Source organism: Nonomuraea sp. SBT364 (assembly GCF_001083785.1).
Lineage (GTDB): Bacteria > Actinomycetota > Actinomycetes > Streptosporangiales > Streptosporangiaceae > Nonomuraea.
This window is the reverse complement of the sequence record NZ_LAVL01000033.1, coordinates 1-57,284: the sequence shown is the minus strand read 5'-3', so window position 1 is coordinate 57,284 and position 57,284 is coordinate 1. Positions and strand designations below refer to the sequence as shown.

Genomic DNA, 57,284 nt, shown 5'->3' with positions numbered 1-57,284 from the left:
CCTGTTGTGCGCGGTGAACGACTCGATGACGAGCGGGCCTTGGTAGCCGGCGTCGCCCAGGGCCCGGGTGAAGCGGGGCCAGTCGAAGCGGTCGGCCCCCGGCGTGCCGCGGTCGGTGCCGCACACCTGCACGTGCGCGAGGCGATCCGCCGCGGCCCGCACCGCCCGGGCGGGGTCCTTCTCCTCGATGTTCAGGTGGTACACGTCGAGAGCCAGGTGGCAGTCCTCCGGCAACGCGTCGAGCGCCTGCTCGACGGTGTTGAGGAGGCTGGTCTCATACCGGTTGAGCGGCTCGACCGCGAGCTTCACCCCGCGCCCGGCCGCATGGTCCAGCACGGGCCGCAGCCGCTCGCGCAGCTCGGCGTAGACCGCCCGGCGCTCGTCCGGCGAGAGCCGCCACGTACGGCCGACCGAGGCGTAGGCCGGCCCCGCGATCACCGGGGAGCCGACGGCCGCCGCCACGTCGACGCAGTGCCGCAGGTAGTCCTGGGTGTCGCGGACGGTCTGCGGGGAGGCGGCCACGAGCTCGCGTCCCGGCGGCATGACCAGCACCACGGACGCGGCCAGCCCGTGCTCGGCCAGCAGCGCCGCGGCCTTGTCCGGGTTCCAGCCGCCGCGTTGCTCGACGGGCAGCTCGATGACGTCGAAGCCCCAGCGGGCGATGCGGGGGGCGAGCCGCGCCAGGTCGTCGTCGGTCAGTGGGGAGACCCAGACCCAGGTGTTCACTCCGATGGAGAACATGGTGTCCCTCTTCGTCGTCGGTGGCGGAAGGCGCCGATCAGCTCTTCCTTCCGCCCCAGGTCTCCGGGAAGCCGGGCAGGTCCTCACACCCGCACAGCGCGTAGTGCAGGGGCGGCATGTTGGGCTTGAGGTAGGCCGGCAGGTTCTCGCTGGTGACCTTCGGCTGCGGCAGGTTCCAGGTCTCGGGCACCTCCTCGCCCTTGAGGATCTTCAGCGCGGCGATGACCGGGGTGCGCCACTGGTAGGTGGGGTACGTGGGCGCGACGGCGGTGAGGCCGGCGTCCTTCCACTTCTGCAGGAAGTCCTGCTGGTCCTCGCCGTTGATCGGCGGCACCGGCAGGCCGGCGTCCTCGAACGCCTCGACCGCGGCCACCGCCGTGGCGCCCGCGTCCATCCAGACGCCGTCGATCCTGCCGTGCCGCTGGATGTAGTCGCTGACGATGCTCTTGGTCCTGGCGGCGTCGCCGTCCGTGAACTCCACCCCCACCACCTGGAGACGACTCTTGTCGAAGATCACCTTCGCCGCCGACCAGCGGGTCTCCAGCACGTCCACGCCGGGCAGGATGCGCAGAGCCAGCACCTTCCCGCCCGCCGGCACCTTCTCCGCCAGGAACTCGGCGGCGTCGGCGCCGAAGGCGTAGCCGCCGATGGGCTTGATGAACGTCACCGGGCAGTTCGTCTCCACACCCCGGTCGAACACGATGACTGGCACCTTCGCACAGGCGGCCGTCACGGCCGGGGTGAGCGTCGCCGTGGTGTTCGGCGAGACGATCAGCGCGTCGCAGTCCTTGGCCTGCAGCTCGGCGATGTCGGAGATCTGCTTGTCGTCCTTGCCCTCGGCATCCAGCGCGGTGAACTTCTCGATCTCCTCGTGCAGGCCCACCTCTGCCTGCATCGTCTTCCAGCCGACCTGGCGCCAGGGGTTGTTGACCGCCGCGTTGGAGAAGCACAGGTGGTACGGCCCGTCCTGCTTGTACTGCGCCGTGTCGGTCATCTTCGGGGCGATGGCCTGCTCCCAGGGTCTGTCGCTGGGGCCCTCAGGCGTCTGGGAGCGCATGGCGAGCTGGGCGTCGAAATCAGCCTGGACGAAGAACCTCGACTGCGCGCCCGTGCCGGAGCCCTGAACACTCGTGGCGGGCGCCGCGGACGGGGTGGTGGCCGCCGGCTGGTCGGTGGCGCAGCCGGCGGCGAGTGCGCCGAGCGCGGTGAGCACGGCGACTGCGGCCTTAGGACGCGACATGTGCGTCTCCTCTTCGGGGGGTGGGCTTCCGGGGAAGCCGGATGGCTCCGGCCGCGACCGCGGCGATGATGATGACGCCCTGCACGGTGAACTCCAGCGCCCCCGAGATCCCGTACAGGTTGAGCAGGGTGAACAGCGCCTCCAGCGTGACCGCCCCGGTCATGGCGGCGAGCACGGAGCCGCGGCCGCCACCGAGCACCACGCCGCCGAGGACGACCGCGGTGATGGCGGAGAACTCCAGCCCCTGGCCCGCCTGCGCCGAGACGCCGGCGAACCCGCCGAGCAGGATCGCCGCGACGGCCGCGGACAGGCCGGAGAGCATGAAGGCGAAGATCTTGACCCGATCGACCCGCACCCCGGACAGCACTGCGGCACGCTCGTTGTCGCCGGTGGCCATCAGCGTCTTGCCGAAGTCCGCGCGCATGAGCCGGATCGCCGCCGCGGCCACGGCCAGGAGGATCAGCACCGACCACGGCACGGGCCCCAGGCCGCCGCGGCCGAACGCCCGGAAGCCTTCCGACAGCGCGCCGCGTGGCGCGCCACCGGTCCAGAGGAAGACCGCCCCGCTGAGGACGAGCAGCATGCCGAGAGTCACGATGAACGACGGCACCCGCAGCTCGGTGGTCAGCACGCCGTTGACGAGGCCGACGAGCAGCCCGGCGACGATCAGCAGGGCGAGCACCGGCCAGGTGGCGGACTCGTCGCCGTCGATGAGCCGGGCGGCGATCACCACCTCGGCCGTCACCAGGGAGCCGACCGACAGGTCGAACTCGCCGGAGACGACGACGAAGTACTGTCCCGCGGCCAGGATCACCAGCGGCGCGGCCCGTTTGAGGAACGCCAGGAAACCGACGGGCTCAAGGAAGAAGGGGTTGGCGACCGCGATCGCGGCCAGCAGCACCACGAGGACCGCGAGGATGGGAAGTGCCCGTTTCATGCCGGCCGCCTCGTGCCGTGCCGGGCGTAGACGGCCACCGCGACGACGATGACCGTGCCGCGGACCACGTCCTTGACGAACGAGTTGACCTCGAGCTGGTTGAAGAGGGTGTCCAGGACGGCCAGCAGCAGGACTCCGCCCACGGTTCCGGCGACCCCGCCCCTGCCTCCGGCCAGCGCGGTCCCGCCGAGCACGACCGCGGCGATGGATTCCAGGTCGTATCCGCCGTCGGTGCCCACCGTTGGTGCTCCCGCCCCGAGCCTGGCGGCCAGCAGCAGGCCGGCGATGCCGGCGCAGACCGAGCAGAGCACATGGGTGGTCACGATGACGCGGGAGGTGCGGATCCCGGACAGCCGGGCGACCTCCTCGTTCCCACCCACCGCGTGGATCCGGTATCCCAGCCGGGTCCTGCTCAGCAGGAACCAGGCCACGACCGCCACGCCCGCCCAGAGCATGGCGGAGACGGGGATCGGCCCGGCGCGCGAGTAGCCGAGGAGCTGGAACGACTCGGGGACCTTGCCCGCCGGGCCGTCGTACAGGTGGTCGACGACGCCCTTGATGATCAGGGCGACGCCGAGCGTGGCGATGAAGGCGTGGACCCGGAGCCGGGTGATGATCAGCCCGTTGACCAGTCCCACCAGCGCGCTGATCACCAGCACGGCGGCGATCGCCGGCCCGATGTTCCCGTCCTGGCCCGCCATGATCTCCGCCGCGACGAGCGAGGCCAGGCTGATCAGGTACGCCACCGACAGGTCGAGGGACCCGGCCAGGATCGCCAGCGTCTGCCCGATCGCCACGATGCCGAGGGCCGCGGAACGCTGCTGAATCCCGACGACGCTCTCCAGGGTGAGGAACTGGCCGCCATCGAGCGCGACGAGGGCCCAGCCGACCGCGACCAGGCCGGACAACGCGAGGAACACCACCCGCACGGGGTCGCGCAGGTGGTTGGCCAGGCCGCCCTGCGGCCGGCGGGCGGGGCGGGCGCGGGTGAGCAGGTCCACTCAGGCCACCTCTCCCGCGGCCAGGCGCATGACGGCCTCCTCTGCGGCCCCGGCCGGCAGCGTGCCCGCGATGCGGCCGTCGCGCAGGACGACGACGCGGTCGCTCATGCCGATGAGCTCGGGCAGCTCGGACGAGATCATCATGATGGCCGTGCCGCTGTTCGCCAGTTCGCGCATCAGGTGGTGGATCGCGGCCTTGGCCCCGACGTCGACGCCCCGGGTCGGTTCGTCGAACAGCAGCACCCGGGGCGCCATCGTCATCCACTTGACGAGCACGACCTTCTGCTGATTGCCACCGGACAGGTACCGGACCTCCTGTTCCCCGCGCGCGGGTGGCAGGCGCACCCGTTCGAGCAGGTCGCCGACACCACCGCGGTTCCCGGCGCCGACCGCGCGGGCGACGAGCAGGGCGTTGTCGCGGACGGACTGGCGCAGCGCGAGCCCTTCGGCCTTCCGGTCCTCGGTCACGAGCCCGATGCCCAGGGCCACGCCTTCCCGGACCGAGCGCGGGCGCGAGGGCGTCATCTCACCCGTGGTGAACGGCTCCGCGCCGAAGATCGCCTTGGCGAGCTCCGACCTGCCCGACCCCTGCAGGCCCGCGATGCCGACGATCTCCCCGGCGCGCAGCTCCAGATCGATGTCACGCAGCTTGTGGTTGCCTGCCGCGCGCAGGCTGAGCCTCACCTCTCCGGCGCCCGCCGAGCGGGGCGGGTAGTGGGTGCCTAGGTCGCGGCCCACCATCAGGCGGATCAGCTCTTCGGGGGTCACCTCGCCGATCGGGAGCGTGGTGACGCGTGCGCCGTCCTTGAGCACGGTGACCCGGTCGGCCACGTCGAACACCTCGCGTAATCGGTGGGAGATGTACACGACGGCGACGCCGCGCTCCCTCAGCCGCCCGATCAGCCGGTGGAGCAGCTCGACCTCGCGCTCGGCGAGCGCGGCGCTGGGCTCGTCCATGACGACGAGCCGGGCGTTCACCGACAGCGCCTTGACGATCTCGACGATCTGCTGCTGGGCCACCGACAGGCGCTTGACGATGTCGCGGGGACCGAAGGGGCCCTCGCCGAGCTCGTCGAGGAGCCTGGCGGTCGCCTTCTCCATGGTGGCGCGGTCGACCGTGCCGCGCCTGACAGGCTCGCGCCCGAGGAACACGTTCTCGGCGACGGTGCGCTCCGGCAGCAGGTTGAACTCCTGGTGGATGATCCCGATGCCGGAGCGCCGCGCCTCGAGCGGATGTCCGAAGGAGACGGGCAGGCCGTCGATCTCGATCGTTCCCTCGTCCGGCGCGTACACCCCGCAGATGATCTTCATGAGGGTGGATTTGCCGGCGCCGTTCTCGCCGACGACGGCGTGCACCTCGCCGGCGGTCACCTCCAGGTCCACGCCGGACAGCACTCGCACGCCCAGAAAGCTCTTGCCGATGCCGCGCATGCTCAGCAGGCCCGCCTTCTCGGGGTCGCTCGTTCTTTCGGCGGCCTCAGACACGGGTCCACTTCTGGTTGGCCGCGCCGTTGCAGGTCCAGACGCGTGCCCTGGTGCCGTTGGCGGTGCCGCCGACGTCCAGGCACTTGTTCGCCCCGACGGCGGTGATCGTGCCGTCGGAGTTGAGGCGCCACTTCTGGTTGTTCTGGCCGTTGCAGTCCCAGATGATCACCGCGGTGCCGTCTGCCGTCCCGGCACCGTTCACGTCCAGGCACTTGCCGCCGTACACCCGCAGCTCACCAGCACCGGTCGAAGTCCACTGCTGATTCGCCTGCCCGTGACAGTCCCAGATCTGCGCCGGCGCCCCGTTGGCCTGCGAAGCGCCGTTGACGTCCAGGCACCGGTTCGACCCCACACCCCGCAACGCGCTCGTGCCGCCCGGGTTGCCGGCCAACTCCTTGACGCGGATGTTACGGAAGGCCACCACGTCGCCGGGCCCGTGGTTCTGGATGCCGATGTACCCCTGCTGGAGCGAGCGGACCGGGTCGGTGTTGGTGAAGTCGTTGATTTTGGCGCCGTTCAGGAACACCTGCAGCCGTTCGCCCTCCACCAGCAGTTCGTAGGTGTTCCACTGGCCCGGCGGGTTGAGCGCCGCGTCGCGGGCGGCGAGGTCGGCAGGCTTGACCCCGTAGATGGCCCCGGTCGTCCTGTCCGCGGTGTCGGTCGCGTCGATCTGCACCTCGTATCCGGTGTCGAGCGCCGCACCGGGGTCGCTGGTCGCCGGGAACCCGACGATCACGCCGGAGTTGGAGTCGCCGGTCAGCTTCCAGTCGAGCTTGAGGGAGTAGGAACGGAACTCCTTGGCGTTGTGCCACAACATGCCCATACCGCCCTGGGAGGTGAGCGTGGCGTCGCTGTTGGCGAACGACCCCGGCCCCGCCTGCGACCAGCCGGTTGTGGAGCCGTTGTACAACGTCGCGTACCCGGTCTCCGGACGGCAGTCGGCGTTGACGGCCTTGGCCGCGTACCGGATCCCGCCGAGCAGCAGCGTCCGGAAGTTCGGATCGGCGTACGACTCCTGGGTGTGCCCCAGGCCGGTGTAGAACGCGCGCCCGGCGGACTGCGGGCGGCACCAGGTGATCGGGTGATCACCCATGCCGCCGCCGCTGTAGCTGCCCTCGTCCAGGCTCTGCAGCACCCGGGCGTTCGGGCGGGGATTGGTGCGGTAGTTGTACCACTCGTCGGTGCGCGACCACGTCGCCCCGAGATGCGCGGTCGCGGCGTGCGCCCGATCCTCGTTCCGCACGGTGGCCTGCTGGATCGCCGGGTGGCTGCTGAACCAGGCGCCCATCAGCTGCCCGTAGTAGGGCCAGTTGTACTCGGTGTCCGCGGCCGAGTGCACTCCCACGTACCCGCCTCCGCCGTCCACATACGTCTGGAAGGCGGCCTGCTGGGTGTCGTTCAGCACGTCGCCGGTCGTGTTGAGGAAGACGACCGCCTTGTACTGGGCCAGGTTGGCGCCGGTGAAGGCGCCGGAGTCCTCGGTGGCGTCGACGGCGAAGTCGCCGGCGGTCCCCAGGTCGCGGATGGCCTGGATGCCGGTGGGGATCGCGTCGTGCCGGAACCCGGCCGTCTTGGAGAACACCAGCACCTTGAAGGCGGCGGCCTGGGCGGGGGCGGCATGGATCATCGTCGCCGCGGTGGTGATCGCCACCACTGCCGCCGACAGGCGTCGCAGCACAGAGGTCTTGCGGCCTCCCCCGGGTGCGGCCGGGGTCAGATGTCGCAGCATGGGTGTCCCTTTCAGACGCGGGTCCAGCGCTGGCTGGTTTCTCCGTTGCAGGTCCAGATGCGTGCCTTGGTGCCGTTGGCGGTGCCGCCGACGTCCAGGCACTTGTTCGCCCCGACGGCGGTGATCGTGCCGTCGGAGTTCAGGCGCCACTTCTGGTTGTTCTGGCCGTTGCAGTCCCAGATGATCACCGTGGTGCCGTCCGCGGTGCCGGCACCGTTCACATCGAGGCACTTGCCGCCGTAGACGCGCAGCTCACCGGCGCCGGTGGCGGTCCACTGCTGGTTGGCCTGCCCGTTGCAGTCCCACAGCTGCGCCTGCGCGCCATTGGCCTGCGAGGCTCCGTTGACGTCCAGGCACCGGCCGGAGCCCGTGCCTTTCAAGGCGCCCGCGGTCGGGGTGCCGGTGTCGAGGGTGAAGGCGTCCACGTCGAACAGGTAGCCCTGCCCGGTCACGCCGCGGAAGACCAGATACAGCGTCGTCGTGCCGGCCGGCGCGCCGCTGAGGGGCGCCGAGACGTCCGTGAAGGTGTCCCAGCCGCCGGTGCTCGCCACGTTCACGGTGCCGAGCAGCGTGCCGGTCGCTGAGCCAGCTCGCACCTCGATCCTGCCGCCCGCGCCGGCCGAGGACACCCGGGCGGTGATCCTCGTCGCGTTCGCCAGGTGGTACGGCTGGAAGGAGATCCAGTCGCCGTCGTCGGTGAAGCCGGCCGTCCTGCCGCCTTCGGCGGTGGCGTGCTCAGCCGTCTGGACGCCCTGCTGGGCGCCGAAGTGCTCCGCCTGCCGGTGCCGCGGCTGGAGCATGCGGGCGCTGGTGGAGGTCAGGCCGCCCCTGTCGGTGTAGGAGGCCTCGAAGACGCCGTAGATGTTGGCGGCGGCGTCGTGCTCACCGTCGACGGGCACCGCGATGGAGCCAGAGCAGCCGGTCTTCGAGGTGATCTGGTGCCGGTGGCTGTCGTGGCCGAGGAAGTAGGCGACGGTGACCCCGTTGCAGTCGATCGTGCCGTCCTCCGGGTCGCTGACGGTCACCTGGAAGGGCACGGTGTCGCCGAAGGAGAAGGGTTGCCCGTCGGCCGGGGTGGTGAGGGTGATCGTGGGCGCCGTGTTGCCGACGTTCACGATCACGTTCGCCGTGCCGGTGAGCCCCTGCGGATCCCGGACCGTGAGCGTCGCCGTGTAGGCGCCGTTCGCGGAGTAGGTCTTGCTCGGGTTCGCCGCCGTGGAGGTGGTGCCGTCGCCGAAGTTCCACTCGTATGCCAGCGCCCCGCCCTCCGGATCCGAGCTGCCCACCGAGGAGAAGGCAACCGTGAGCGGCGCCGGTCCGGACGTCCTGTCGGCGGACGCCTTGGCGATCGGGTTGCGGTTGGCGCTGCCGATGTACTCGATGCGGTAGAGCGCCTGGTTGTTGCTCCCGGTGCCGTAGTCGAGGACGTACAGAGCTCCGTCGGGGCCGAAGGCCATGTCCATCACCTGCGTCCCCGACCAGGGGAACGCCGCGATCTCCCCGTAGCCGCCGTCCTGCTCGACCTCGATCGCCTTGATCCACCGCCGGCCGTACTCACCGGCGAAGTACCGCCCATCGAGCGACTGGGGGAACTTGACGGCCGAGTTCAGGTCGGGGTCGTAGCGGTAGACGGGGCCGCCCATCGGCGACTCCGACCCGGAGCCGAACTCCGGCGGGCTTCCGGCGTCCCCCGCGTATCGGATCCACGCCGGCTTCGCCGGGGGCAGCGTGGCCAGACCGGTGTTGCGGAAGGAGTTGTTGGCCGGACCGCCCGCGCAGTTGTACTTCGCGCCGGTGGAGTTGGAGGCGAAGTTCCACTCGTTGTAGGTCTCGGTGATGGTGTTCGTGCCCGTGCAGTACGGCCATCCGTAGTTGCCGGGGCCGGTGATGCGGTTGAACTCCACCTGCCCGCTGGGCCCGCGGGCGGCGTTCGTCACGCCCGCGTCGGGCCCGTAGTCGCCGAGGTAGACGACGCCGGTCATCTTGTCCACGCTCATCCGGAACGGGTTACGGAAGCCCATCGCGTAGATCTCCGGCCGGGTGTTCGCCGTTCCCGGCGCGAACATGTTGCCGCTGGGGATCGTGTAGGTGCCGTCGGGCTGCGGCTTGATCCGCAGGAGCTTGCCGCGCAGGTCGTTGGTGTTGGCCGACGAGCGCTGGGCGTCGTACTGCGGGTTGCGGTTGGTCCGCTCGTCCAGCGGCGAGTAGCCGCTCGACTCGAACGGGTTGGTGTCGTCGCCGGTGGTCAGGTACAGGTTGCCGGCGGCGTCGAAGTCGATGTCCCCGCCCACGTGACAACACTGGCCGCGGTCGTTCCCCACCCGCAGGACCACCTTCTCGCTGGTCAGGTCGAGAGTGTCATCCGCCTTGAGGGTGAAGCGGGACAGGTACAGCTCACCCTTCCACTGGTCGAACTGGGATTGTGTGCCGGTGCTCGGCGCATCGCCGGTCGGTGTGCTCAGCCGCGGGGAGTAGTAGAGCCACAGGTGCCGGTTGGCGGCGAACCCCGGGTCGGCCGCCACGCCCTGCAAGCCCTCCTCGTCGTGGGTGTAGACGCTGAGCCGGCCGGCCACCTTCGTGTTGCCGCCGGCGTCGGTGATGCGTAACGTGCCGTCGCGTGCCGTGTGCACCACCGACCGGTTCGGCAGCACGGCCAGCGACATCGCCTCGCCCAGCTCCGTGCCGCCCGACGCGAGGGACACCTGCTGGTAGTCGGACGGCGGGATGTCGAGGGCGTTGGCCGGGGTGGCGGCGAGCGCGAGCGCTCCGGGGATGATCAGCGCCAGCGTGGTCAGCACGGTGAACCACGGACGTCGGGGCATGAGCGTTCCCTCCTGTGACAGGAAGACCAGTCAGGCGTGCGCCGGAGATTCCGCTGCGCGGTCGGCCGCCGTCAGGGCGGTGGTGTCAGGCGCGGGTCCACTTCTGGTTGGCCGCGCCGTTGCAGGTCCAGATGCGTGCCCTGGTGCCGTTGGCGGTGCCGCCGACGTCCAGGCACTTGTTCGCCCCGACGGCGGTGATCGTGCCGTCGGAGTTGAGGCGCCACTTCTGGTTGTTCTGGCCGTTGCAGTCCCAGATGATCACCGCGGTGCCGTCTGCCGTCCCGGCACCGTTCACGTCCAGGCACTTGCCGCCGTACACCCGCAGCTCACCAGCACCGGTCGAAGTCCACTGCTGATTCGCCTGCCCGTGACAGTCCCACAACTGCGCCGGCGCCCCGTTGGCCTGCGAAGCACCGTTGACGTCCAGGCACCGGTTCGACCCCACACCCCGCAACGCGCTCGTGCCGCCCGAAGGCCCGCCCCCGGGCCCGGCGGCGGCGATCACGGCCTGGGCACCGGCCGGCCAGGCGCCGTTGGCGACGGTCACGTTGTTGTTCACCACGTTGCCGCGGTCGCCGTTGGTCACGTTGGTGCTGCCGTTGGTCGACCAGTTGCCGGTGACGGTGAAGTTGCCCATGTTCTCGCCGTACCAGTAGTTGGCGGTGGCCCAGGTGCCGGTGTTCGACAGCACGTTGTTCCTGACGGTGTAGTGCCTGGAACCCTCGTCGAAGTAGATGCCGAACCAGCCGTTGGTACGCAGGCAGTGGTTGTCGCTGATCACCGCGCCCGGGTTCCACGACAGCGTGTAGATACAGCCGCCGTCGGTCATCTGCTGCATGACGTCGTGCACGTAGTTGCCGACGAGCCGGTTGCCGGAGGCGGTGGTGGGCGTGGTGTAGCGCGGCTGGAAGTCGTACAGGCCACGGTCGGCGTAGTGGGTGCTGCCGCCCGGCTCGTTGGCGCCCCAGCCGTACCCGATCGACATGCCGGTGTAGGGCAGGTTGTAGACCTCGTTGTGGGACACGTCGGTACCGGTGACGTAGGTGGTCAGGACCGAGACGATGCCACGGTGGTCCAGGCCGAGGTCGTGGATGCGGTTGTGGCTGACGGTGATGTTCCGGTTGACCATCCGCTGGTCGCTCGGATGGTGCGCATCGGCGCGCACGCCGCCGACCACGACGCCGCCGGCCGAGCTGCGGGCGATCTCCGACCGGGTGACCGTGATGTCGGCGGCGCCCAGGCCGACCCCGCTGCCGTGCGCGTTGGCGTCGTTGCCGATGCCGATGGCCGTCTGCCCCAGGTTGAGGAAGCGCGAGTCGGTGAAGGTGATGGTGTTCGCCGCGGAGACCTGGACGGCGGCGGGCATCTGGTACCAGTTCGGCCGGGTCGCCTCGAACTGGCGGCAGCCCTGGTGGCAGTCGGTGAAGGTGGGCCGGCTCCAGTCGCCGGCCATGTAGGCGCCGGTTTGCTGGTCCACGTAGCCCTGACTGCCGCTGGGACCGAGCCAGCTCGTGCCGGTGAAGGTGATCCCGCTGAACACGATGTGGTGCGCGGGCATGTCGTAGGTGCCGCCGACCTGCACCAGCGACTGCTGCACCGGCAGTTCCACGCTGACGTTGCCCATGTTCTGCCCGGCGAGCGGGATGTAGGACAGGGCGCCGGTCGCGGGGTCGAGGTACCACTCCCCCGGCGCGTCGAGGAACTCGTAGGCGTTGACCAGGTAGAGCGGGCCCGCCCGGTGGGGTCTGGTGAAGGTGTCGTAGCCGAAGTTGTTGTTGTTCCAGGCGGGTTGCCGCATCGTGATGAGGTTTCCGCTGATGCTCTGCACCGGCGCGTACCGGTCGGTGAACGAGCCGACGCTCTCCATCTCGACCCGGCCCTGGTTGGCGAGGTTGTTCAGATAGCTCAGCGCGCTGCTGGTGAACCTCATCCCGGTGCTGCTCGCGGTGAAGTCGGATCGGTTGACGGCGGTGCGCGCCCGGGTGGCGAGCGCGCCGTCGACGTACAGCTGCCGGGTGTCGATCCCCGCTCCGACGTCGGCGCGCCAGATGTTCCTGCCGGGATCGGCCGGCGACCAGCCGGTGACCGCCCTGGCTCCGCTGATGACCGGGACGGCCCCCGCGGCGGCCTGCCACTTGACGGAGTAGCCGTTGGTGCCGGAGTCGGCGGCGGTCAGCCGGAGCGGCGCGGAGAGCCGGTACACCCCGCCGGCCAGCTCCACGACGATGTCGCCGGACATCCCCGCGTTCAGCGAGCGGACCGCCGTCTGCGCCGCGGCCGGCGAGCACGGCTGGGTGGAGGTGCAGGCGGTGCCGGTGCCGGCGGGTGCGACGTAGAGCGTCGTGGTGGCCGCGAGGGCCGGAGGGGCGGAGGCGATGAGGGCGAACGCCGCGGCCAGCACGGCGGTCACGAGACCGATCAGGGTGCGCCTCGGCATCGTGACGGGCGGGGGTAGGGGCACAGTCGTTCCTTTGGGGGGTAGGGGCGCCGGCCTGCCTACTAATTACGTTCGGATCATGGGGAGCCGTCAAGAGATTAAGCGGGCCTATCCCAGGAGTCACGCACCAAGGATGCGATCAAAGTAAACCGATCTCCGGATTGACCAGCAGGAATATCAGAACATACGCACCCTCGCACCGCTCGGCTGCGGATGAACCGTTCATATAAGTCGTACTCATCGCCCGATGGGCGCTGCGAGAAGGGCTGGCCCATCAGTCATACTCATGCAGGGAACGGCAAGGAGGGAGCACGGTGACCGACACCCCGCGCGAGAGCGGATACCGGCCGGGCTACGAGGTGGCTGCCGAGCAGGTGCTGGAACTGATCGTCAAGCTCGGCCTGCGTCCGGGCGATCGTATGCCGACCGAGAACGAGCTGGCCCGGCAACTGGGCACCAGCCGCACCGTGGTGCGCGAGGCGGTGAAGATCCTCTCCGCGCTGGGCCGGGTACGCGCCCAGAAGGGCCGCGGACTGTACGTGGCCGACGATGAGGGGATGTTCGGCTCCGGGCGCTGGGGGTCCTTCTTTCTCCCGACCGACCTCGACCACGTCTACATGCTGTTCGAGTTCCGCCGGGCGCAGGAGATGGAGACCAGCCGGCTGGCCGCCCGCCGCGCCACCCCGGCCGAGCTGAGGGCGATCGACGACGCCGCCGGCCTGTGCCGCCAGGGCTTCGAGACCGGACGCGAGGATCTGTTCAACGAGGGCGACGACGCCTTCCACACCGCCATCGCCACGGCCTCGCACAACATGTTCCTCCAGGTCGCCGTGCGGGAGGCCCGCCGGCTGCAGGCGCAGTCGAGCCTCATCGGCCTGCGCGGCTCGGTGGGCGAGCACGCCGCCAAGGCGGTCGAGGAGCACGATGCCATCTACCAGGCCATTCGCGCCGGCGATCCCGAAGCGGCCGCGCAGGCCGCGGCCACGCACATCGACAACACCCTTGACGACTACCGGAGGGAGATCCAGCAGCGCCTCTTCTTCTCGTCCCACTGAGACGGCCGTCCCGGGCTGGTCCAGGTCACGCGGGACCTTCGGGACCCGGCCGGGCGAGCGGGCGCGGCGCAGGCTCCGGCTCATCGCGGTGGCCACGTCGGCGAGGAGCGGTTGGCTACCGCCAGAAGCCGCCGTCCGGCGTGCTCCGGCCGGATGTGCGGGCCCTCGGCCGCCCTGGCGGCCGGCCGGCGGAACGCGTTGATCGCCTGCTCGTCGATCGTGATGCCGAGCCCCGGCGAGTCGCCGAGGACGAACGTGCCGTCCTCGACGTGCAGGTCGAGTGACAGTCCGAGCGGTGTGTGCAGATCCTGCAACTCGCTGGCCAGGTGGTTCGGCACCGACGTGGCGGCGTGCAGCAACGCGACGGGCGTGGCGCCGATCGGGCTGACCGGCAGGTCGTGGGCGTGCGCCAGCGCGGACACCCGCAGGAAGTGGGACACCCCCCAGACGACGGCCGTCTGGACGATGTCCACGGCCCCCGCGGCCAGCAGCGGGCGGAATTGCTCCAGCCCGGTGAGGTTCTCCCCCGTGGCGACGGACGCGCGGATCCCGCGGCCGACGGCGGCCAGCCCTTCGGCGTCCCACCGCCGCACCGGCTCCTCGATCCACGTGAGATCCAGCGTGCGTTCGAGCTCGCAGACGTGCCGGACGGCCTGCTTGCGGGTCCAGGCCTCGTTCACGTCGAGCATCAGGCCCGGCCGCGCGCCCGGCCCGGCCTCGCTCAGGACATCCCGGACCAGCGTCAGGCGGCGCCGGTCGCTCTCGATGTCGAGGCCACCCTTGATCTTGGCCGCGCGGAGCCCGTGCTGGGCGTAGACCTGGTAGACCGCGACGAGTTCGTCGTCGGTCAGGCCGATGTCGAGGCCGGAGGCGTAGGCGGGCACCCCCCGATCGCGCCCGCCGAGCAGGCGCCAGAGCGGCTCATCGGCCGCCTGGGCCTTGATGTCCCACAGGGCGGTGTCGAGCGCGCCGATCGTGCCGAAGACGGCGCCGGCGTGGCCCGCCTTGAAGGTCCGCCGCAGCATGCGGTCGTAGAGCGCCGTCACGCCGCGCGGATCCTCACCCTCGATCGCGGCGAAGACGGTCTCGATCTCCACGTGCGGCCCGAGGCCGATGCCGGTGATCCCCTCGTCGGTGTCCACCAGGACGAGCGGCACCGGGACGGCCCCGTCGGCGAAGACACCGTTGACGTCCCCGACGGGACGGCCCCATTCCTGGACCGTCGTCATGGTGCGATACCCCGTGATCCGCATGTCAACCTTTCGTGGAACCGGCGGTGACGCCGTCGGCGATCCGCCGCTGGAGGAACAGATAGATCATCAGCACGGGCACCGCGGCGATCAGGACACCCGAGGCGAAGGCGGGAATGTCGTCGGAGTACTGCCCGCGCAGGGCGTTGACGCCGATCATGAGGGTGCGGTGCTCCGGCGACGGCATCATGAGCAGGGCGATGAGCACGTCGTTCCAGCAGAACAGAGCGTCGAGGATGCCGACCGACAGCAGCGCCGGCACGCCCAGCGGCAGCATGATCCGCCGGTACACGCCGTACACGGTGTTGCCGTCGATCCTGGCCGCGTCGACGATCTCCGCCGGGATGGTCCGGTAATGGCTCGTCATCAGGAAGACGGTGAACGGGAGGTACTGGGCGACGTAGGCCAGGATCAGTCCCGGATAGGTGTCGATGAGCCCGCTGTCGGCCATGACCCGGGTGAGCGGGACCATGATCACCTGGAACGGGATGAAAAGCCCCGCGAGACAACCCAGGAAGATCACCGAGGACCCGCGGAACCGCAGCCGGGCCAGCGCGAAGCCCGCCATCGACCCCAGCAGGAGCAGCAGCGCCACGGCGCAGGTGACGACGACGAACGAGTTGACGAAGTACCGCGCCATCCCGGCGCCGGTCCACGCCTCGGCGAGGTTGTCCCAGCGCGGGGAGCCCGCCGGGGAGAACCGGTCGAGGATGTAGTCGCGACGGGTCTTCATCGCGACGTTGGCGGTGAACACGAGCGGATAGATCGTCGCCAGCGCGAGACCGGCCATCGGAACGGCGGCCGCCCACCTGGCCAGGCGCGCCCCGGGCATCAGTCCTGCCTCCCCGTGCGGCGGAGCAGCGTGATCTGCAGGAGCCCCACCACGAGCATCACGACGAAGAGCACCGTCGAGGCGGCCGAGGCGAGCGCCGGCCGGTTCATCTGTCCCTGCTGGTGCCAGATGTAGAACTCCGGCAGGTAGGTGGCCCCCTCCGGGCCTCCGCTGGTCATGACGAAGAGCAGGCCGAACATGGACGTCAGCATTCCGATCATCGTCGTCACGAAGACGAACTGGATGGTACGGGTCAGGCTCGGGATGATCACGTGCCAGACGGTCCGGCCGAGCGACGCGCCGTCCACGCGGGCGGCGTCCAGCAGCGAGGAGTCCAGGGTGCTGAATCCCGCGAGGAACACCACCAGGGCCATCCCGAACGTCGCCCAGACGTGCACGCCGACGACCGTGAACATGGCGATGCCCGGATCGCCGAGCCAGTCGACGGGGCCGATGCCCATCGCCCCCAGGAGGGAGTTCAACGGGCCGTCGTAGCCGAGCAGGAGGTTGAAGATCGCCCCGACGATCACCGGTGAGAGCACGGCCGGGAAGAAGTAGACGCTGCGGTAGACCCGGTGGCCCGGCACGCGCAGGTAGATGAAGGTCGCGAGCAGGCCCGGAATCGCCACCGCCAGGGGCAGCAGCAGCACCAGCAGCCCGACGTTGCGCAGCGCGATGCGGAACAGCGGGTCGCCGGCCAACTCCAGGTAGTTGGCCGGCCCGACGGGGGTGCCGTTGAGCTCGCCGTCGCCGGTGAAGGAGAAATTGACGCCCAGGGCCAGCGGCCACAGCCGCAGCGCCACGATGATCAGTACGGCCGGGGCGACCAGGACGTAGGGCGCCAGGCGCTCGGCGTGCGCCTGGCGGGGGAACCGCCGGGTGGTACGGGTGGACGGCCCGGCCTTGCGGGTGGACGCCCGGACCGCCGCCCGGACGCCTCGCCGCTTGACGCCCGTTTCCCCGGCCCGCCCCGAGCCGGCCGGGCGGGCGGACGACGACGGGCCCGCGATCCGCACCCGGTCAGCCCTTCCGGTCGGAGTCGGCCAGCTGCTCCAGAGCCTTGTCCACGGTGATCGACCCGCTGAGAAGCTGCTGGGACAGCCTCCCCATCACGTCGAGAGTCTTGGAGGACAGCGCCACGTGCAGGGCGGGCTTGCCGGTCTTGATCGCGGAGGCGATCGTGGCGACGGCCGGGCCGGCCTTCGAGACGTCGATCGTCGTGTCGGACGCGATCGCGCCGGCCTTGCCGTAGAAGGCGGTCAGGGCGTCGGTCGAGGTCAAGGACCGCACCAGCTCGGCGGCCAGGTCCGGGGCCTTCGTCCACTTCGCGACCGCGTAGCCGATGCCACCGTCGTACGGGAGGCTCGGGGTGGCCCCGCCGGTGACGACCGGAGCCTGCATGACGCCGATCTTGTCGGGCGGCAGGAACTCCTTGAAGTCGTTCCAGTGTCCGATGTCCGACATCAGGCCGATGATGTGCGCGGCCTTACCGGTCTCGAAGACTCGGAACACGTCGCTGAACATCGCGGTGGAGTTGGCGCCGTCGTTGTTCAGCCCCTTGTCGCCGGTGTCCTTCCACAGCTCGAAGATCCGCTTCACGCCAGGAGAGGTCCACTCGCGCTTGCCGGCGATCCAGTCGTCGTACTCCTGGGGTGTGAGGACGCCGGACCCGAGGCCCGAGAGGAAGAACTGGATACCGAAGCCCTCTTTGTTGCCGAGCGCGAAGCAGGTGGCCCCGGTCGCCTTCTTGATCGCGGCGCAGCCGCTGACGAGCTCGCCCCAGGTCTTGGGCGGCGCGGCCGGGTCGAGGCCGGCCTGCTCGTAGAGCGTCTTGTTGTAGTAGATCGGATGCCCCTGCAGGGTGACCGGCACCGCGTAGACCTTGCCGTCCTTGCTGAACGCGTCCCAGCCCGCCAGCCGGCTCCTGTCCTCGGCCACGTACTGGTCCAGCGGGAGGAGCGCGTCGGCCCGGTCGCGGATCTGTCCTCCTCCGTTGAAGAGCATGACGTCGGGTCCCTTGCCTGCCTGGATCGCCGTACCGAGCAGGGTGTAGTACTGGTCGAACGGCTGGGCGACGAACTCGACCGTAACCCCCGGGTGCCGCTTGGCGAAGTGCGCCTTGGCCTGCTCGATGTAGGCCGCGGCGGCTGGTTCACCGGACTTCCAGTCCCACACCACGAGCTTCTGCTGCTCCTGCTGCGTGCCTCCGGGCGGGGACTCCGTCCGGGTGGCGCTGCCACAGCCCGCCACGGCCACTGCCGCGACGATCAAAGCCGACCATGACGCTCGCTGCTTCATCGCTGCCCGCTTCCCGGGAGTGGCCGCGGTCCGGCCGGCGGCTCCAAACGTAATTCGTATGACGTCTGATGGCAAGAGGCCCTCGCGTATACTGCTTCCAGGTCACCGGAGGCGATATGACGGCATCGCAGGAAACAGCCGGCAGTGTCCCGGCGCAACCGGCCTGGGTACGCCGCCCGGCGAGTCTCGCCAGAGCCGTGACGGCCGAGCTGGTGGAGCGCATCGTGCGCGGGGTGCACCCACCGGGAACCTCGTTGCCCCCCGAGCCCGCCCTGTGCGAGGCGTTCTCCGTGAGCCGCACCGTCGTGCGGGAGGCCGTCAAGATCCTGCAGGAGAAGGGGCTCGTGCAGGTCCGCCAGGGCTCCGGCACCATGGTGACCCCGCCGGCGACGTGGGACATGCTCGACGAACTCGTCCTCACCGCGACCATCGCCGAGGACGAGAGCCTGGCGATCCTCGACGACCTCGTCGTCACGCGGCGCGTGCTGGAGTCCGACATGGCCAACGTCGCCGCCCGCCTGGCCGGGCCCGACACCGTCGAAGGGTTGCGCGCCCTGGTGGACCAGATGGACGGGCTCGTGGACGACCCGGTCACCTACGCCGACAGCGACCGTGCCTTCCACGACACGATCATGCGCGCGTCCGGCAACCGCATCGCGCGCGCCGTCGTGCGCTCGCTGGAGGGCCAGGTGGTCAACACCGCCCGATACCTGGGCCGGACCGAGCGGGCCCTGTGCGTGGCGTCGAACCTCGGACACCGCCGCATCTACGAGCGCATCGCCGCCCACGATCCCGACGGCGCCGCCGAGGCGATGTTCCAGCACATCACCGAGGCCTGGATAGTGCGCCGCAGCGGAACGGCCGACCCGGTACGTCTGCGGCGTTAGCACGATCGCTCCCTTCAGGCGCGGCGCGCCTTGCGCCGGCACCGCCGCATTCGGGGGCAGTCATACGCCGGTGATGGTCCATTGGTTGTTGGTGTTGTCGTTCGGCGCCCACATCGCCACGGTGGAGCCGATGGTGCGGTTGCCCATGCCGTCCAGGGCGGTGCCGGTGCCCCGGTTGATGATCTGGTTGCGGCCGTTGCCCGTGCTGTTGAGGCGCCACTGCTGGTTGAGGCTGCCGCTCCAGGGCGCCTGCCGGGCACCGGCGCCGTTGGCGCTGTTGCCCCAGCTGTCGATGACCATGCCGTTGGTGCGGTTGACGATGCGACACCAGCCGCCCCCCAGGTCCACCAGCTGCCACTGCAGGTTGGTACTGCCGTCGTAGTTCCACTGTTTGAGCACCGAACCGGAGCCGACGTTTCCGCCGCTGTCCAGGACGAGGCCGGTGGTGACGTTGGAGATGCGGATGTAGGGGGCCGGCGCGCCGGACGCCGTCATGCGGTAGGTGTGGCCGGCCTGGCCGGTCAGGGTGACGACGTCAGGCTCGGGTTTGACGACGGTGACGGTGCCGCCGGACGTGGTGTCGATCACCTGGAGGGTCCCGGTGAACGAGCGGCCGCGGACGTTGATCGTCGCGTTGCGGTCGAATGCGATGAGGGCCTCGGTGGCCGCACCAGAGCTCCATGTGATGTCCACCGTGTGGCCGCCGCGTCCCCGAAGACCTCGCACCGTGCCGTTCGGCCAGGCCGGCGGCAGGGCAGGCAGCAGGTGCAGTTCGCCGGTGTGGCTGTGCAGCAGCATCTCGGCGATGCCGGACGTGGCGCCGAAGTTGCCGTCGATCTGGAACGGGGGATGCAGGTCGAACATGTTAGGCGCGAGCCGGTCCGGCCTCACCAGGAGGCGGAGCAGGGCGTGAGCGCGGGTGCCTTCCTCCAACCGCGCCCAGTAGTTGATCTTCCAGGCCAGTGACCAGCCGGTCCCGTCGTCGCCGCGCAGTTCGAGGGTGCGCCGCGCGGCGGTGAACAGGGCCGGGGTGCCGCGTCTGGTGATCTGGTTGCCGGGATGCAGGCCGTAGAGGTGGGAGACGTGCCGGTGGTTGGTCTCGGGTTCGATCCAGTCGTACAGCCACTCCTGGATGTTGCCGCGCGAGCCGGCCTTCGTCGGTGAGAGCCGGTCGCGGGCGGCCAGGACCCGCGTCCGGAAGTCGGCGTCGGTGCCGAGCGTTTGGGAGGCCTGGGCGCAGCCGTTGAACAGGTCGCGCAGGATCTGGTTGTCCATGGTGGGGCCGGCGCAGACGCTGACGCCCGAGTGGTGGGCCAGCTCCGGCGAGTTCGACGGGTTCGTCACCAGGTAGCCGAGGCTGGGTTCCGTGACGAGGGTGTCGAGGAAGAACTGGGCGGCGCCCTTCATGGCGGGGTAGTACTGCCGGAGGAACTCCAGGTCGCCGGTGAAGGTGTAGTGGTCCCAGATGAGGGTGGCCAGCCAGGCGCCGCCGGTCTGCCACATGCCCCAGAACGCGCCGTCCACGACCGAGGTCCCCCGCCAGGCGTCGGTGTTGTGATGGGTCACCCAGCCGCCGGCGTTGTACTGGACGCGGGCCGTTCGCGCGCCGCTTACGGTGAGGTCCTCGATCATCTTGAACACTGGCTCGTAGCACTCCGGCAGGTTCGTCGTGTCGGCCGGCCAGTAGTTCATCGGCAGGTTGGCGTTGATGGTGTATTTGGAGTCCCACGCCGGCGTGAGCGAGTCGTTCCAGATGCCCTGCAGGTTGGCCGGTTGGGTGCCTGGGCGGGAGGAGCTGATCAGCAGGTAGCGGCCGTACTGGAAAAGCAGCGCGGAGAACTGCGGGTCATCGGTGCTCGTGTGCTGGGCGATCCGCACGTCTGTCGGCTGGTCGGCAGCCGCCGTGCGGCCGAGGTCGAGCGTCGTGCGCCCGAAAAGCCGCTGGTAGTCGGCGATGTGCCGGCTGCGAAGGTCGTCGTACGTTCTGCCGGCGGCGGCGTTGAGGTGCCGGCGGGCGATGCCCTGGTAGTCGCCGCTGACATCGCGGAAGTCGAGGTAGCTGGAGCCGATGGAGATCAGCACCGTCGCGCTGTCGGCGTTGCGCACCTGCAGGGTTCCGCCGGAGCTGGTGACGTTGCCGCCGTCGGCGACGGCCCGGGCCAGGACGAGGAACCGGACGGAGCCGGGCACTCCTTCCATGTCGCCCGAGATGCCGTCGAGCGCGACCGTGGTCCCGTCCGGGCTGGAGCGGGTCGTGCGCTGCGGGCTGTCGAACGTCGCGGAGAACGTGATCGAGCCGGGCCTGTCGGCGGTCAGGCGGATGCCGATCACCTGGTCCGGCGCGCTCGCGAGCACCTCGCGCCGGTACCGTATGCCGTTCTGCAGGTAGGACACCGCCGTGGTGGCCGTCGTCAGGTCGAGGTAGCGGTTGTACTCCGAGACCCCGGCGGTGCTGCCGAGGACGAGGCGTAGGTCGCCGACGGTCTGGTAGGCCAGCTGGCCGACGGGGGTGCCCCGCATGTTCTGGTCGATCAGGGTCTGGGCCTGGCTCCACTGGTTCTGGAAGACCAGCTGCCGGATCTGCCCCAGCGCCGCCGCGCCCCGGGGGTTGCTCTGGTCGTAGGGTCCGCCGGCCCAGACGGTGTCCTCGTTGAGCTGCAACCGCTCGGTGTCGACGTTGCCGAACACCATGGCGGCCAGGCGGCCGTTGCCGATCGGGAGCGCGCGCAGCCAGTCCGTGCCGGCGCTCTCGTCGTACCACAGGGCCAGATCGTTCGCGGCGCTCACCTGGGGAGGGGGCGCCGAGGCTGCCCGGGCGGCGGCCGTCCAGCCCAGCGGCACCACCGCGGCTCCGGCCACACCGAATCTCAGCACTTGCCTTCGCGATAAGTCAGACATCTCGCTTCTCGTTCTCTGGAGGGGTTGCGCTCGGCGGGCCCTTCGGCGTGTGGCGGCAGGGTTTCAGCCGACCCGGGCGAGTTGCCACTGCTGGTGGGCGCCGCGAGCGGTGAAGGAGCCGGCCTTCGACCGCGCCGACGGATCGACGACCGCCGTGGCGGCCGCGCGGACCGGCAGGGCACCTGTCGCGGCCAGCGCGTTTCTCCGGCTCGGCCACCTTCGCTCCCTGCTCACGGGCTCTTTCCGGCCACAGGTCATGTCTCCTCCTCTGGCTTGTCGGCGCTGATCCGCGCCCTCTTGGTGTCCGTCGGCGCCGGTGGTCGCGGGCGGCAACACCGGCATCGGGAGCTCACATCCGGAATGGCTCCGCGTCGGTCCTCTGGACGGGGAGGTGCTGATGAATGACGTCTCGGCGGGTCTGCAGAACCCGAACACCGGCCGATCACTGGGCGTCGCAGACGGCGGGACTGTCTCCCAGCGCCGATGTTCGCGCTAACACTTCCTGCAGGGAAGGTAAAGGCGCCTGACGCGGCTCGTCAACCGTTCGCGGGGAAGAAACTTAATCAAGATCGAATCCACTTGCGCCGTGCCGTGCCCGTGGACCGTGCCGCGCCCACTCTTGACGTCGTGAAGAGGCGAATCAGGCTTCGGCGGCCATCGTGACGCGCCTGCTGATCCGCACAGGCAGGACCGGCACTCCGGCGGCCGGGGTGCATTCAGGCAGAAAATTAACGCCAATCCGGCGCTAGCTATCTGCCGTCACGGCGCAACTTCTGTGAAACTTTCACGGGCACGGATGGTGAGGGCGAGGCGTCCGTCGGACCGTCGGCTGAACTCCGCGACAGCGCGCTCATCAGAGTGCCGCGCCTGCCGGGGATGCCATCCATGCAGGTCAATGGGGGTCCCTGCGGCGGGGCCGCGGCGACCCGGCCGGCCTCGGTGGCGGCCTTGGGAGCCGCACGCCGGGCGACGCCCGCCTCGACGCTTTCCCGGGGCCGGTCGTACGCACGATCAGCCTGCTGGAGGTGCACGTCCACGACCCGGCTCGCCTTCTCGCGATGGGCCGGAGGCCGTTCGACGCCGAGGACCTCAACGAGGACCGACGGACAGGACGTCGTCGGGGCCGTCATGCACTTCGTCAACGGCCCGGAGTTCCTGCCCGGCGCCGACCAGCTGATGGACGTCGTGCAGGCGCGGCTGCTGCGCGTCGACGGGGGTGATGAGGTGAGCGACTGGAGCACCGCGCCCGTGAGGGCGAGGTTGGGCACGGGAACGAGGTCCGACGCCGACGGCCGGGCCGGTTGCAGGGGCGCGGGTGCGTGTCAGCCGAGTGCCTTGCGCAGCAGCGCCGTCAACTGGTCCTGCTCGTCGGGTGCGAGTCGTCCGACCGCCGTGCGGGCGAAGGTGAAGGCCGTTGCGAACCGGTGGTTGACCTCGTCTCCTCGGGGAGTTCGCGCGACGAGCCGTGCGCGGCGGTCCCGGGGGTCGGTTTCGCGGGTCACGAGGCCGAGCGCTTCGAGACGCGCGACGATCTGGGTGACGTTGGAGGCATCGCAGCCGAGCTCCTCGGCCAGGGCGCCCATGCCGCGTCGCTCATCGAGTCGCCCGAGCACACATGCCTGCGCCGAGCTGAGCGAAAGCCCGGCCGCGGCCGCCTCGTAGGCGCGGTCGTATACGTCGACCAGGTCGAACAAGACAGCTTCGGCCTCGGACGAGGTGACTACGGGTCCGTTCGGCAGCGCCATGGCTCTCAGCCTAGAGGAGTTATTTGATTCACTCAAATAGCTGTGGTCCAATGATGCTTGATTCACTCAAGTAAATCCGGAGGGCCGATGGACAGCACAGTTGAGCGCACAGCGGGCGGCGCGATCGTGGCGCCGCAGATGAACGCGGTCGTCCTTGACCGGTTCGGCGGGGTCGACGAACTCTCGTTGCGCCGGATACCGCTCCCGGAGGTCGGCGACGACGACGTCCTCATCCGGGTGGAGTACGCGGGGGTCGGGTCCTGGGACGCGGTCGAGCGGGAGGGGGACTACGACGGCGTTTTCGGCGTCGCGTCGACCTTCCCCTATGTCCTCGGCTGGGACGCGGCGGGCACGGTGGCCGCGCTCGGACGCAACGTCACCCACTTCGACCTGGGCGAGCGTGTCTACGCTGCGACGATGCCGGTGCCGCGTGGCGGCTTCTACGCCGAGTACGGCGTCGTCGAGGCGGAGTTCGTGGCACGGGTGCCCGACCGGGTACCGACCGAACAGGCCGGCGCGATGGCTTGGGATGCGCTGACCGCGCTGAGCGGCCTCGATCTGCTCGGCCTGCGGCCGGGCCGGACGCTCATGGTCTTCGGGGCCAGCGGGGGCATCGGGCACATGGCCGTGCAACTGGCGCGGCACAGCGGCATCCGGGTGCTGGCCGTGGCCTCCGGTGACGACGGTGTCGCGCTGGCCCGGCGGCTGGGCGCCGACGAAGCCGTTGACGGCCGCAAGGTCGATGTGCCGGCCGAGGCATTGAAGTTCGCGCCGGGCGGGCTCGATGCGGCTCTGGTCACCGTGGGAGGCGAGACCACCGAACGGTCTCTTCGCGCGATCAAGACCTCGGGACGGATCGCCTGGCCGAACGGGGTCGGGCCCATGCCTGTGACGTCGCCGGGCGCGGCAATGTCCCACTACGACGGGGATCGAAGCCGCGCCGCCACCGATCGGCTGAATGCGATCATCGAGGCGAGCTCCTTCGAGGTCAACATCGCCCGGACCTTCCCGATGGAACGGGTCGCGGATGCGCACCGCGCCCTGAAGGACCACTATGTCGGGAAGCTGGCCCTCAAGGTCGGATAGGAAGCGACAAGCCGCCCGAGGCTCCTGCTGCCAACGGCGGCAGTTCACCCCCGCAGGCAGGGTGAACACGACGCTGAAGGGTCGGCCTCAAGACCCCACGCGACCGGCAGCCTTCGCTCACCTTGCCCAGGCTGTCCAGCGCTCGCGCGGGCGCAGCGCCGAGGGCCGGCCGGTGACGTCGAAGGCGTGCTCCGCCACGCCGGGGACGCCGCAGTAGGCGACACGGCTGCCGAGCGCGTACACGAGCGTGTCGTCGCCGACCTCGCCGACCTCGCCGCCGAGGACGGCGATGCGGTGCCGGCTGGCGCAAGGACGGCGAGGGGGTGATCGTCTCGGGCCCGTCGGCCGACCCGCATCAGCGTCTGGGCCAGCACCTGGCCATGGAGCTGCAGATCGTCTTCCACGCGCCGTTCCGCCGCATGCCCGCCTTGCGCCACGCCGTCACCCTGTGCCTATCTGCCTCACCTCATCGGTAGGAGTCGATGAGCCGGGCGAGGTGCCTGCCGGCGATCTCCAGTGGTGCCTCGCTCTGGGACACCTGCGCCGACAGCTCGGCGCCCTCCAGCATGTTGATCACGCTGTGGGCGAGATCGTGCGCCAGGTCGTCGGCAAATCCGGCACGGGTGAGCTTGTCGCGGACCAGCATGCGCCAGTTCTCGTAGGCGTTCTCCGCGGCCTGCTGGATCTCGGGCACCCGGCCGGCGCTCTCCAATGCCGTGGTGGTGACGGGACAACCGTCCAGCCAGCCGGACTCGCGCAGCCCCTCGGCCAGGTCGCGGGTGCAGGCGAGCATCGCCGCGGCTGGATCGTCCTCCTGGTCGAAGGCCGCGCGCAGGAATTCCGCGAACTCCCTGTCCCCGTGGCGGACCGCCTCGACGGCCAGCTCGCGCTTGCCGCCGGGGAAGAAGTGGTAGACGGAGCCGAGTGTGGCCTGGGCCTCCTGGGAGATCTGTTTGAGGCCCGTCGCCTCGAACCCCTGTCGCTGCATCAGGCGAGAGGTTGCCCGGACGATCCGCTCCCGGGTGCCGATCTCGTGCTGGGTCCGCATGGCCCTCATCGTACTGGATAGAGCGTTCATTCTAGTCACGTGCTACTGTGCCAGCGCCTAGATAGAGCGTTCATTTTAGTGATGGGGAGAGCACGGATGAAGTCTGTGACAGTGATCGGATTGGGCCCCATGGGGCAGGCCATGGCCGGCGCCTACCTCGAAAGCGGGTACGAGGTGACCGTGTGGAACCGCACGCCTGCCAGGGCGGACGAACTGGTGGCGCGGGGCGCGAGGAGATCGGAATCCGTCGAGGCGGCGCTCACCGCCAACGAGCTCGTGGTGCTGAGCCTGATCGACTACGACGCGATGGATGCCATCCTGGCCCAAGCCCCGCGTACCGCCCTGGACGGACGCACCCTCGCCAACCTCACTTCCGACACCCCGGACAGGGCACGTCAGGCGGCCGCATGGCTGGCCGAGCGCGGAGCCGTACAGATCACCGGGGGCGTGCAGGTGCCGCCCCCGGGCATCGGCACGCCGGACGCCATGACCTACTACAGCGGCCCGAAGGACGCGATCGAGGAGCACCGGCCCGCCCTGGAGGTGCTGACCGGGATCGAGTACCTCGGCGAGGACCACGGACTGGCGGCGCTGTACTACCAGATCGGGATCGACATGTTCTGGACGGCGCTGGCAGGCTACCTGCACGGCCAGGCAGTGGCGGAGGCCAACGGGATCTCGGCACAGGATTTCCTGCCGCACGCGGCGAAGACCATGGACCTCCGCTATTTCCTGGAGTTCTACGCGCCGCGCATCACCGCAGGCAACCACGAGGGGGACGTCGACCGGATCTCCATGGGCGTGGCGAGCATGGAACACGTGCTGCACACCACACAGGCATCCGGCGTGGACGGCTCGCTTCCGGCCGCCGTCCTGAAGATCTTTCGCCAAGGCGTCGCCGCCGGCCACGGCCGGAACAGCCTCACGAGCTTGATCGGCGTGCTGAAGCAGCGCTGACGTATCACCGATCCAGTCCCAGCAGGGGGCCTCGATGCTTCCACGTGCGCCTGCCTGCTCGTCGCCGCGCTCCCCCGGCCGATGCACAGGTCCCGCGCGACCGACTTCAGCGTCCGCCGGTCGCGGTGCCCACCGCCAGGAGCAGGCAGGAGAAGTGATCGCGTCCGGGCAGAGACGGTCGCCCGCGTCCCAAGAGAGACGCGGGCGAGGAGGGCTCAGCCGACGGCCGGACCCGGGATCGGAGCGTAGCCGCCGAACTTGTGCGGCGGCAGGACCGAGGGACTGGGCTCGATGTTCAGGCCCAGGGACCCACTGGCGAGGCGGGCCAGCAGGGACCCGGTGCCTGGAGCGTTGGGGCCGGAGCCGAACGCCGCCGGGTTACCGGTGACCGTGCCGTCGATCCGTTCGAAGCCGCGGAAGGGCGCGCCCGAGGCGGTCGTCTTGTTGACGTAGAGGGCGCCGTCGGCGCCCCGGACGTAGCAGGCGGTGACATTGGCCTGGTAACTGATGGCGACGTCGCTGGTGACGGTGCCGCCGAGAGGCTTCCAGACGTACGGGACGGTGTACAGGTTGAGCGTCCAGAGGCCGTGGTCCGCGCCCCGGGCGGCGATGAAGCCGCCGCCGAAGACGGCGTCCTCGGCGACGGCGATGTTGCTGCTCACCTGCAGATCGGCGAGCGGCTCGAAACCGGTGACGCCGCTGGTGCTCACTCTGTTGACGTAGACGCGGTTGTCGGCTCCCCGGATGAACACCCGGATGGTGTCGATCGGGACGACGAAGGTGCGGGTGGCGGTGATGTCGCTGGTGGCATAGCCGCCGAGGCTGCTCCAGCCACTCCACGCGCCGCCGTTGAGGTTGTTGGTCCACACCGCGCCGTCGGTGCCGCGAGCGAAGATCCGCACGCTGGTCGGCGGCACGAGGTTGGGGACGATCGCCTCGACGTCGCCGGTGACGGTCAGGCCGGGCACCTGCGAGTAGCCGGTGACGGCGCCGGACGGGGTGATCGTGTTGGTGTATACCTGGTCGTCGGTGCCGCGGACGAAGAAGTGCGTGCCGTACGAGTTCACCACCACCGACGGATCGCCGACGATCACGCCGCCGAGCGACTGGAAGGCGCCGAAGGCGGAGCCCGAGCGGGGGCTGTACAGCAGCGAGCCGTCGGCGCCGCGTACGGCGACGCCGGTCGCGACGGGGGTGCTGGCGCGGTTGAAGGCCACGGCGGGGGTGCCGAGGTCAGGCAGGTCGGCCGCGTACGGCGGCGGGACGGCGGAGGCGGAGGCGGAGGGCGCGAGCGCCAGAACTCCTGCGGCGACGGCCAGGATCACGCTTGCCGTCAGGGTCTTGCGTAACCAGTGAGGCTCGGTCATCGAAGTCCCTTCTTCGGTTAGGTGACCTGTATTCGTCCATGGACGGCATGTGGATCACCGGCGGATCCGCCGGGCTCCGGCAGCGGGATCACCTTCTGCCCGGGCCTCACGTCGGCCACGAGCACCGGCTTCCACCGCCTTCGCGTCATCACTGCGGCGCAGATGGTAGGAGACGGTGGCGGTGGCCAGCGCGGCACCCCAGATCGGCCAGAAGCACTCCGGCAGCCAGGCACCCCATTCGGACAGGGCGAACCGGCCCGCGATCGTCCAGCGGATGTAGGTCAGTCCGGCCACGGCAATGATGATCGAGACGAACCCGGCCGGGATGACCGCCAGCAAGGGGGGTACCCGCCTGCCCCGCAGGCCGGGAATCCAGCGCGGGAAGATCTCCCCCCATCGCTGGGTGAGCCCGAGGGTGAGCACGCCGCCGAACGCGCCGAAGGTCGCCAGGTAGGCGCCCGCCAGCCACAGGCCGTCCTCGCCTTCTGCCAGGAACTCCGGGCTCACACCGAGCGGGATGCCCAACGCCCATGCCCACCGGGTGGCGCAGTACACCAGAGGCACCGCGACGGCCACGTACACGGCTATGCGGCCCCGCTGCGGGGTGAACCAACGCGTGCGGGCCTGGCTGCTGCCGTACGCCAGCGCCGCGGCGGCCAGCAACAGTCCGCCCAGCACGCAGAGGAGCTGGTTCAGGACGGGCCATGGCCAGGCATCGGCGAAGGTGGCGCCGCCCAGGCTCCAGCCGAAGACCGGTGCCACCAGCAGCAGCGGCGTGTAGGCGACGCCCATCATCAGCCGCGAATCGGGAATCACCAGAATCAAGATCGCGGCGATCGGCCAGGCCAGGAACAACGGAGCACGACGATCGCTCCTGCGGGTGAGCGCCAGCGCCGTCACCGCGGTGAGCAGGCTGAAGGCGGCAATCCACCAGCCGAAGCGTGGCGTCGTCCCGGCCAGGATGGACAGCGCGCCGTCCGGGTCGGGATCGGAGGCTCCCCAGGGGAAGCCGGGCAGGCCGAGCGCCCACGCCGAGCCGAGAACGCCATAGGTCAGCGCCCACAGCGCCGCCGCGTAGCCGCGCCAGGCGGAAGTGCGTGTTTTCATGTGATCAGCCTCGCCGGGCGGCGGACCGGCGCCCAGATGCCGTTCGGCACATCCGGCCACCGCCACAGGTGCCGAACGGCACCTGTGGCCGGTTTCCACGGTGGACGTATCGTCGGTCCGGTGAGCTGGATGTGGATTGTCGTGTCGATATCGCTGCTGGTCCCCGTCGCAGGGGCGGCGGCAGCGCTGTCGCGCTCGTCGCTCGGGTCGCGTCTGCCCGCGCCTGCATGCGTGGCCGCGGCCGTGTCGCTGGCCGTCACGCTGGCCCACGTCGCCGGCGTTGTGCGGCCCGAGCCGGCCGCCGCCGCACTGGGAATGATCGAGAGTCTGGCGCTCATGACGCTGACCGGCCTGATCGTCCGGTACGCGCCGGCCCGGTGGGCAGCGGTGGCCGCGCCGGCGGCGGGCCTGGCCTCGGCCACCTGGCTGCTGCGCTTCTTCGCCCCCGCCTCGCCGCTGGAAGCGCTGGGCGCGTGCCTGTTCTGGGGGCTGGGTGCGCTCCTGGCCGCCGGTGCCGGAGGTTACCTGCGCTTTCTCGATGTACGGCAGTCCCGCGTCGTGGCCGGCTCCCGCACCGCATTGCGGCTTCAGCTGGCCAGAGACCTGCACGACTTCGTCGCCCACGACATCAGCGAAATGGTGGCGCACGCCCAGGCGGGCAGGGTCGCGGGCGATCCGCTGCAGGCGCTCGAACGCGTCGAAGCCGCAGGGCAGCGCGCCATGTCGATGCTGGACCGCACGCTGGACATGCTGCACCACGACCGGCCCCTCACCTCCCCCGGTGACCTCAGCGGCATCCGCGAGGCGGCCGAACGTTTCTCCGCCGCCGGTCCCGCGCCGGTCCACCTGCGCATGGACCCTCAGGTAGCGATCCCGGCGGAGACCGCGGTCCTGGCCTACCGGATCGTCATCGAAGGACTCACCAACGTCCGGCGGCACGCTTCCCGGGCCAGCCGCGTCGACCTGGACATCAGCGCCGGAGGCGGCCTGATGGAGATCACGATGACCAACGACGGCGTGACACGAGCGCGAAGCGGCCGGCGCGGCGGATCCGGCCTGCCCGGCCTGACCGCCCTGGTCCATGAACAGGGCGGTGAACTGGTCACGCAGGCCGTACCGGACGGGTGGTCGCTGACCGCGCGCCTGCCGATGGCACAATCGCCGGAGTGTCCACCCGCATCCTCATCGCCGACGACCAGGAAGGCATTCGAAGCGCCTTCCGCATGATCCTCGACGCCCAGCCCGACATGACGGTCGTGGCCGAAGCCGCCGACGGCCGCACCGCGATCCACACCGCCAGGACGATCAAGCCGGACGTCGTGCTCGCCGACATCCGGATGCCCGGAGCCGACGGCATCGAGGTGGCCCGTGCCCTCGCCGACACCGACATCCACGTGGTGATCGTCACCACCTTCGGGCTCGACGAGTACGTCCACGCGGCACTGCGGCACGGCGCCTCTGGATTCATCCTCAAACGTTCCGGCCCCACCTTGCTCATCGAAGCCATCAGGGCCGCCACGAATGGCGACATGCTCATCAGCCCGGAGCTCACCATCCGGCTGCTGCGCGAACACCGCCTGCCGCACGAGACGCCGAACGTCGTCCTCACCGAGCGGGAAGACGAGATCGTGGCACTGGTCGCGCACGGCGGGACCAACGCCGAGATCGCCGCGGAACTCTTCCTCTCCGCGGGCACGGTGAAGAACCACATTGCGGCCATCCAGCGCAAGACCGGCGCCAGAAACCGCGTCGCCATCGCGGCCTGGGCATGGGCGACCGGCAGGGCCGAGCCCTGATCAGGGGCTGCCCGGACCGGCGCGGGGTCGGTTCGCCGGAACCTGAGGAGAGGGGGGCGGCCGTCGGATGCGGCGAACGATCCGCGTGGCCTTCTCCTTCGGTCCGCCGATGACTGCTACATCTCGTGCTCCCAGCTGCCGCGCGTGTCGACGTCCGCAGCATCCGCCAACGCTTCCAGCTCCGCGATCTCCTCGTCGGCGAGATCGATGCCGCGAGCCCGGACCAGTCCGTCGATGTAACCGGCCTTCGTGACCCCGACGATCGGGGTGGTCCCCTTGGCGATGGCCCAGGCGGTGGCGACATCGGCGGCGGACCCGCCCCGGTCCTGGCCGATCCTCCCCATCCTGTCGGTCAGCGCCCGCAGCCGGGGCAGGATGCCGTTGTACGCCGCCGCCCGGACACTGCCCTCAGGCAACGGGCCGGCCGCGGTGTACCTGCCGGTCAGCGCCCCTTGTTCGAGGACCATGTAGGAGAGGAACCGCACGTCGTGCTCGCGGCAGTGGTCGAGGATGCCCGCGCGCTCGGAGCTCCGGTACAGGAGGCTGTAGTGGTTCTGGACCGCCTCCACGCGGAAGCCGGCCTCGCCGAGGATCTGATCGGCAAGAGCGATCTCCTCGAGGTTGTGGTTCGAGACGCCCACATGCTTGATCTTGCCGCTCTTCAGCGGCGGGATCAGAAGCGGCGTCCATCGTGCCACGTCGGCAGGGTTGTGGATCCAGTAGAGATCCACATAATCCGTACCCATTCGGTCGAGGCTCTGCTCCAGCATGTCCGCGACCGGATCGTCGCCGTCGCCCGCGATCTGCGGGGTGAACTTCGTCGACAGCTGGTACTCGCTGCGGTCGTAACCCTTCAGCGCCTGGGCGAGGACCGCCTCCGAGCGGCCCATGCCGTACACCACGGCGGTGTCCCACAGGGTGAAGCCGTTGGAATGCGCCTTCTCGACGACCTTTCGCAGGCCGGGCCCGGTCAGCTGACTGCCGAAATAGCCGTCGCCCACCTCGCCGCTGTCTCCCCAGGCCCACGTGCCCAGCGCCACCGCCGGCACGGTCAGCGTCCTGCTCGTCATGTCATGCCTCCATTGCTTGTTCGGCCATGTCCGTATCGCAGGTCCAGGACACCCGGCCTGACCGCGCGTGTGGCAGAGCGCGTTCATAGGGGGGACGAACTCAACCCCCCTTGCCGCCGCCACCTCGCGAAACCCGCGGCTACCGTGGAGGGCATGGACCACCGGCCCGACCACCGCGACCAGATCCGGGACTTCCTGGCCACCCGGCGCGCCAAGCTCACCCCCGAGCAGGTCGGGCTGCCCACCAGCGGCCGGCGCCGGGTCCCCGGGCTGCGCCGCGAAGAGGTCGCGGTGCTGGCCGGGGTGAGCACCGAGTGGTACACCCGGCTGGAGAAGGGCCACATCAGCGGCGTGTCCGAAGGGGTGCTCGGCGCGGTCGCCCAGGCCCTGCGCCTGAGCCGGGACGAACGCATCTACCTGTTCGACCTGGCCCACGCCGCCCGGCCCGCCCGCCGCGCGCCCTCGCGCCGCAAGGACGTCCAGGTCCCGCCGCGGGTCCAGTGGCTGCTCGACTCCATGACGATGTCGGCGGCGTGGCTACGCAACGGCCGCGCCGACATCGTCGCCGACAACGCGCTGGCCCGGGCCCTGCTCGCGCCGGTCTTCGACAGCCCCGCCACGAGGCACGGCCGCGCCAACATCGCCCGTTACGTCTTCCTCGACCCGGGCTCGCAGCGGTTCTTCGTCGACTGGGACGAGGCCGCCGGCGTCAGCGCCGCGCTGCTGCGCGCCGAGGCCGGACGCGAGCCCCATGACCGGGCCCTGCGCGACCTCGTCGGTGAGCTGTCCACGCTCAGCCCCGAGTTCCGCAGCCGGTGGGCCGTCCACGACGTGCGCATCCACCACGACGGCGACAAGCGGCTGTGGCACCCCCAGGTCGGCGGCCTGGAGCTGACCTACCAGTCTCTCGACCTGCCCATGTCCAACCGGACGGTGTACGGCCTCACCATCTACACCGCCGAGCCGGGCAGCACCTCGGAAGAGCGGCTCAAGCTCCTGGCCAGCCTGGCGGCCACCCAGCCGGCACCCACCGCCAGCCGGCCGAGTTGAAGCGCGCCGACCTGCTCACCAGCGCAGCTGGTCGACTGCGGCACAGGTATGCGAACCACAGCGCTGATCGTCCAGGAGAAGTCGCAGGCCACCGTTGTGGTGCCCCGAGTTCGGCGTCGGCGGTGGTTGCACGCACACCGGATGGTGTCCAGGTGCCTCCTGGATCGGCCTTCGAGCGGCTGAGGTGAGCTCTTCCGACGGCAGGGCGTTCAGGCGGAGGGCCAGGTGGGTCTCCAAGGCGCGGTCGGGGCCGTCCCAGCCAGGGCCGAGCAGGTCGGTGATGCGGCGCAGCCGCTTGTAGAGGGTGTTGGCGTGGATGTGCAGCACCGCGCACGTGTCGGCGTGGTGGCGGTGATGATCCAGGTAGGCGGTGGCGGTCGCGACCAGGTCGGCGGATCTGCGGTGGGTCAGCAGCGGTCCGATCGTGGCCGCGAGGAAGCGGGCCAGCTCACCCGATCGCGCCTGGCGGAGCAATACCGGGTAGACGCCGAGCTCGTCGGCCAGGGCGCAGCCGGTCCGGCCCAGCGCGCGCAGCAGCGTCACGGCGTCGGCCGCTTCCTCGTACGCCCGCCGCACACCCGCGGGACCGTCCGCCGCCTCAGGTGTGGCGGCCACGGCGGCCACGGTGGCGGGACCGAGCGCGGGGAGGCGGGCGCGGACGGCGGCCGGGTCGCGCGCGGGCAGCAGCACCACCGAACGGCCGTCGTGCTCGGCCGCCCAGCCGCCGTCGCGGCACAGGCGTTCGGCGGCCTCGGGGGCGGGCGGGTGAAGAACGGTGACGCTGCCGGTGTGGTCCAGGTCCACACCGGCCAGCGCGGCCCGGCGCCTGGCGGCCGACGCGTCCAGCCTCCCGCCGAGCAGGGCCGCGACCAGCTCGCCGCGGGCGCGGCGCTCGGCCTCGGCCAGCGCCCGCTCGGTGGCGATGGCGAGCGCCAGCACGGTCGCCCCCGTCTCCAGCAGATGCGCGGGCGGCTCGGCGCCGCGGACGACCAGCTCGCCGACCAGTTCCTCGCCCACAAGCACCGGCACGGCTCGTACGGGCCGCCGCGCCGGCGTCAGGAACTCCACCTCGGTCCCGAGGGCGTCGGCCAGCGCGGTGACGATCTCGGCCGGCCCGCCGCCACCGGTGGCAATGCGTACCAGGCGCTCGTGCAGCTCGACCGATCGGCTCAGGGCATCGGTGGCGCGCTGGTAGCGCTCGAACAGCCGGGCATTGTGGATGGCCACCGCCGCGTGGGTGGCCAGGGACGACAGCAGGATCACCTCGTGGTCGGCGAACGGCCGGGGCGCCCGCGAGGCCGCGAACAGCACGCCGATGGCCTGGTCCGCGACCCGCAACGGCACGCCGACGATCCCGGCGAGCCGTTCGGCGGCGGCCGCCGCGTCGATCCCCGGCACGTGCCGCAGCTTCCGGTCGGCCAAGTAGTCGGCGCTCCACAGCGGCTCGCCGGTCCGCATGATCAGCCCGCCGAGGCCGCTGCCGGCGGGCACCTCGATGCCGTCCAGCGCCTTGCCGAGCGTCCCCTCCGCGACCTCGATCCGCAGCACGTCGTCGTCACCGGCCAGCATGATGTACGCGACGTCCACGGCGAGCAGCCGCCTGGTCTCCGCAGCTACCCGGCGTAGCACCTCGCCGGGCGCGTGGATGGAGGTCAGACGGCTGCCGAGGTCGTTGAGCGTGGCCAGCTCCGCCGCGGACGGGCCCGGACCGGTGGCCGCGCGTGGCCGTGAGGCGCTCACTTGGCGAAGGCCACCAGTTCCTCGTTCAGGCGTTCGGGCTGGTCGGCCATGACGACGTGCCCGCACGCGTCGATCACGGTGGCGGTGGCGAGCGGGTTGAGCGCGGCCGAGGCGGCAGCGTGCCCGCACGGCCAGAACTGGCTGTCCTGCCCGGCCAGGAACAGGATCGGCACCTCCGCGCGGCTCGCCACATCCCGCCAGTCCTGGAAGGCGTGGTCCCGCAGGAGCGGCAGCGTCTCGGGCCCCGGGCCCGGCAGGGACGCGCGCAGCGCCGCCATCTCCCGCGTGTAGGGCGGGTTGCCGCGGTCGGTGGCGGGGATGCCGTGGTCGAAGTAGGTGCCGACGTTGTCCTGAGTCAGGCCGTAGAAGCCGAACGCCCAGGAGCTGTCGTTGACCATCTTGGGTGTCTGGTCCACGCTGACGACGCCGCGTACCCGGTCGGTGCCGAACACGTCGATGTAGGCCCAGATCGCGTTGGCCCCCATGGAGGCGCCGACCAGCAGCGCGTCCTTGACGTCCAGCGCCTCGAGGAGATCCGCCAGGTCGGCGCCGTGGCGGGCCATCCGCTGGCCGTACGGCGGGCTGTCGGACTCGCCGTGCGAGCGCCGGTCGAAGGCCAGCACCCGGTGCCCCGCCTCCGCCAGCGCGCGCTGCTGCGGCGCCCAACCGGCGGCGGGCGCCCCATAGCCGTGCACGAGCACCGTGACGGGCCCCGCCCCCTCGTCGAGATAGTGCAAGCCGACCCGTCGCGGCTGGTGATCCTCGGCATGCCACGCTCCTTCAAATGATCTTGCCTGGGTTGAAGATTCCGGCCGGGTCGAGGGCGGCCTTGATCGCCCGGTGCAACGTCAGGACGTCCTCCCCCAGCTCGGCCCGCATGCCGCGTTTCTTCAGCAGGCCCACGCCGTGCTCGCCGGTCACGGTCCCGCCCAGGGCGACGGCGTCGTCGAGGATGGCTTCGAACGCCGCCTGCGCCCGGCCACGGGCCTCGTCGTCACCCTCCGGGACGACGATCAGCGGGTGCAGGTTGCCGTCGCCGGCGTGCGCGATGTTGGCGATGTGCACGGCGTGCGCCTTCGCGTGCGCCTCGATCCGGGCGAGCATCTCCGGCACCAGCCCGCGGGGCACGCACACGTCCTCCGTCAGCACCGGCCCGAGCCGCTCCAGCGCCGGGTAGGCGAGCCGTCGGGCGGAGAACAGCGCCTCCGCCTCCTCGGCGTCGGTCGACCGCGTGCTCCACGTGGCGCCGGCCTCGTCGAAGCACGCCCGCAGCGCGGCCGCCTCCTCGTCGCCGGTGTCCACCCTGCCGAGCAGCAGCACGTTGCCGAGGTCGGCCAGGCCCATGTTCTTCCAGTCGTCCACCGCCCGCAGGCAGTAGCGGTCGACCAGCTCCAGCGCGCTGGGCGTGATGCCGGCGGCGGCCGTGGCCGCGACCGCCCGGCCCGCCGCCACCAGCGAGCCGAACGCGCCCACGACGGTCTTCGGCGGCCCTTCCGGCAACCGCAGCAGGCGCACCGTGACCTCCGTGATCACCCCCAGCGTGCCCTCCGAGCCGACGAACAGTCCGGCCAGGTCGTAACCGGCAACGCCCTTCCTGGTCCTACGCCCCACCCTGACCAGCTCGCCCATGCCGGTGACCACCTGCATGCCGAGGACGTAGTCGCGGGTCACGCCGTATTTCACACAGCAGACGCCGCCCGCGTTCGTGGCGGCGTTGCCGCCGATGGTGGACCACGGGGAACTGGCCGGGTCGGGCGGGTACCAGAGGCCGCGTTCGGCGGCGGCCGCCCGCAGGTGATCGTTCACCACACCGGGCTGCACGACGGCGAGTTGCTCGGCCTCGTCCACCTCCAGGATGCGGTCCATGCCGTCGAGCGCCAGCAGCACGCAGCCGTCCACGGCGTTCGCGCCGCCGGACAGGCCGGTGCCGGCACCGCGCGTCACGACGGGCACCCGGTGCTCCGCACAGGCCGCGACGACCGCGCGCACCTGCTCGGGGTTCTGCGGCCTGACCAGCGCCACCGGTCTGCCGGCCGGCGCCCAGGCGGCCTGGTCGCGGGCGTGCGCGGCCATGATGTCGGCATCGCGGAAGATCCGGCCGGGCGGCACAGCGGCGGCCAACGCCTCGAGAAATGACACACCCAGCACGTTAACAATCCATCGATGGGTGAGGTGAGGTGGGCATCCTCCACCATTCGCGGCTTCTGGGGTGGGATGTCACCCCTGCGCCCAGTCCTGCGGCGCAGGACCATCCCGGGTGCCGCCAAGCTCATGAGCCGCACATGCCTGCCCGGTCACGAGCCGCTCCGCGTGGTCAGATGGGTGATCGCGCGCGTCGCTGCCCGCGCCCGTTCCCGCTTCCGTCCTCGTCAGCACAGGCAGGGCCGGCAGGGCCGTCGTCGTCTGCTTGATACATCGGGCCTCCTGGTGGATCAACCAGGGTGAAGGGTGTGGCTCGGCGTGTTGATCAGAAGCGGAACATCTCGGCGAATCGGCTGAGCAGCGCGGGATCGCCTTCTACGCGCATGCTGCCGTCATGGAGTAGCTCGTTCGGGCTCCTGGCGCCGCTCATCAGTTCGCGGACGGGGTGTCCGGTCAGCCGTTCGATGACGAGGTCGGGGGCGGAGTGCGGGCCGATGCCGACCATGAGTTCGCCATCGGTGATCTGCAGGCGGAGCGTGAAGTCGCCCATGCGGACCTCGTAGCCGGCGGTGACCCCACCGGCTGCTTCCGGCCGGTAAGCGGTGCGGAAGGACATGGCGACCGCTTCGGCGGTGACGAGTTCGCCGGGGCGAGGCTCGGCGAGGGTCCGCGCGCCCCAGCGGCCCAGCGCGATCAGCGCGGGTTCGAGGTCGCGTCCGTAGTCGGTGAGCTCGTAGACCACGGCGCGCTCGGGGTACGGCAGCGCGCGACGGGTGGCCAGCCCTGTCTCTTCCAGCTGCTTGAGGCGGGCCGAGAGGATGTTGGTCGGAATGGCCGGTAGGCCCCTGTGCAGGTCTGTGAAGCGCTGGGCTCCGGTGAGCAGGTTACGGATGATCAGCATGTTCCACCGTTCGCCGACCATTTCCATCGCGCGGGCCAGGCCGCAGAACTGTCCGTACTGCCGAGACGCCATGATGCAAATCATATCCCTTACTTCAGTTGACACAGCACACTTGTAAAAGACAAGCTTGCTGCCAGCCGGCCCGCGAAGCAGGTCCGCGCGAGTCGTCGCCAAGGAGCAATCACATGACCGCCCGTCGTCCACGCCGTGACCGCCCCCGAGCAGCAGCCGGGCAAGAACATCCAGCACTCGGCGGCATCGGCCTGATCCGGATGCCGGCCCGGCGCCCCTCGTCCTCACCGGATCCGCCGTGTTCACCACCGGCGTCGCCGACCTGACCGATCGGCCGATCCGAACCCCCATTTGCGCAAGAGCGCAGCCTTCGGCCGGCCCACCACGGGGTCGCATCCCCGCTGCAGAATGGAGAAACGCATGTCGTTCCAGGCCTACCTCGACAACATCGAGGACAAGACCGGGCTGTCGCCACGCCAGTTCATCGCTCTGGCGAAGGAACGCGGCTTCGACGACCCGTCCGTGAAGGCCGGAGTGATCGTCGACTGGCTGAAACAGGATTATGATCTTGGACGTGGACACGCGATGGCGTTGGTGCACGTCATCAAGAAGGGGTCGAAGATCGACGCCAAACACGTCGGCAGCTCGGGCGCCCATCGCGACGAGTCCGACACACTATGGCTGGACGGCAAGAACAACCGGTCCTGACGAGCCGGAGGGCCCGCGGCATCCGGCGGCGGCCCTCTGTGCGCCGCCGTCCGGTGGAGGGGTAGGGCCAGGCCCACCTCCTCCTCGGTCCAGGGCCCGTGCGGTGACTGGCCGGAACGCGATTGACTGATCGACACGCGACGAGTGGCAGCCTCGTGACCGCGAGGGCGCTCGTGCGAGACCCGGAGTGATGATGAGCCTGGCGAGCCTGGGGCTGACCGGCGAGCAGGAGCGCCTCTACCGCTACCTGCTGCGCCACCCGCAGGCGGATCTGACGACGGCCGGGGGCGAGCTGGTCATGCCCGGCGTGGAGCCGGTGGTGGCCGAGCTGCGGGCGCTGGGCCTGGTGGACGGCACGCTGACCGCGCTCCCCCCGGCCGCCGCGGTCGACGTGCTGGTGCGGCGGCGCATCGAGCAGACGCAGCGCCAGCTCACCGAGCTGACACTCGCCTGGGACGTGCTCACCGAGCTGACGGAGGAGCACCGCAGCGGCCGGCCGGTCCAGCTGGTCGAGCACATCCCCGAGGGGGCGGCCGTCACCCGCCGCATGCGCACGCTGCTGGCCGCCGACCCCGGCGAGTTCGCGCACCTGAAGATCCGCGCCGACCACAGCTCGCCCGGCTACGACGACCGGCCTTTCCAGCGGCTGCTGGCGCGCGGGTTACGCAGCCGCACCCTGTTCCCGGCGCACACGCTGGAGGACCGGGGTGAGGAGTCGCACGCACGGTCCTTGCACGCCCTGGGCGACCTGCACCGGGTGACCACCGAGCCGGTCAGGCACCTGGCCATCGTCAATCGGACGGTCGCCTTCGTCCAGGCCGACCCCGCCCGGGCGAGCTCCGGGGCGCTGCAGATCCGCCAGCCGGGCCTGGTGGCCATGCTGGCGGACGTCTTCGACGGTATGTGGGCCCGAGCCCGCGACCTGGACGATCTGCCGCTGTCGCCGATCGAGCAGCAGGTGCTGCGCGCGCTGACCATTCACGACAACGACGAGACCGCCGCCCGGTCGATCAACGTGTCGGTGCGCAAGTTCCGCGCGCATGTCGCGGAACTGATGGCCCGCCTGGACGCGGCCACCCGCTTCCAGGCGGCCCTGCACGCCAAAGAACGCGGCTGGTTGTGAGGGGCGTGGCCGGCTGTGACTGGGGGCGGTCCGGCCGAAGGGCGGTGATCATCCGATTCTGCGGGTGTAGACGACCCGGTCGACGAGGCGTTCCTTCTGGCCGGGCGGGGTGAAGTAGAGGTCGAAGGTCGGCCTCTTGCCAAGGGTGATGACGGTCCGCATCGGGATGGACTTGCCCCGGTATCGCGGCCCCAGGATGCCGGGGTCGGTGAACTCGCCCGGGAGGGAGAGTTTCGTGGCCTTGACCTTGACCCGGCCGCCTCGGTAGGTCATGGCGGTGGGGGTGACGCTGTCGAAGGTCGTCCACTCGTAGCGGCGGTCGACGTTGGAGAAGCCGAGCACACCGAGGCGGTAGTACGGCCTGCCGCCGAGGGTGCCTTCGGTCTTCTCCTCCAGGAAGCGGCCACCGGTCTTGCCGATCCACCGGGTCTTCACCGTGATGTCACGGGAGACGATCGGCTCGCTGGACAGCACATAGTTGGTCTTGGTCGCCTTCCACGTGCCCACCAGCGGGTCGAGGGCTCGGTGGAAGCGGCCGGGTGTCAGGTTGTCGATGGGCGCGCTGCTGGACGTGGTGGCGGAGGCGCCGGTCGTACCGCTCAGGGCGATGACGGCGGCAGCCACTGTCCAGGCGAACTTTTTGATCACGAAGGTTGCTCTCTGAAGTCGGAGACGTGGGCGCCGGCCCACTGTGCGAAGGCCCGGGCGCCGATGGTGTGGTCACGGTGGAAGCTGAAGAACGCCTTGACGAACGCGATCGGCGTGGTGGCGCGCTTCGAAGCGCAGATCACGGCCGAGTGCCTGGCCGAGGATGCGGAGGCGGTCGGCGGGCAACAGTGCCCCGGGTCCGCTGATGGAGCAGGCGCGCCTTTCGTCCCCCGGCTCCGGCGGGTCCGGTGACGAGAATCAACGGAGCGTCCTGCGGAAGTGCGCGGCCACGGCGTCGGCCGACACCGTCACCTGCGGCTCCTGGTCGTAGAAGTCGAACTGGGTGCCCTGGGTCCACAGGATGTCCTTGGCGCCGGCCAGTCCGGCGTGGAAGCGGCGCGCGCCGTCGGGGATCGCGGCGTCCTCGCTGTGCACGAGCAGGGCGGGCTGGGTGATCCGCGGGGCCAGCGCGATCGAGTCGTAGGTGAGCCAGTCCGGCCAGGCCATCACCGCGAACCGGTTGGGCCAGGCCGGGATGCCGCCGCGAGCCGGGTTGAGGTAGAAGTCGATGTCGTACGGCATGGCCGCGCGGGGATCCGTGGCGCTCACCACCGGCACGTAGTCGATCTCGCCGGTCTCGTCGTAGCGCGAACGGGCCTCCCACCCGATCTTGATCTTCCCGGCCACCGCCTCGGCGCCCCCGTACGCCGCCTCGCAGATGGCGGCGTCGTGCAGCCAGGGCGCTACCAGCGCCAGGGAGGTGATGCGGGGGTCGTGGGCGGCGGCGTCGGCCATGTACATCGCCGCCGCGCAGACGCCCAGGGCGCCCACCCCGTCGCCCTCGACCGCCGGGTGGCCGGCCAGGAAGCTGACGGCGTGGCGGATGTCCCTGACCTTGCGCTCCGGGTTCTCCACCTCGCGCGGCTCGCCGCCCGAGGCGCCGAAGCCGGTGAAGTCGAACGACAGCGCCGCGAAGCCGCGTTCGGCCAGGCGCTCGGCGTATCGGTCGGCCATCAGCTCCTTGACGCTGGTCCAGGTGCCCGCCACCACCACACCTGGCGCCCGCTCGTCCCCTTCGGGCAGGAACAGGTTGCCGGCCAGGGTGACGCCGTCGCTGTCGAAGCTCACGTTCACGCGTACTCCAAAGTCGCTTTGGTGATCAATCCGTCGGTGATGTCGAAGTGGTAGTTCGCGCGGAAGCCACCTGCGCCTGCGGGCCGGAAGCGGACCAGCATGCTCACTCCGCCCGCGCGCGGGGTGTGGCCGAGCAGCTCGTACACGCCGCCGATGACCTCGTCCGCCGCCCACCGGCGGATCGCGTCGCGGCCGCGGATCTCACGGCCGACATCGACGACCAGGCCGCCGGGCGCGAAGGCGGCGGCCAGCGCGTCGGCGTCCCCGGCCGCCACCGCATCCAGATAGCGGCGCGCCGCCGGGTCCAGCGAACCGGTCGAGGCGGCCGGTCGCGGCTGCGGGCGGGCGGAGCCGGTGGCGTCCCCGGCCGGCGAGTCGCCGCCGTGCGCGGTCGCGCCGGCGCCCGCGCGCGGGAAGCCGCCGCCGGCCACGGCCGCGACCACGCCCGCGGCCAGTACGGCAGCCGCCGTTCCGGCGATGGCGAGACCTCGCCTCATCGGACGCCGTCGTGCCAGGCGGCGGTCATCACGACGGCGGTGATCCGCCAGCCGCCGCCGGTGCGCGCCAACTCGAAGCGGTAGCTGCCGCCCAGCGTCCACGAAGTGTCATCGCTCTTGCGATGGGTGGCCTGGAAAGGGGCGGTACACGACGCGGTGTCGCCGTCGAGGGCGACCAGGGGGTGGCCCAGCAGATGCTGGGTGGCGGCGTAGCCGCCGAGTACGGCCTGCCAGCCGTCGATGATCTGCGCCGGGGTGAGCGTGACGGGCTCGCCGCCGTTGAGGCTGGTGTAGTCCAGGGTCACCTTGTCGGCGAACACCCCGGCCAGCTCGGCCCACTGCCGCTGATCGGCATGCCAGGCCATCCTGACGCAGATGTCGATGACGTCGAATCGTTCCATGCGGCCAAGAATGTCGGCCTCGGCCGCCCGGCCGGGAGAGGGAGAGGTTGCAGCGCCGGCTGCAGGTACCTGCAGCGCCACTGGCCCGCCTACGCCGACCAGCTCGGCGAGCACAGCCCAGAGATCGCCGAGCGGGGCTGGCGGCGGTACGCCCTGGTACGGGCTTCGTCCTGGACGAGGCGGTGATGCTCGTGGAGGTCCTGGAGAGAGGCCGCCGTGGGCGCGCGCCGGGCGCCGAGCAGGTGCTGACGAAGGCACAGGAGGTCCTATGTGAGGATGCTCGCATGAGACGAACGACCACCGGCGGGCCGGCCTTACGCTGGGCAGCGGTGCTGCTGGCCGGCGCACTCCTCCTCGTGGGGCTCTTCTGGCTCAAGCCCGGCGAGCACGAAGGGTTCGCCGAGTCGGCTCCCCAGATGGAGGCCGTCGCCCGCACGCTGGGGAAGGACGAGGTGCTCGAGCGCCGGACGATCGGCGTCCTCACGTTCGACGCGGTCTACCGGGACGGCGACGCGGTCGTCTTCCCCGTCAGCGACAGCCACCTCGCGTACATATGGAGCCCCGACAGGAGGCCGGGCGACACCATGGGCCTGTGGGGCCCGTGGTACACGTTCTGGAGCGATCCCCACTGATCCTGGCCATCACGGTCCGCTGACGGGCGGGGCTCGCATGGTTACGCGCTGGGTCGGGTCGTCGTGATCCCTGCGGCCCGGAGGAACGACCCCCGGGCCGCAGGTGATCAGATGGCTACCGGGTCAGCACCATCAGCGTGAAGAAACCGGTGTACGTGCAGTAGTAGGACAGGTAGGCGCCGCTGCTCCTCAGCGCCTTGCCCTTGGCTATGCACTTGGCCTCGGAGGAGTAGTCGCCGTACTTGATCCAGGTGGAGGCGGCGGCCGAGGTGACCGACGCCGTGGGGGCGGTCGCGGCACTGGCGGGCGCCGCCAGCGCGAATCCCGTCGCCGTAGCCAGAGCGACCGCCGCGAACGAGGTCGCGGCGGCGCGGGTGAGCTTGGTGGACATGAAGCATCCCTTCGGGGGGTCGGGCAGCAACGCAGCGGAACAGTAGATCATTTCCGCCATGAGCATGATCATAATCAGGTGCCCGGCACGCGGCTCCCACCACCCCGCGTTCACGGCCCGGGACTCGCCGAGTGGCCGGGCGGGTCAGCAGTTCCCTGCGGCGTCGCGCACCCCCTGCGTCAGACCGCCAGCGCTGAAGACCGGTGACGGCTCGCGGCAAAGATTTGGCAGGCCGCCGGCCATGGACGAAGCCCGCCGGTTACCCAGCGGCACCCCCAGGGCACAGCACGAGATGTTGAACGCAGGGGACGGGCTCGCATCGGCGCCGCCAGATCTCCGCAGGACTGTCGGGCGCGGTGGCGCTCGCTGGCACCCGAGGCAGGCCATGGAGCTCTCCAACAGCAAACGGATCCTTCGATCGGCTAACTACACCCAGATCAAACTCAGCGCCACCGAGTTCGCCGAGGAAGACCGGCGGCCCGGCCGGGCGCTGGAGAAGCTGAACCTCATCGACCAGATCCCCCTCACGCCGGACGAGCTCGAAGCCGGCGTTGCAAAGCTGATGCAGCAGGAGGGCGAGGCCCAGCAGACGCAAGACGCCGGCAAGGGCTACGACCGGTCGCACCTGCAGCAGGTCGTCGATGTGAAGCGGGAGCTGTCGCGCGCGTCCCTGGCGCCTGATGTCTTCTCCCGGATGGCGCCGACCGCCGCTGCCATCCCGATCTCCGCGCTCCTGGCGGTTGCGCGCAGCGCTGTGACCGGCGACTTCGGCGCTGGGGGGAGCCTGCAGGTCGACGCCTTCGAGCAGACCTTCAAGGTGGCGCCTGTCGGGCGTCTCCACCTCGAACGCATCGAGATGTACCCGGCGGGCATCGAACGCGGGGAATTGATGTTCACCATCCCGCTGGCCCCCAAGGAGACCATCACCGTCTCTCACAAGGAATGGTCCACGACCGGCGAAGAGTACGAGAACATCGTCCAGGACTTCTTCGAGAGTTACAGCGAACGCGGCGTCGCGGAGAAGACCGACGCCTCGCTCTCCGCCGAGAACGAGAGCAAGCACGCCAGTGCCTTCAACTTCCAGGCCGTCGCGTCGGGAAGCTATGGACCGGTGTCCATGACGGTCACCACGGGGCTGACCAGTACGTCGGACAACCGCGAAGCGCTCAAGACGAGCACGCAGCGCTCTCGGGAGGTGACGGAGAAGGCCTCCTCCCGCTCCCGGCAGGAGCACAAGATCTCCCTCAAGCTCGAGAAGAAGTCGGGCGTGGAGGACAGCTCTTTCCGCACCATCACCAATCCGAGCGAAACCAAGGCGCTGCGCATCGATTTCTACCGCATGATGCGTAAGTGGCGTACCGATCTGTTCCGCTACGGGCTGCGGCTGACCTTCGACATCATGGTGCCCAATCCCGGAGCCCGGCTTTGGGCGCTGTACCGCCAGGTTCGCGAGCTCGACGCGCAGATCAGGAAACCGTTCGTTTTCCCGCTCACCCTCGACCAGCTGACCGACGCCAACTGGAGCGCGGAGGCGACGAAATGGAGTGCGGCGGTCGATCCGCCCCCTCCGGCGAAAACGGCTCTGAGTGATTCGAGGAAGCTGCACAATCCCGATCCGCCCGATCCCGGCGTCAATCTCGAAGTCTTCGAATTCATCGCCCCGGACGGCTACACCGTGGGCTCTGAGGTCTCGGGTACGGGAAGCTGGACGGGCGAGCACGACAATCCCGCCATGCAGATCCCGCCGCCCGTCCTGATGCAGGTCACGCCCGGTTCCTTTCCTCACAGCGGCACGTTCCTCTTCACTTCCGAGGCGCACGGCGGCTCGAAGAAGAAGGTGCTGGAGATCCTTTACCTTCCGTCGGAGCTCATTCACTTGACGGTGAGGGCCGGGGCGAACCGCACGCCCGAGGCGTTCGCGTCCTGGCGCCAGAAGGCGTGGTCGGCGATGCGCGACGCCGCGTTCAACGCCTACCGCGAAGAGATCGCCCGCCTGCAGGAGCAGCGTGACCGCCTGTGGGCCGATCTGACGAGCAAGGACACCTTGACGCTGCGCAGGCTGGAGCGCGAGGAGCTGATCCGGCAGGTCATCACCTGGCTGCTGGGCCCCGACTACCGGGTCTCTCCGGCGAAGACGAGCGTGCTTCTGAAGAAGATCGTCGGTAACGAGCAGAACGACCTGCCCGACGACCAGCCCGGGGGCGCCGACCAGCATCAGCTGACGCCGGCGGACTGGGCGAATCTCAAAGAGATGGGTGACGTCGTCAAGTTCGTGCATCACGCGGTGGAGTGGGAGAACCTGCTCTACTTCCTGTACCCGTACTTCTGGGGGTCGGATGACCTGGCGCGGGAGAAGATGCTGTTCGAGCACCCGGACGTCAACCACCGCGACTTCCTGCGCTCCGGATACGCGCGCATCGTCATTCCGGTCCGTCCGGGCTTCGAGGAGCAGTTCACGAAGCTGATCGACTCGGGCAGTCTCGGCGGCACCGGGACCACCCCTTACCTGCCGATCGCGCAGGAGATAGCCAACCATGCCAGGACCAATTACATGGGCATCCCTCCAGCGAACCCTGAGACGCACGCCCGCCCGCTGCTGCTTCCTCAGCAGCGTAAGACCTGGGCGACGATGGAGCAGGTGATCCTGAAACTGGAGGAGTTCTACAAGGCCAACGGGAGCTATCCCAATGCGCTGACCAGTCTCTCCGGCGGGCCCTTCATCGACGCGTGGGGGAAGGCGCTCAAGTACACCATGCCGGGCTCGAGCAACGACTACGACCTGTTCTCCTTCGGCGCCGACGGAAACGAAGGCGGAACGGGAGCCGATGCCGACATCTCCGCCGGCGCGGCGGCCTCGCTGGTCGGCACCTGGTACGACTACACACCGACGAGCGGCATCGACATCGAGCTGAACAGCAAGCTCGACACCACGGCGTGATCGCCGCACGCCCGGCACCAGGAGGCGTGTGGTCATGAGACGGCGCGTCTGCATGGTCCCGAGCAACACGCTGAGCTCGACGCAGGCCAGCACGTTCGCTCTGAAGATCATCGAGGGACCGATCTTCCTCGACTATCTGAGCGAGACGCTGGGCCAGCCTGTCCAGTTGTTCAGGCAGCACGTTCCGGGTGTGCAGGACTGGTGGGACGTGGGAGAGATCTCCTACGCCGCCGTCCTGTCGACCCGCCATAAGGGGAAGGTCACCTTCGAGGCCCTGCGCGCCGACCGGAGCCTGCCGCGCCCGGACATCTCCACGTTCAACGGTCCACGAGTCTCCCGGTTCTTCAGCTTCGGGTTCACGACGGTGACCAAGGCTCCGCCGATCGGTCCGCCGCCTCCCGGGGGCGGCCGGTCGGAGATCTACGAGATCAAGCCGCGCAACCACAGAGGGGAAGCAGACGCGCTGCAGAAGCTGGTGGACGTCGAGGCCAGTTACGTACGGCACCGGATCAGCGGGATCTACAGCCGTGGCACGACCTATCCGTTCCTGGTCGTCAAGGAGATCCCCCTCGAGTGCAAGTTCATCGCCGTCTGGCGCTATCTGATGAACCTCTGGCTGGCCCCGCTCAGGATCGCCATCGTCTCGATCGACATCGAGGTCCAGCGCAGGCACCCCGGCGTCCTGCTGTACAGGATCTGCGTCACCCTGGACGGCCCCGATCGGCTCACCCAGGACGAGGCCGACCGCGTGGCCAACTTCGCCGTGAGAATGTTGCTGGAGGTCAACACGCTCGGCGCCTCCGCAGAGGCCAAGGCCGCCACCAAGGCCATCACCGAATCGCTGCAACCCGCCGACCCCAAGGCCACTGCCCCGCGGCAGACCTCGCCGGTCATCGCGGGCAAGGATCTGTCCAAGACCCCCTACCTGTCCATCGTCGCGGACACCATCGTGGACGAGATGCGCGACGGCCTCACCGCCATCCGCGACTCCATGTACTCCCGGCTCATCGGAGCTCCGGGAGAACGGTATTTCCTCTGCTGCGACGAGGCCTACTACGCCAACGCGATCGAAGGGCCGAAACGCGCGCGCCTCGCCTCGCAGATCAGAATGCTCGGCACCGGAGGGCAAGCCCGCGCGGCGGCCGGAAAGTCGATGGCAGGCTTGCTTCCGACCTTCAGCGTCACCGGCGCGGAGCTGGTCAGAGGGCTGCCCGACATGGCCGTCGCAGTGGGCCGGTGGGCCCTCGATCATCCGGCGGAGACGCTCGTCATCGTTTCCGTCGCCATCGTGGTGACCGCCGCGCTCATAGTCTCCGCCGGCGGTGTGGCGCTTCCCGCGGTCACGGCGGCCGAGGGCACGGCGCTCGCGGGAGCGGCCACCACCGCGGAGATCGTCACCGCGGAAGGGGCTGCTCTCGGCATGCCGGCCACCATCATGGCCCAGACGCCCGGCGCGGCGAGCGTCGCCGCGGCCGCCGTACCCGATGCCGTCCTCGTCACGGGTGAGACGGCCGGCACGTCACTGGCCTCGGCGCCCGCGTGGCTCAGATCCGCACTCGCCTCCAGGGCGACCGCCGCGGAACTGGCTGAGATCGCCGGGCAGAAGCAGATCGACGAAATGCTGATCAACGTCATGGCGGAAGTGGCGCGACGCAAAGTGCTGCCCGCCGTTGTGTCGGCCGGAGCGGTGGCTCTGGTGGGTCTCGCGCCGTCCGCCGCCTTCGCGGCCACCCCTCCCACCGCCGGCACCGGCACCGGCCCGATGATCGGCATGACCACCGGACGGCTCTACCTGATCAAGGTTCCGTCAGTCCTGCCCTATCCGCTCTCTTCACCGCCCCCGCTCCATCAGGTTTTCGACGCCGAGCGATACGTCGACAAGACCGCCCGCCTCTCCGGCCCGCAACCCGTGATCGGAAATGTACGGATGCTCGGCAGCCTCAGAGTCACCTGATCTGCGCCAACCACCGGCAGAGCCGCTGGACCTGCGGCGTGCTTCCGCTTCACGTGATCGGCGGAGACAACCAGGCGGTGATGCGGGTCAACCTCGGGCCGGCACGTCGTTGACCGGGCTGCGGGCGCCCTGGCCGGTCAGGACTCGCACGGCCTCTTCCGCTGCGTAGCGCCGCACCGTGGTGACGGCCTGCTCGGAGTAGTAGGCGGCGTGCGGCGTGATGATCACGTTGGGCAGCGTGAACAGGGGGTTGCCGGGCCGCCAGTCGCGCTGTTTGGCCGGCTCCTCCTCCAGGTCGTCCAGTGCGGCGCCGGCGATCCATCCCTCGGTGAGCGCCTCGTGGAGCGCCGCGTCCTCGACGATCGGGCCGCGAGCGGTGTTGACGAGCACGGCGGTCGGCTTCATCCTGCGGAGCGTCGTACGGTCGAAGGCGTGGTGTGTCCCGGGGGTGAGCGGCGCCTGGATCACGAGGTAGTCGGCGCCTTCCACGAGCTGGTCGAACGACACCGGCCGCACCTTGCGTGACCGGATCTCGGCCTCGTCGACGAACGGGTCGTGCGCCCAGACCTCGACCCCGAACGCCCTGGCGCGTTCGGCGACGAGCTGGGCGATGGCGCCGAAGGACATCAGCCCGAACACCCCTCCCCGCAGCCGCCGGATCGGCTCCCCGCTCTGCCACTGCCATGCGCCCTGGCGGGTCGCCCGGTCGTACACGCAGATCTTGCGGGCGGCGGCGAGCCAGAGCGCGACGGCGTGGTCGGCGACCTCTTCGGCGCACCAGTCGTTCGGCGCGTTCGTGACCTGGATGCCCCGCCGGGTCGCGGCGTCGACGTCGACGATGTCCACGCCGGTGCCGTAGCGGGCGATCACCCGGCAGCGGGTGAACGCGTCGACGGCGCGGGCCCCGATCCGGGTGTACTGGGTCAGCACGCCGTCGACGTCGCGGCCTTTCTCGATCACCTCGTCCTCGCTCTTGCACTGCGCGGCGAGAAGCTCGAACCCGGCGCCCTCGACGATCGCGCGTTCGATGTCCACGTCGCCGAAGTCCGAGTCGGCGATCATGATGGTGCCTCTGCTGTCAGTGCGAGTCACGAGGGATCCCCTTGGTGTGGACGATGTCCTGATAGCGCAGGGCGAGCTCCAGGCAGCCTCCGCCGTCGAGCTGCCCGACCGTGGCGCGGTAGATCTCCTGCCACGGCGTCTGGTTGTCGAGCACCGGGGGCGTGTGGCGGGCCCAGCGCTCGGCGATCTCCTCGTCGGTCAGCAGGACGTCGACCCGGGCGCCGTCCAGGTCGATGCGGATGCGGTCGCCGGTGCGCAGGATGGCGAGGTTGCCGCCGGCCGCGGCCTCGGGGCTGGCGTTGAGGATGGACGGAGCGTCGGAGGTGCCGCTCTGGCGGCCGTCCCCGAGCGTGGGCAACGTGGTGACGCCCCGCCGGATCAGCGCGGCGGGGACCTCCATGTTCACCACCTCGGCGGAGCCCGGATAGCCGATCGGCCCGGTGTAGCGGATGACGAGGATGCAGCTCTCGTCCAGTTCCAGGCCGGGATCGTCGATGCGGGCGTGGTAGTCCTCGGGCCCGTCGAAGACGACGGCGCGATACTCGGACACCGTGCGGAGGTCGTCCCCGAGCACCGAGGTCTTCATCACCGCGGAGCCGAACAGGTTGCCCGTCATGATGAGCAGCCCGCCGCGCGGGGCCAGAGGCTCGGCGAAGGGCCGGATGACCTCCGGGTCGGCGGGCGGGGCGTCGGCCAGGTTCTCGGCCACGGTCCGGCCGGAGACGGTCACGGCGTCGCCGTGCAGGCGTCCGGCGTCCAGCAGTGACCGCATGAGCGCGGGCAGGCCGCCGGCGCGGTAGAAGTCCTCGCCGAGGAACTCACCGGCGGGCGCGACGTTCGCCAGCACCGGGATGTCGCCTCCGACGCGCTGCCAGTCCTGGATGGTCAGCGGTACCCCGACGTGCCGCGCTATCGCGTTGATGTGAATGGGCACATTGGTGGAGGCGGCGATGGCCGAGGCGACCACGATCGCGTTCTCGAAGGCCCGCATCGTCATGATCTTGCGCGGGGTGAGGTCCTCGCGTACGAGATCCACCGCACGGCGGCCCGTGTCGTAGGCCATCTGCGCCCGCCGCCGGTAGGGGGCCGGGATCGCCGCGCAGCACGGCAGGGACATGCCCAGAGCCTCGGCCAGGCAGTTCATCGACAGCGCGGTGCCCATCGTGTTGCAGTGGCCGACGCTGGGCGCCGAGGCGGCCACGCGCGCCGAGAACTCGGCGTAGTCGATCTCCCCGGTGGCCAGCAGCCGCTTCGACTGCCAGATCACCAGCCCCGAGCCCGATGCGGCCATCCGCTGACCCTGGTGATAGCCGTTGATCATCGGCCCGCCGGACAGCACGATCGCCGGGATGTTCACCGTCGCCGCCGCGGCCAGGCACGCTGGGGTGGTCTTGTCGCAGCCTGTTGTCAGTACGACCCCGTCGAGGGGGTAGCCGTAGAGCACCTCGACCAGCCCCAGGTAGGCGAGGTTGCGATCCAGCGCGGCGGTCGGGCGCTTGCCGGTCTCCTGCAGCGGATGGACGGGAAACTCGAGCGGGATGCCGCCGCCGTCGCGGATGCCGTCCCTGACCCGGTCGGCCAGGGCGAGGTGGTGGCGGTTGCACGGAACGAGGTCGCTGCCCGTCTGGGCGATGCCGATGACCGGCCGGCCGGACTGGAGCTCCCCCGGGGTCAGCCCGAAGTTGAGGAAGCGTTCGAGATAGAGAGCCGTCATCTCCGGGTTGCCCGCGTTGTCCCACCAGGCCTGGCTGCGCAGGCCGCCTTCGGCCGGCATCAGAGCCCCTCCGATCCGGCCGGGTACTCGGCCAGCGGCACCGCGTCCCTGGACCAGGCCGACATCACCGGCGCGAGGACCCGCCAGGACTCCTCGGCCTCGTCACCTCGGATGGACAGGGCGGCGTTCCCCTGCAGCACGTCCAGCAGCAGCCGGCCGTAGGCGGGCAGCTCGGGAGGAGCCGGTCGCGCGGCGAGCGTGAGCGGGGCGAGATCGCGCGTGCCGGCGCCGATGCCGGTCAGCGCCAGGCTCATGCTCTCCGGCTCCAGCCCGAACCGCAGCACGTTGGGGACGGCCTCCTCGTCGAAGCCGGACGGCAGGTGCGGCACGGGCCGGAACCGCACGGCGACCTCCTTGCGGTCCTGGCCGAGCGCCTTACCGCTGCGGAGCCGGAACGTGGTGCCGGACCAGCGCCAGCTTTCGAGCTCCAACTCCACCTCGGCGAAGGTCTCGGTACGGCGACGCGGGTCCACGCCCTCCTCATCGGCGTACGCGGGAACGTCACGATCTCCGATGCGACCGGCCAGGTAGCGGCCGCGGCGGGTGCGCCGTACGACGTCGTCGTCCGTCAGCGGGCGCACCGAGCGCAGCACGTCGATCTTCCGGTCACGCAGGTCGCGCTCGCCGAGGCTGAGCGGCGGTTCCATGGCCACCAGGCACAGCACCTGGAGCAGGTGGTTCTGCACCATGTCCTTCAGCGCCCCGACGCCGTCGTAGTAGCCCGCCCGGCCCTCCAGGGCGAGGGTCTCGTCCCAGACGATGTCCACCTCGGAGATGTGCGCGCTGTTCCAGATGGGCTCCAGGACGCGGTTGGCCAGACGGCTGCCGAGCACGTTCTGGACGGTCGTCATGGCCAGGAAGTGGTCGACGCGGAACACCGCCTGCTCGGGCACGATTCCGGCCAGCAGCCGGTTGAGCTCCACCGCGCTGCCTAGGTCCTCGCCGAACGGCTTCTCCAGCACGATCCGGCTGCCCGGCGGCAGGTTCGCGGCGCCGAGGGCGGCGACCACGCCGGGGAAGATCGCGGGCGGGAGGGCGAGGTAGACGGCGACGGGCTCGCCGCCGCCCACCAGCGCGGCGATGTCGTCGGCGTCGGTGGCGTCCGCCCGCCGGTAGCGGACGGAGCCGGCGATCGCCTGCCTCGCCTCGGCGGGCTCCGTCGCGGCGTGCCGGTCGAGCTGGTCGGACACCCAGCGGCGGAACTCCTCCTCGGTCCGGTCCCCCCGGTCGGCGCAGACGGGTGCGAACCCGTCGGCGAGGTGCCCGGCCGCGCGCAGGGCGGCCAGGGCCGGCATCAGGTAGCGGGCGTTGAGATCGCCGGTCGCGCCGAGGACGATGAGCCGGTTGATCACGCTGTGCCCCCCGCTTTCGCCCGGGCGAGGTTGACGCCGCTGGCGATGACTCCGATGTGGCTGAACGCCTGGGGGAAGTTGCCCATGAACGTGCCCGTCGACGGATCGATCTGCTCCGGCAGCAGGCCGAGCGGGCTCGCCCGGGCGCACAGCGACGTGTATAGGTCCTCGGCCCGTTCCAGCTCGCCCAGCAGGATCAGGTTGTCGACCAGCCAGAAGCTGCACAGCAGGAAGGCCCCCTCGTCGCCGGGCAGGCCGTCGGGCGAGTGCTCGTGCAGGTAGCGGTAGAGCAGGCCGTCACCGGCCGACAGGCGTTCGGCGATCGCCGCGATCGTGGCCGCCATGCGCGGGTGGCCGGCCGGGACGACCTTCCGCAGCGGGAGCGCGAGCAGGCTGGCGTCGAGGCTGCCGCCGCCGTCGAGATGCTCGCTCAGGCATTGGGTCTTCTCGTCCCAGGACTCGTCGAGGATGATCCGGCGCAGCTTGTCGGCCTCGCGGCGCCATGCGGCGATCTGTCCGGGCATGCCGAGGCGTTCGCCGATCGCGGCTGCCCGGTCGAGGGCGACCTGGCACATGCCCGCCGAGTAGGTGAAGACCCTGCCTTCGCTGCGTACTTCCCAGATGCCCTGGTCCGGCTGCCGCCACGTGCTCGCGGCGGCCTCGGCCAGCTCCGCCAGGCCGGACCACAGCGCGGGCTGGACCTCGCGGCCGGGGCGCAGCCACTGGTCGGCACAGTCCAGCACCTCGCCGTACACGTCGTGCTGTCGCTGGTCAGCCGCGCCGTTGCCCCACCGCACGGGGGCCGACCCCCGGTAGCCTTCCAGGCCGGTGTCCTGGATCTCCTCGGGTACGGCGTCGCCCAGCAGCGTGTACATGATCCGCGGGCTGCGGCTCTGCTCGAAGGCGTCCAGGACCCAGCCGAGGAAGGCGTCGGCCTCCTCGCCGAACCCGACGCGGCGCAGCGCGAACACGGCGTAGGCGGCGTCCCGGATCCAGGTGTAGCGGTAGTCCCAGTTGCGCACCCCGCCGATCGGGGCCGGCAGCGACGAGGTCGGAGCCGCGACCAGGGACCCGTTCACCCAGTCGTCGCACAGCTTCAGAGTGATCACGGAGCGCCGGACCAGCGCCGCCTGCGGGCCGTCGTAGCCGCACTTCGTCATCCAGCGGCGCCACGCGTCGGCGGTCTCCCGCAGCATCGTCTCGGGGGCGAACCGGTGGTGACGGTGGATGCGCCCCCAGGACAGCACCAGGTCGAGCCGGTCGCCCTGCTCCAGGTCGTGCACGGTGCGCAACCCGGTCAGCGGCCGGTTGGACCGCAGGTGCAGGCGCAGGTCGGGCCGTCGCAGAGCCCGCACTTCCAGGCCGCTGCCGAGCGCCCGGGCCTGTCCGCCGCCACGCGGCTCCAGCTCCGCCCGCAGGCGCACGCTCCCGCTCACGACCACGGCGGAACGGACGAGCTCGGCCCGGCCCGCCCCCGCGTCGTCGCTGAGGTCGGCCCCGGAGCGCAGGGCCAGCGCGTCGGTGATCCTGACCAGACCGGCCCGGGCGCGCAGCTCGGTCACCAGCACGGCGGTGTCGGGCTCGTAGAACTGGCGCGCCTCCAGCAGGTCGTCCGCGGTGAGCGTGAAATGCCCGCCCCGGGCGTGGTCCAGCAGACCGCACACCAGCGGTTCGCTGTCGAAGCGCGGAAGGCACAGCCACGCGATCGACCCGTCCAGGCCCACCAGCGCCGCCGTGTCGCCGTCGCCGACGAGGCCCAGGTCCTCCAACGGCAGATAGCCGTCCTCGCGGCGGACCGGGCGGAAGGGCGGGTCGGTATCAAGCATTGCCGAACTCTTTCCCGATGGGCTCCAGCGCCCTAGAAGGTGATCGCTATCTCACGACGTCCGCCGGCTTCGCGATTGGCGCCGGCGTCGTTCGCCCGCCGGCCGCTCGATCGGAAAGGACACGACGTGCCCGATCTCCTTCATCACAAATGCTTTCACGTCGCCCCCGGACCCGCTTTTCGGCTGTTGACGTGCCTACCCCTGCCGGAGGAACGCTTAACGCCGGATTCCAGCGGGCCGGCGGCCGGGAAATCAATGAATTCTTTGACGAATATCTAGCCGGAGCCGCGTTAGTCCGGCCGTTCACGGATTCACCCTCGCCGGCCCGCGCCAGGTGATGTCACGCACGGTCACCCGGGTATGGGACCGAGGAAGAGGGGGAGGTTGCGTGATGGTCAGATCTGTGGTGGTCGGCGTGGACGGCTCCGCGTCGTCGGAGGAGGCGCTGGAATGGGCGGCCGCGGACGCGCGGCGGCGGGGGCTGGGCCTGCGGCTCGTGCACGTGTGCGAGCAGTCGTTGCTGGGCCCCGAGGTGACGGACTACTGCGCCGAGACCCTGGAGGCCGCACGCGAGCGCGTGGGCCGGTCGGCGGGCGACCTCCAGGTGACCACCGAGCTGCCGACCGGAAGTGTGATCGATGCCTTCGTCGGCGAGTCGGTCACCGCGGACTGCGTGGTGCTGGGCAGCCGGGGGCTCGGCGGGTTCAAGGGGCTGCTGATCGGTTCGGTGAGCGTGGGCGTCGCCGGCCACGCCGCCTGCCCGGTGGTGATCGTACGCGGCTCCTCGGGCGCACAGCACGGCCGGGTCGTCGTCGGCGACGACGGCTCCCGGTGTGCCGAGGTCGCCCTGGCCTACGCCGCGGAGCAGGCCCGGGCCCGGGGCGTGCCGTTGCAGGTCACGTACGCCTGGCAGATGGCGGTCACGCCGTCGCTCCCGGTGGCCTACTGCGCGATGCTGGAGAAATCCTCCGAGCAGGAGCTCCGCATGGCGGCGGAACGGCTGGCGGCATGGCGTGAGAAGTACCCGGACGTCGAGATCGTCGGCGAGCAGGTCGTCGGTCATCCGGCGGAGGCGCTCATCAAAGCCGGGCAGACGGCCGATCTGGCGGTCGTGGGCACGCGCGGTCTGGGCGGGTTCGCCTCCGCCATACTGGGATCCGTGAGCCGTACGGTGCTGCATCAGGCGACCTGCCCGGTCGCCGTCGTCCGTCCCCGGCCGGAACAGGGGTGAAGACGCGGCGAGTCGGCCCCGGACAACGTCTTCCGCGGATTCCGCCACCGAACCCGCCAATCCTCCCGGAGTTCGGAACGTCACCACCGGGCTCGGCGACGACAACTCGCGGCACTTGAGTACGCGACTCCACCGGTGCCGCAGGCCCATCGAGAAGAGCACGATCACGGGGATGGCGCGGCCCCTCCCTGTCCTCGCTCAGCCCGAGGGAGCCGCCACGCGAAAGCCCATGCCGATCGCCGCCAGGTCCCGCTCGTAGGCGCCGTGCCGGCGGGCGCACCGGGCCAGGTCCCGGTCGTGGCGGAAGGCGCCGCCCCGGCTGATGTGCGGGTCGAAGGCCCAGTCCTCGCTGCTGGGCACCTCCGTGGGAGCTCCCGGGTAGGGGGCGTAGAGGGTGGAGGTCCACTCGTCGGCGTTGCCCGCCATGTCCAGCACGCCGTACGGGCTGGCGCCCTCGGGGAACGAACCGACCGGCGTGGTGGTGCCGACGCCCAGATCCACCAGATTGGCCAGGCCCGTCCGGTACTCGTCGCCCCAGGGGAACTCCCGGTCGTCGTCGCCCCGGGCGGCGCGCTCCCACTCGTCCTCGGTGGGCAGGCGTACGCCGAGACCGCCGAGTCGCCGCCCCAGCCACCGGCAGTACTCGGCCGTGTCCTTCCACGTGACGCCGATGACCGGGTGGTCCGCCGGCGCCTGCGGCACCGGCCCGCCGGTGGCCTGCGCGAACCGCGTCCACTGACCGACGGTGACCTGGGTGCGGGCGATCCGGAACGCCGGGATGTACAGCTCCGTGCGTGGGGCTTCCTTCCGGTACCACTCCACCGGAACCCCGGTGCCGGCGTAGCGGCGCGCCACCTCGTCCACCTCTTCGGCGGGCGTGCCCCGGAGCAGCCTTCCGGCCGGGATCTCGACCCAGTCCACCTGTTCCACCCGCATGACTCCTTTGCCGCCAGCTCGAATGGCTCCCATCATCGATCCGGCACCCCGGGCGCGCATCCGCCGATGGGCCCGTATTGACCGCGACCTTGGGACTAGGACGTCCGCCCTCGCAGGTGAGCAGGTGAGCAGGTGAGGCCCGTGGCGCCTGGGAGTTCGTCAGCTCACGGCCTTCCTGACGAGGTTGGTGATCGTCGTTGCGGCTTCGTCGCTCAGCTCGGTAACGGCGAAGGAGGTGGACCACAGGCCGCTGTCGTCGGCGAGGTTGGCTTCGGCGGTGAAGCTGAAGGTGGAGTAAGGCTCTTTGTCCAGGTGCCCGCTACGGAAGAAGCACACAACCTTGCCATTTCTGGCGTAGGCCGGCTGGCTGTACCACAGCTTCGGCGACAGCTGCGGGGCGTTGGTGGCGACGATGGCGTGGAGGCGTTCGGCCACCGCGCGGTCCGACGGCTCCATCTCCGCGATCTTCGACAGCACGTCGAGTTCCTCGGCGGCCGCCTTGTCGCCACGACCACGGTGCGCCTCCTTCTTCAGTTCCGCGGCGCGCCCCTTCATGGCAGCTCGTTCTTCCTCGGAGAAGCCGTCCGTGCTTGCCTTGCTCTTCGCGCTCATCGCTGTCACTCTCCCGGTCGTCGTCGGCGTGAGGTGTTTGTGACGCTAGCCGTGCCGCAAGAACTGACGCTTCTCGATTCTTGATCGATGTGTCGCCCGCGTGGCACGTGTGAGGCGCAACGCTTGCGCGACATACCGGCCATATACCGCGACCAGGGATCATGGTGCGGTCCTCCCCCGCACCCACCTGGTGGGTCCGGCCGGCCAGTGCGCCGCTGTCCTGCGCTGCATCGCCTCGATGACCGGGCTACGGCACGGCGCCGACGTACTTCCGCCTCTCCTCCTGAACGGGGGGAGCGATCCGCTACCCCTCAGGCGCTTCTCTGAGGTCGAGGAGACGAATGTCAACGCGAACCCTGGCGATCATCAGCGGCATGCTCGTGCTGAGCGCGGGATGCGCTGCCGCCGGGCAGTCCCCGACGCCTTCCGATG

49 protein-coding genes (1 of these 49 running past the window's edge) are annotated in these 57,284 nt (G+C 70.3%); 13 read left to right on the top strand and 36 right to left on the bottom strand.

Translation table 11 applies throughout. From position 1 onward, the window contains the following. The 8 genes from ADY59_RS17740 to ADY59_RS52585 form a co-directional block, all read right to left on the bottom strand. Positions 1–741, bottom strand: partial view of a sugar phosphate isomerase/epimerase family protein gene (locus ADY59_RS17740; RefSeq protein ID WP_049563464.1) — the 5' portion only. 93 nt of this gene lie to the left of the window's left edge; 741 of the gene's 834 nt are visible here — the first part of the coding sequence; the start codon lies at positions 739–741; its stop codon lies beyond the left edge, outside the window. 37 nt (positions 742–778) lie between these two features. After that, entirely contained in the window at positions 779–1,981 is a 1,203-nt protein-coding gene (locus tag ADY59_RS17735) for a substrate-binding domain-containing protein (RefSeq protein ID WP_049563462.1), read from the bottom strand. Next, positions 1,968–2,918 (bottom strand): ABC transporter permease, encoded by a 951-nt coding sequence (locus tag ADY59_RS17730; protein ID WP_049563461.1) that lies wholly within the window; start codon positions 2,916–2,918, stop codon positions 1,968–1,970. Before ADY59_RS17730 ends, ADY59_RS17735 begins: the two co-directional genes overlap by 14 nt. Continuing rightward, positions 2,915–3,919, bottom strand: coding sequence for an ABC transporter permease (locus tag ADY59_RS17725; protein WP_082310178.1), 1,005 nt, complete (start codon positions 3,917–3,919; stop codon positions 2,915–2,917). The genes ADY59_RS17730 and ADY59_RS17725 overlap by 4 nt, the downstream gene beginning before the upstream one ends. Next, positions 3,920–5,404 carry a sugar ABC transporter ATP-binding protein gene (locus tag ADY59_RS17720; RefSeq protein WP_442937704.1) on the bottom strand — a complete coding sequence of 495 codons (1,485 nt, stop codon included), beginning with the start codon at positions 5,402–5,404 and terminating at the stop codon, positions 3,920–3,922. Further along, positions 5,397–7,133 (bottom strand): ThuA domain-containing protein, encoded by a 1,737-nt coding sequence (locus ADY59_RS17715; RefSeq protein WP_082310177.1) that lies wholly within the window; start codon positions 7,131–7,133, stop codon positions 5,397–5,399. Before ADY59_RS17715 ends, ADY59_RS17720 begins: the two co-directional genes overlap by 8 nt. 11 nt (positions 7,134–7,144) lie before the next feature. Beyond that, positions 7,145–9,955, bottom strand: a complete 2,811-nt coding sequence (locus ADY59_RS17710; RefSeq protein ID WP_049563458.1) for a PQQ-dependent sugar dehydrogenase — start codon at positions 9,953–9,955, stop codon at positions 7,145–7,147. A gap of 85 nt (positions 9,956–10,040) precedes the next feature. Beyond that, positions 10,041–12,416, bottom strand: coding sequence for an RICIN domain-containing protein (locus tag ADY59_RS52585; protein WP_231618763.1), 2,376 nt, complete (start codon positions 12,414–12,416; stop codon positions 10,041–10,043). Positions 12,417–12,706: 290 nt separating this feature from the next. Between ADY59_RS52585 and ADY59_RS17700 the strand changes: the two genes are divergently transcribed. Continuing rightward, positions 12,707–13,447: a FadR/GntR family transcriptional regulator gene (locus ADY59_RS17700; protein ID WP_049563455.1), complete on the top strand. Its 741-nt coding sequence runs from the start codon at positions 12,707–12,709 to the stop codon at positions 13,445–13,447. Between the two features lie 80 nt (positions 13,448–13,527). On the opposite strand, the gene ADY59_RS17695 is transcribed toward ADY59_RS17700, so the two are convergent. Genes ADY59_RS17695 through ADY59_RS17680 form a run of 4 tightly spaced genes read right to left on the bottom strand, consistent with a single transcriptional unit; the run spans position 13,528 to position 17,800 of the window. Next, positions 13,528–14,700, bottom strand: coding sequence for a mandelate racemase/muconate lactonizing enzyme family protein (locus tag ADY59_RS17695; protein ID WP_049563454.1), 1,173 nt, complete (start codon positions 14,698–14,700; stop codon positions 13,528–13,530). A 1-nt stretch (position 14,701) separates the two neighbouring features. Further along, positions 14,702–15,529 carry a carbohydrate ABC transporter permease gene (locus ADY59_RS17690; RefSeq protein ID WP_049563452.1) on the bottom strand — a complete coding sequence of 276 codons (828 nt, stop codon included), beginning with the start codon at positions 15,527–15,529 and terminating at the stop codon, positions 14,702–14,704. Next, positions 15,529–16,545 carry a carbohydrate ABC transporter permease gene (locus ADY59_RS17685; RefSeq protein WP_197093711.1) on the bottom strand — a complete coding sequence of 339 codons (1,017 nt, stop codon included), beginning with the start codon at positions 16,543–16,545 and terminating at the stop codon, positions 15,529–15,531. Before ADY59_RS17685 ends, ADY59_RS17690 begins: the two co-directional genes overlap by 1 nt. 4 nt (positions 16,546–16,549) lie before the next feature. Next, positions 16,550–17,800 carry an ABC transporter substrate-binding protein gene (locus ADY59_RS17680; RefSeq protein ID WP_197093710.1) on the bottom strand — a complete coding sequence of 417 codons (1,251 nt, stop codon included), beginning with the start codon at positions 17,798–17,800 and terminating at the stop codon, positions 16,550–16,552. A gap of 224 nt (positions 17,801–18,024) precedes the next feature. On the opposite strand from ADY59_RS17680, the gene ADY59_RS17675 reads away from it, so the two are divergent. After that, positions 18,025–18,714: a FadR/GntR family transcriptional regulator gene (locus ADY59_RS17675; RefSeq protein ID WP_156325565.1), complete on the top strand. Its 690-nt coding sequence runs from the start codon at positions 18,025–18,027 to the stop codon at positions 18,712–18,714. Positions 18,715–18,774: 60 nt separating this feature from the next. Here the strand turns inward: ADY59_RS17675 and ADY59_RS17670 are convergent, their stop codons facing one another. The 3 genes from ADY59_RS17670 to ADY59_RS17665 form a co-directional block, all read right to left on the bottom strand. Beyond that, a complete protein-coding gene (locus ADY59_RS17670; protein ID WP_197093709.1) occupies positions 18,775–21,588 on the bottom strand; it encodes a glycosyl hydrolase family 95 catalytic domain-containing protein in 2,814 nt (937 codons plus the stop codon). A gap of 87 nt (positions 21,589–21,675) precedes the next feature. Continuing rightward, positions 21,676–21,846, bottom strand: coding sequence for a hypothetical protein (locus ADY59_RS50070; protein WP_156325564.1), 171 nt, complete (start codon positions 21,844–21,846; stop codon positions 21,676–21,678). A 1,088-nt stretch (positions 21,847–22,934) separates the two neighbouring features. Then, a complete protein-coding gene (locus ADY59_RS17665) occupies positions 22,935–23,357 on the bottom strand; it encodes a MarR family winged helix-turn-helix transcriptional regulator (protein WP_049563448.1) in 423 nt (140 codons plus the stop codon). 87 nt (positions 23,358–23,444) lie between these two features. On the opposite strand from ADY59_RS17665, the gene ADY59_RS17660 reads away from it, so the two are divergent. Then, positions 23,445–24,443: a quinone oxidoreductase family protein gene (locus tag ADY59_RS17660; protein ID WP_231618762.1), complete on the top strand. Its 999-nt coding sequence runs from the start codon at positions 23,445–23,447 to the stop codon at positions 24,441–24,443. Positions 24,444–24,560: 117 nt separating this feature from the next. Here ADY59_RS17660 and ADY59_RS53395 read toward each other — a convergent pair whose 3' ends face one another. Continuing rightward, complete coding sequence (locus tag ADY59_RS53395; protein ID WP_269433615.1) at positions 24,561–24,686, bottom strand: hypothetical protein; 126 nt, start codon at positions 24,684–24,686, stop codon at positions 24,561–24,563. A gap of 223 nt (positions 24,687–24,909) precedes the next feature. After that, a complete protein-coding gene (locus ADY59_RS17655) occupies positions 24,910–25,491 on the bottom strand; it encodes a TetR/AcrR family transcriptional regulator (protein WP_049563447.1) in 582 nt (193 codons plus the stop codon). Positions 25,492–25,572: 81 nt separating this feature from the next. Here ADY59_RS17655 and ADY59_RS17650 point away from each other — a divergent pair, with 81 nt between their 5' ends. Continuing rightward, positions 25,573–26,448, top strand: a complete 876-nt coding sequence (locus ADY59_RS17650) for an NAD(P)-dependent oxidoreductase (RefSeq protein ID WP_331459489.1) — start codon at positions 25,573–25,575, stop codon at positions 26,446–26,448. A gap of 215 nt (positions 26,449–26,663) precedes the next feature. On the opposite strand, the gene ADY59_RS17645 is transcribed toward ADY59_RS17650, so the two are convergent. Both ADY59_RS17645 and ADY59_RS51480 read right to left on the bottom strand, forming a co-directional pair. Continuing rightward, positions 26,664–27,815: a hypothetical protein gene (locus tag ADY59_RS17645; RefSeq protein WP_049563445.1), complete on the bottom strand. Its 1,152-nt coding sequence runs from the start codon at positions 27,813–27,815 to the stop codon at positions 26,664–26,666. Positions 27,816–27,869: 54 nt separating this feature from the next. Further along, positions 27,870–28,922 (bottom strand): hypothetical protein, encoded by a 1,053-nt coding sequence (locus ADY59_RS51480; protein WP_197093708.1) that lies wholly within the window; start codon positions 28,920–28,922, stop codon positions 27,870–27,872. Between the two features lie 129 nt (positions 28,923–29,051). On the opposite strand from ADY59_RS51480, the gene ADY59_RS51475 reads away from it, so the two are divergent. Both ADY59_RS51475 and ADY59_RS17630 read left to right on the top strand, forming a co-directional pair. After that, entirely contained in the window at positions 29,052–30,149 is a 1,098-nt protein-coding gene (locus tag ADY59_RS51475) for a histidine kinase (protein WP_231618764.1), read from the top strand. Beyond that, on the top strand, positions 30,089–30,718 hold the full coding sequence (locus ADY59_RS17630; RefSeq protein ID WP_049563442.1) for a response regulator: 630 nt from the start codon (positions 30,089–30,091) through the stop codon (positions 30,716–30,718). Before ADY59_RS51475 ends, ADY59_RS17630 begins: the two co-directional genes overlap by 61 nt. Before the next feature lie 116 nt (positions 30,719–30,834). On the opposite strand, the gene ADY59_RS17625 is transcribed toward ADY59_RS17630, so the two are convergent. After that, positions 30,835–31,758 (bottom strand): aldo/keto reductase, encoded by a 924-nt coding sequence (locus ADY59_RS17625; protein ID WP_231618760.1) that lies wholly within the window; start codon positions 31,756–31,758, stop codon positions 30,835–30,837. A gap of 183 nt (positions 31,759–31,941) precedes the next feature. Between ADY59_RS17625 and ADY59_RS17620 the strand changes: the two genes are divergently transcribed. Beyond that, positions 31,942–32,838: a helix-turn-helix transcriptional regulator gene (locus ADY59_RS17620; RefSeq protein WP_049563439.1), complete on the top strand. Its 897-nt coding sequence runs from the start codon at positions 31,942–31,944 to the stop codon at positions 32,836–32,838. A 15-nt stretch (positions 32,839–32,853) separates the two neighbouring features. Here ADY59_RS17620 and ADY59_RS17615 read toward each other — a convergent pair whose 3' ends face one another. The 4 genes from ADY59_RS17615 to ADY59_RS17600 all read right to left on the bottom strand — a co-directional run bounded on the left by ADY59_RS17615 (position 32,854) and on the right by ADY59_RS17600 (position 37,726). Then, complete coding sequence (locus ADY59_RS17615; RefSeq protein ID WP_049563437.1) at positions 32,854–34,578, bottom strand: helix-turn-helix domain-containing protein; 1,725 nt, start codon at positions 34,576–34,578, stop codon at positions 32,854–32,856. Continuing rightward, positions 34,575–35,315, bottom strand: coding sequence for an alpha/beta fold hydrolase (locus ADY59_RS17610; RefSeq protein ID WP_049563435.1), 741 nt, complete (start codon positions 35,313–35,315; stop codon positions 34,575–34,577). Before ADY59_RS17610 ends, ADY59_RS17615 begins: the two co-directional genes overlap by 4 nt. A 43-nt stretch (positions 35,316–35,358) precedes the next feature. Further along, positions 35,359–36,651 (bottom strand): FAD-linked oxidase C-terminal domain-containing protein, encoded by a 1,293-nt coding sequence (locus ADY59_RS17605; RefSeq protein ID WP_082310180.1) that lies wholly within the window; start codon positions 36,649–36,651, stop codon positions 35,359–35,361. 394 nt (positions 36,652–37,045) lie between these two features. Further along, the gene (locus ADY59_RS17600; RefSeq protein ID WP_231618759.1) at positions 37,046–37,726 is read right to left on the bottom strand and encodes a winged helix-turn-helix transcriptional regulator; all 681 of its coding nucleotides are present in this window, start codon (positions 37,724–37,726) and stop codon (positions 37,046–37,048) included. 327 nt (positions 37,727–38,053) lie between these two features. Here ADY59_RS17600 and ADY59_RS17595 point away from each other — a divergent pair, with 327 nt between their 5' ends. Continuing rightward, positions 38,054–38,341 carry a DUF4287 domain-containing protein gene (locus ADY59_RS17595; RefSeq protein WP_049563430.1) on the top strand — a complete coding sequence of 96 codons (288 nt, stop codon included), beginning with the start codon at positions 38,054–38,056 and terminating at the stop codon, positions 38,339–38,341. A 193-nt stretch (positions 38,342–38,534) separates the two neighbouring features. After that, positions 38,535–39,464 (top strand): hypothetical protein, encoded by a 930-nt coding sequence (locus ADY59_RS17590; RefSeq protein WP_049563428.1) that lies wholly within the window; start codon positions 38,535–38,537, stop codon positions 39,462–39,464. A 48-nt stretch (positions 39,465–39,512) separates the two neighbouring features. Here the strand turns inward: ADY59_RS17590 and ADY59_RS17585 are convergent, their stop codons facing one another. From ADY59_RS17585 to ADY59_RS17575, 5 genes are all read right to left on the bottom strand, one after another. Then, positions 39,513–40,112: a DUF1579 family protein gene (locus tag ADY59_RS17585; protein WP_197093706.1), complete on the bottom strand. Its 600-nt coding sequence runs from the start codon at positions 40,110–40,112 to the stop codon at positions 39,513–39,515. Beyond that, positions 40,109–40,255: a hypothetical protein gene (locus ADY59_RS51470; protein ID WP_197093705.1), complete on the bottom strand. Its 147-nt coding sequence runs from the start codon at positions 40,253–40,255 to the stop codon at positions 40,109–40,111. Before ADY59_RS51470 ends, ADY59_RS17585 begins: the two co-directional genes overlap by 4 nt. A gap of 115 nt (positions 40,256–40,370) precedes the next feature. After that, complete coding sequence (locus ADY59_RS17580) at positions 40,371–41,246, bottom strand: alpha/beta hydrolase (protein WP_156325562.1); 876 nt, start codon at positions 41,244–41,246, stop codon at positions 40,371–40,373. Beyond that, positions 41,243–41,743: a nuclear transport factor 2 family protein gene (locus ADY59_RS51465; protein ID WP_082310179.1), complete on the bottom strand. Its 501-nt coding sequence runs from the start codon at positions 41,741–41,743 to the stop codon at positions 41,243–41,245. Before ADY59_RS51465 ends, ADY59_RS17580 begins: the two co-directional genes overlap by 4 nt. Further along, a complete protein-coding gene (locus ADY59_RS17575; protein WP_049563425.1) occupies positions 41,740–42,144 on the bottom strand; it encodes a nuclear transport factor 2 family protein in 405 nt (134 codons plus the stop codon). Before ADY59_RS17575 ends, ADY59_RS51465 begins: the two co-directional genes overlap by 4 nt. Before the next feature lie 284 nt (positions 42,145–42,428). On the opposite strand from ADY59_RS17575, the gene ADY59_RS17570 reads away from it, so the two are divergent. Next, on the top strand, positions 42,429–42,776 hold the full coding sequence (locus tag ADY59_RS17570) for a hypothetical protein (RefSeq protein ID WP_156325561.1): 348 nt from the start codon (positions 42,429–42,431) through the stop codon (positions 42,774–42,776). A 115-nt stretch (positions 42,777–42,891) separates the two neighbouring features. On the opposite strand, the gene ADY59_RS17565 is transcribed toward ADY59_RS17570, so the two are convergent. Then, positions 42,892–43,167: a hypothetical protein gene (locus ADY59_RS17565; protein ID WP_156325560.1), complete on the bottom strand. Its 276-nt coding sequence runs from the start codon at positions 43,165–43,167 to the stop codon at positions 42,892–42,894. 385 nt (positions 43,168–43,552) lie between these two features. Between ADY59_RS17565 and ADY59_RS17560 the strand changes: the two genes are divergently transcribed. Further along, positions 43,553–46,105, top strand: a complete 2,553-nt coding sequence (locus ADY59_RS17560; RefSeq protein ID WP_049563420.1) for a type II secretion system protein GspG — start codon at positions 43,553–43,555, stop codon at positions 46,103–46,105. 34 nt (positions 46,106–46,139) lie between these two features. Beyond that, complete coding sequence (locus ADY59_RS17555; protein ID WP_156325559.1) at positions 46,140–48,059, top strand: hypothetical protein; 1,920 nt, start codon at positions 46,140–46,142, stop codon at positions 48,057–48,059. Positions 48,060–48,146: 87 nt separating this feature from the next. On the opposite strand, the gene ADY59_RS17550 is transcribed toward ADY59_RS17555, so the two are convergent. The 4 genes from ADY59_RS17550 to ADY59_RS17535 are packed head-to-tail and all read right to left on the bottom strand — an operon-like array spanning position 48,147 to position 54,073. Next, a complete protein-coding gene (locus ADY59_RS17550) occupies positions 48,147–49,151 on the bottom strand; it encodes a C-terminal binding protein (protein ID WP_049563417.1) in 1,005 nt (334 codons plus the stop codon). After that, positions 49,138–50,895: an IlvD/Edd family dehydratase gene (locus ADY59_RS17545; RefSeq protein WP_049563415.1), complete on the bottom strand. Its 1,758-nt coding sequence runs from the start codon at positions 50,893–50,895 to the stop codon at positions 49,138–49,140. Before ADY59_RS17545 ends, ADY59_RS17550 begins: the two co-directional genes overlap by 14 nt. Further along, a complete protein-coding gene (locus ADY59_RS17540) occupies positions 50,895–52,247 on the bottom strand; it encodes a glucose-6-phosphate dehydrogenase (RefSeq protein WP_049563413.1) in 1,353 nt (450 codons plus the stop codon). The genes ADY59_RS17545 and ADY59_RS17540 overlap by 1 nt, the downstream gene beginning before the upstream one ends. Continuing rightward, on the bottom strand, positions 52,244–54,073 hold the full coding sequence (locus ADY59_RS17535) for a glycoside hydrolase family 15 protein (RefSeq protein WP_049563411.1): 1,830 nt from the start codon (positions 54,071–54,073) through the stop codon (positions 52,244–52,246). The genes ADY59_RS17540 and ADY59_RS17535 overlap by 4 nt, the downstream gene beginning before the upstream one ends. Positions 54,074–54,464: 391 nt before the next feature. Between ADY59_RS17535 and ADY59_RS17530 the strand changes: the two genes are divergently transcribed. Next, positions 54,465–55,304 carry a universal stress protein gene (locus ADY59_RS17530; protein WP_049563410.1) on the top strand — a complete coding sequence of 280 codons (840 nt, stop codon included), beginning with the start codon at positions 54,465–54,467 and terminating at the stop codon, positions 55,302–55,304. A 198-nt stretch (positions 55,305–55,502) separates the two neighbouring features. Here the strand turns inward: ADY59_RS17530 and ADY59_RS17525 are convergent, their stop codons facing one another. After that, a complete protein-coding gene (locus ADY59_RS17525; RefSeq protein ID WP_156325558.1) occupies positions 55,503–56,240 on the bottom strand; it encodes a formylglycine-generating enzyme family protein in 738 nt (245 codons plus the stop codon). Between the two features lie 159 nt (positions 56,241–56,399). Then, positions 56,400–56,852: a DUF1801 domain-containing protein gene (locus ADY59_RS17520; RefSeq protein WP_049563407.1), complete on the bottom strand. Its 453-nt coding sequence runs from the start codon at positions 56,850–56,852 to the stop codon at positions 56,400–56,402. Positions 56,853–57,284 lie beyond the last annotated feature (432 nt).

What these genes read in the sequence shown, in the direction of transcription:
- ADY59_RS17565 (WP_156325560.1), bottom strand. Translation starts at nt 43,167, where the DNA reads ATGTCCACCAAGCTCACCCGCGCCGCCGCGACCTCGTTCGCGGCGGTC.
- ADY59_RS17620 (WP_049563439.1), top strand. Translation starts at nt 31,942, where the DNA reads ATGGACCACCGGCCCGACCACCGCGACCAGATCCGGGACTTCCTGGCC.
- ADY59_RS51480 (WP_197093708.1), bottom strand. Translation starts at nt 28,922, where the DNA reads ATGAAAACACGCACTTCCGCCTGGCGCGGCTACGCGGCGGCGCTGTGG.
- ADY59_RS17520 (WP_049563407.1), bottom strand. Translation starts at nt 56,852, where the DNA reads ATGAGCGCGAAGAGCAAGGCAAGCACGGACGGCTTCTCCGAGGAAGAA.
- ADY59_RS17735 (WP_049563462.1), bottom strand. Translation starts at nt 1,981, where the DNA reads ATGTCGCGTCCTAAGGCCGCAGTCGCCGTGCTCACCGCGCTCGGCGCA.
- ADY59_RS17715 (WP_082310177.1), bottom strand. Translation starts at nt 7,133, where the DNA reads ATGCTGCGACATCTGACCCCGGCCGCACCCGGGGGAGGCCGCAAGACC.
- ADY59_RS17690 (WP_049563452.1), bottom strand. Translation starts at nt 15,529, where the DNA reads ATGCCCGGGGCGCGCCTGGCCAGGTGGGCGGCCGCCGTTCCGATGGCC.
- ADY59_RS17645 (WP_049563445.1), bottom strand. Translation starts at nt 27,815, where the DNA reads ATGACCGAGCCTCACTGGTTACGCAAGACCCTGACGGCAAGCGTGATC.
- ADY59_RS51475 (WP_231618764.1), top strand. Translation starts at nt 29,052, where the DNA reads ATGTGGATTGTCGTGTCGATATCGCTGCTGGTCCCCGTCGCAGGGGCG.
- ADY59_RS17665 (WP_049563448.1), bottom strand. Translation starts at nt 23,357, where the DNA reads ATGGCGCTGCCGAACGGACCCGTAGTCACCTCGTCCGAGGCCGAAGCT.
- ADY59_RS17570 (WP_156325561.1), top strand. Translation starts at nt 42,429, where the DNA reads ATGAGACGAACGACCACCGGCGGGCCGGCCTTACGCTGGGCAGCGGTG.
- ADY59_RS17655 (WP_049563447.1), bottom strand. Translation starts at nt 25,491, where the DNA reads ATGCGGACCCAGCACGAGATCGGCACCCGGGAGCGGATCGTCCGGGCA.
- ADY59_RS17530 (WP_049563410.1), top strand. Translation starts at nt 54,465, where the DNA reads ATGGTCAGATCTGTGGTGGTCGGCGTGGACGGCTCCGCGTCGTCGGAG.
- ADY59_RS17710 (WP_049563458.1), bottom strand. Translation starts at nt 9,955, where the DNA reads ATGCCCCGACGTCCGTGGTTCACCGTGCTGACCACGCTGGCGCTGATC.
- ADY59_RS17575 (WP_049563425.1), bottom strand. Translation starts at nt 42,144, where the DNA reads ATGGAACGATTCGACGTCATCGACATCTGCGTCAGGATGGCCTGGCAT.
- ADY59_RS17560 (WP_049563420.1), top strand. Translation starts at nt 43,553, where the DNA reads ATGGAGCTCTCCAACAGCAAACGGATCCTTCGATCGGCTAACTACACC.
- ADY59_RS17555 (WP_156325559.1), top strand. Translation starts at nt 46,140, where the DNA reads ATGAGACGGCGCGTCTGCATGGTCCCGAGCAACACGCTGAGCTCGACG.
- ADY59_RS17650 (WP_331459489.1), top strand. Translation starts at nt 25,573, where the DNA reads ATGGGGAGAGCACGGATGAAGTCTGTGACAGTGATCGGATTGGGCCCC.
- ADY59_RS17695 (WP_049563454.1), bottom strand. Translation starts at nt 14,700, where the DNA reads ATGCGGATCACGGGGTATCGCACCATGACGACGGTCCAGGAATGGGGC.
- ADY59_RS17595 (WP_049563430.1), top strand. Translation starts at nt 38,054, where the DNA reads ATGTCGTTCCAGGCCTACCTCGACAACATCGAGGACAAGACCGGGCTG.
- ADY59_RS17525 (WP_156325558.1), bottom strand. Translation starts at nt 56,240, where the DNA reads ATGCGGGTGGAACAGGTGGACTGGGTCGAGATCCCGGCCGGAAGGCTG.
- ADY59_RS17660 (WP_231618762.1), top strand. Translation starts at nt 23,445, where the DNA reads ATGGACAGCACAGTTGAGCGCACAGCGGGCGGCGCGATCGTGGCGCCG.
- ADY59_RS51465 (WP_082310179.1), bottom strand. Translation starts at nt 41,743, where the DNA reads ATGAGGCGAGGTCTCGCCATCGCCGGAACGGCGGCTGCCGTACTGGCC.
- ADY59_RS17535 (WP_049563411.1), bottom strand. Translation starts at nt 54,073, where the DNA reads ATGCTTGATACCGACCCGCCCTTCCGCCCGGTCCGCCGCGAGGACGGC.
- ADY59_RS17590 (WP_049563428.1), top strand. Translation starts at nt 38,535, where the DNA reads ATGAGCCTGGCGAGCCTGGGGCTGACCGGCGAGCAGGAGCGCCTCTAC.
- ADY59_RS17730 (WP_049563461.1), bottom strand. Translation starts at nt 2,918, where the DNA reads ATGAAACGGGCACTTCCCATCCTCGCGGTCCTCGTGGTGCTGCTGGCC.
- ADY59_RS17545 (WP_049563415.1), bottom strand. Translation starts at nt 50,895, where the DNA reads ATGCCGGCCGAAGGCGGCCTGCGCAGCCAGGCCTGGTGGGACAACGCG.
- ADY59_RS17605 (WP_082310180.1), bottom strand. Translation starts at nt 36,651, where the DNA reads ATGGCCGCGCACGCCCGCGACCAGGCCGCCTGGGCGCCGGCCGGCAGA.